Source organism: Bacillus sp. FSL K6-3200 (assembly GCF_038630485.1).
In the GTDB taxonomy this organism is placed as follows: domain Bacteria; phylum Bacillota; class Bacilli; order Bacillales; family Bacillaceae; genus Bacillus; species Bacillus safensis.
The window spans coordinates 114,542-172,212 of record NZ_CP152032.1 but is presented as its reverse complement, the minus strand read 5'-3'; the positions used below and the strand labels follow the sequence as shown (position 1 = coordinate 172,212).

Here is a 57,671-nt window from a genome sequence, read left to right as displayed (position 1 = left end):
TGAATGGCCGCATGCCTGCGATACGCAATGTCAAAATGGCTGCGGATGCTGCAAGCCCTCAATCATTCGAAAGCTGACTCATGAGAATGACTTCATCCTCATGATCGGAGATTCAGTGACCGATGTGGAGGCGGCGAAGCATGCGGATCTTACGTTTGCACGCGACTACTTGCTCAATGAATGTCAAGAACTCGGGCTCGTACATAAGGAGTATGACACATTTATTGATCTACACACGCAATTTGTTCAAATAAAGGAAGTGAAGGAATGGCAGACGCAAAGAGCAAACGCTGGCAGGAACTAGCAGACGTTAAACGGGAACTAGCACAAAGAGACTGGTTTTTCGGAACAAGCGGTAATTTATCGATCAAGGTGTCGGATGATCCAATCACATTTTTGGTGACGGCAAGCGGCAAAGATAAACGAAAAGAAACAAATGAAGATTTTGTGCTAGTGAATGCGGCAGGCCAGCCTCATGATCCGAACGAGCCGCTTAGACCATCAGCTGAAACACTGCTTCACACGTACGTGTATGAACGGACGAAAGCAGGCTGCTGCCTCCATGTCCATACAATCGATAATAATGTGATGTCAGAGCTGTATGGAGATAAGGGAGAGATTCGTTTTAAAGGCAACGAAATCATCAAAGCGCTTGGTTATTGGGAAGAGGATGCAGAAGTATCGATTCCAATTATTGAAAATCCAGCTCATATTCCGCATCTTGCAGAGCAATTTGCAAAACATTTGACTCTAGAGGCGTCATCTGGTGCTGTACTTATTCGCAATCATGGCATCACGGTCTGGGGAAAAACAGCCTTTGAAGCAAAACGAGTATTAGAAGCATATGAATTTTTATTTAGCTATCACTTAAAATTAGCGCTTTATCAACAGCAGCTTGTGAGATAAAAAGGAGGAAAAACATATGGCGACGATTTTGATTCATAACGAAGAGAACACATTACTTGAGAACGAGCAAGAGGTAGCATCATATTTAGAAAACCAAGGGGTCATTTATGAGCATTGGGATATTGAAAAGCTGCCAAACCGTTTATCAGAAAAGTATGATTTAACCGATGAGGAAAAAGACGAGATTTTGACTGTATTCCAAAAGGAAATCAAAAGTATTTCTGAGAAAAGAGGGTACAAAGCGCAGGATGTGATTTCATTATCTGATGCTACACCAAATCTTGATGAGCTGCTCCAAAACTTTAAGCGTGAGCATCATCATACAGATGACGAAGTACGTTTTATTGTAAGCGGGCACGGAATCTTTGCTATTCAAGGCAAGGATGGCGTCTTTTTTGATGTGAGACTGAATCCAGGTGATTTAATTTCTGTGCCGCCAAACATTCGTCATTACTTTACACTTCAAGAGGATCGCAAAGTGGTCGCAGTTCGCATATTTGTCACAACTGAGGGCTGGGTGCCAATTTACGAGGAAGAAACGGTTTAATGTTAGAGCTGATCATTCCGCATGAGGCGGAAGATCAGCTTTTTTTTAGGAAATTAGACATAAAATGAGAAAGAAAACAGTTGATTTTGATCTTCTGCATAGGATAAAATTCTGTTTAATCAATGTGTCAGTCCTGTCCAAATTTGAAGTTTACCCCCAAATTTGATTGGGTAAAAGGTCTTTAGGCTGTAAAAAATTAAATAAAATAAGCATATTTAATTTAATTTACAAATAAAGTATAATTTTGGTGTCGGATCATTTTGAGCATAGACAGTCGAAATCATTGCGGGAGCTGAGATCATGAATATTTATGTAAGGAAAGAACAATTGCTGATGTCCATTGATGAGAAGAGAAAACAAATGGTAGAAGCTGCTCAAGTGGAAGGGTACACTGGTGAGACGACAATTAAATATAGTCAAGAACTGGACAACCTGATGAATGAATATCAGCATCTTCTTTTTCATGAGAAACAATCTGCCCCCTCCTTTCATGATCTTGTGTCTCAAATGAGTCTTCTATCTGTGAACCGTCCCTCTTATTGACATAAAAAACCGGTCTTGCATAAGCAAAACCGGCTGGCATCTTCAGCTAGGATGAGTGAGCAGAAGGAAGCATGATCATGACAGTCGTTCCTTTATTCACTTCACTATGAATATCAATTGTTCCGCCATACATTGAAATGATCCGTTTACACACGACAAGCCCAAGACCTGTGCCTTTTTCCTTCGACGTAATAAAGGGCAGGAAGATGTGTTTTAACATCTCTTCTGGTATGCCTTCACCTGTATCTTTCACTTTAATGATGACATGTTCTTTTTCTGCCTCGATCACAATCTTCAAATGACCGCCGTTTGGCATCGCTTCTAAAGAGTTCTTCGCTACATTTAAAACGACTTGTTTAATATGATCCTTCGTGCAATAAACACCAACATCTTGAATCGTATTGATCTGCAAATCCACTTCAACATTATAAAGGTTCGCCTCAGAGAAAACGATCGGCATAATTTCACTTACAATTTCTTTTACAGAGTTGTTCTGCCATTTTTCTGCCGTTGGTTTTCCTAGTACAAGAAATTCACTGACGATTTGGTTGATCCGTTTAATTTCTTCCTCGATGACAGAAAAATAGAGCTGATCTTCTTCTGAATGATACTTTTTTTGCAAAAGCTGGATAAATCCGCTAATCCCTGTTAATGGGTTGCGAATTTCATGTGCCGTACTTGCTGCGAGGGTTCCGATCAATTCAAGCTTCTGCGCTTCGTTTTGATGACGCTCCTGCTGAGTCTGCCGCCTTAACATGATGTATTGGACAAGTGTGAATAAAATATTTAATAAAATAAAAGCACTGGATAAAGGGATCAGCATCACAGACAGCACTTCACTTGTTGAAGCACGCTGCGGAAAGACCTCCAGCTTCCAGCTGTTTTCATCTAAATATGTAGACACGGTGCTGCCGTTTTCGGATACTGGCTGTGGACCGCTTGTAAACACGACATGTCCATTTTGATTCAGCATCTTAAAATGAAGATCAGGATTCAATACATTCATTATATTTCTTAAATAATCAATTTGAATGGCGGCAACCAGCACATTGGTGACTTCATCGTTTTCATTCAGAACAGGCACACAAATGGAGAGAATCCGCTGTTTAGTAATTCGGCTCACATAGTTGTCTGTGATCACGGTTTGTTTGGTCACTTGAATGCGTTTAAAGTAATCTCTGAATGATAGGTTGATTTTTTCTTTTAACGGGGTGGTGCTTGCTGTTACATTTCCTTTTTTGTCTAGGAGATACAGACCTGAAAAACGAGGTTCTTGTTTATAGATTTTCTCTAGGATGTTTTGTACTTTTTTCGTCTCAAGCGGCTGGTCAAATCCCATGGCAAGGGAAGTTAATCTCGCTTCTGTTTCACTTATTAAATAATTCATTTGGTTTTTGTGAATATTTAACATAAGTGTAGCGGTTTGTTTGTTCTTTAAATCAATTTTTTCAGTTTCTTTCTCGTAGATAAAATAACTAATGATTAGGGTTGGAAGCATGACCAAAATAAGGTAAAGCCTGATCTTCTTCCAAAACCCTTTCAGTATACTCATCATTCATCGCTCCAACGTATTACCTAATAGACTTATTATAGCATTGAACCTATCTTTATTACGATGACTTGTGTGATTTTTAAAAAATTAGGTGATTCGTTCTGGTCTCATTTTCGTGCTAAAGATGGATCAAAATGTTGACATTTTACTTATTGTTTATTAATGTCACATTAGTGGGTTGCATTTCATAAAGGATGATAAAAAATGGAAAATCATAATGTTGAAAAATCTTTGAAATTATTTATTGTATTATCACGTGCCTATCGCTCAATTAATCATCACATGAACAAACATATTGTGAAGCACGGGCTGAATCCAACTGAATTTGCTGTGCTAGAATTGCTGTATCATAAAGGTGATCAGCCGCTTCAGCAAATCGGTGATAAGATTTTGCTTGCAAGCGGCAGCATCACGTATGTGGTCGATAAATTGGAGAAGAAAGAACTCCTCAGTCGCAAGGCTTGTGCAGAAGACCGCAGGGTGACATTTGCGCATATTACCAAGCAGGGACGAGCTTTGCTTGATGACATCTTCCCAGATCATGCGAAAGAAATTCATGAGATGATCAGCGTCCTGAGCGAAGAAGAAAAGGATGCCTGCATTGATATGCTCAAACATGTGGGACTGCGTGCAAAGCATTTATATGATCATCAAGAATAAATAAAAAGGAAGCCGCAGGCTTCCTTTTCAGCGCGCAGGCAATCCTTCGCATTCGGTGTCAGTCCTGCGTGCCGGTGCTCACGAATATCCAATTCGCTCTGCTCCGGTACTCGTCCTTCCTAGACTGCAAAGGTTTTCAATCATGCTGAAAAGAAGACAAAGGACTAAAATAGAAATCATTTTAGCCCTTTGTCAACAATCTGTAAAGGAAGCCGCTGGCTTCCTTTTTTATTTCGCTTTTTTCTCAATCGGTAAAATGAGTACTTCTACACGCCGGTTTTTACTTCTGCCTTCTGCTGTATCATTTGAGGCAATCGGTTTGAATTCGCCGTATCCTTTTGTACTAAAGTTCTCTTGGTTTAGATTGCTGTTTTCAAGAAGAATATTTAAAAAGTTTACAGCACGAATGGCGCTTAAATACCAGTTTGATTCAAATTCTGAATTTCTGATCGGTACATTATCCGTATGTCCGCTAATGACAATGTCACGAGCAGGATTAATGACGAGAAGCTTTGAGATTTCTTTTGCTAACGGGACATCCTGAGAGCGAATAACTGCCCGGCCAGAATCAAAGAAGATACTGTCCTCAATCGTAATGAGAAGTCCTTCATCCGTAAGCTTTGTCTCGAGCTTGGCACCAAGTTTTTTATTTGCAATGAATGAATCGACCTGCTTTTTGACCTTTGTGAGAACCGCTTGGTCCCTAGCCTTTGCTTTGGCTTCTTCATCTTCTTCCTCGGCTGCTTTTTTTGTCTGGTTGCTGTGCTCAGTTTCTTCCGTGCTTTGCATGCTGGATTGATCCATGACACCAGTACCGCCAGTAAAAACTACATTAAAAGACTTAGCCATCTGTTCATATTTTGCCGCATCAATTGAACTAGATGCAAAAAGCACAATGAAGAGGGCGAGAAGAAGCGTTAGAAGATCGGCATAAGGGATAAGCCAAGATTCATCTACATGGTCTTCATGATCATGGTTTTTGCGTTTCCTAGCCATTTTGATTTTCTCCTTCTTCAATGACAAGATTTGCACGTTCTTTTGCTGGTAAGTACATAAGCAGTTTTTGTTCAATGACTTTTGGAGACTGACCTTCAAGAACAGAAAGAATACCTTCGATCATAATCAGACGAAGCTTTACTTCTTCCTTTGATTTACGCTTCAGCTTGTTGGCAAATGGATGCCATAATACATACCCGGTAAAAATCCCAAGAAGTGTCGCGACGAAGGCAGCACTGATCGCATGTCCAAGTGCTTCAATATCTCCCATGTTTGCAAGTGCAGCAATAAGTCCGACAACTGCGCCAAGTACCCCTAGCGTCGGAGCGTATGTACCAGCTTGTGTAAAGATTAATGCGCCTGACTGATGTCGTTCAGACATCGCGTCGACTTCTTCTGTCAAGACGTCTCGAATAAATTCAGCACTTTGGCCGTCAACCGCCATGCTTAAACCGTTCTTTAGAAAATCATCATCGACTTCCTCAAGACTTGCTTCTAATGCCAAAAGACCTTCACGACGTGCAATTTGTGCCCAGTTTGAAAATAGAGGGATCATTTCTTGAATCGTTGGAAGCTGGCTGTCTTTGAAAATTTTGCCGAACAATTTTGGTGTTTTCTTAATTTCACTAGAAGGGAATGCGATGACAACAGCTGCAACCGTCCCCACAATGATGATTAATATAGCCGCCGGGTTGAGAAGAGCAGTTAGACTCACACCTTTCAAAACCATACCGACACCTAGTGCAATAAATGCTAAAATAATACCAATTAACGATGTTTTGTCCATTATCTCACCAAATCCTTTAACTATCTTTTTCTATAGTTAATATCGGTGTCTTCCAGAAGGGTTTTAGTCAGAATATAAAATTAAGACAGTTTCTGTGAAGAATTTTTGACGAAAGCGCTTTCTATCTGCGTAAAAAGAAACTCCCTTTCATATAAAGGGAGTCTCCATTTAATCGTTTTGAGCTGGTTCATCTAAATGAAGCAGCTCTTTTAATTTTTCTTCATACATGATTTTGACAAGATCGTAGCTCCAATTCATCATGTGATTCACCTCTTTTTCTTTTATCGTAAAGGAAAAGAGGCGGGGGAGCGTCGGTGTTCAGATGGAACTTAGACGCCGCAACATGATGGAGATGCATATCATCCTGAAGATGTAGTTATCCTTTTTTTACGACGATTTCGTCATGTTCAACATCCACAGTAAATCCAGAAAGCTGCTCCTCTTCAAGCAAGATCTCCGTCATTTGATCTTCAACGTGCTCTTGGATGGTTCTCCGAAGTGGACGAGCACCAAATGCAGGGTGATATCCAAGCTCTGCGATTTTTTCTTTCGCTTCATTTGTGACATGGACTGTTAAATTCTGCTCTTTTAATTGCTCTGACAGCTCATTGAGCAGAAGATCAACAATCTTCACTAAATCATTTCTGTCTAATGAATCAAACTGAATAATGCTGTCAAAACGGTTCAAGAATTCTGGTTTGAAGTAGCTGCTGAGTGAATCAATGAGTGATTGTTCCTCAATCGCTTCTTCTTGATCAGACTGGAAGCCGACCTTGACCGTTTTATCTGCGCTGCCTGCGTTACTTGTCATAATGATGACTGTATCTTTAAAGCTGACCGTTCTGCCTTGGCTGTCTGTTAAGCGGCCATCTTCCATGATTTGAAGGAAGATGTGCTGTACATCTGGGTGTGCTTTTTCGATTTCATCTAGCAAAATGATGCTGTATGGTTTTCTGCGCACTTTTTCAGTCAGCTGGCCAGCTTCATCATGTCCAACGTAACCAGGAGGAGAACCGATGAGTTTGGACACAGAGTGTTTTTCCATGTACTCACTCATATCTAAACGAATGATCGCATCTCTTGAACCGAATAATTCTTCAGCTAACGTTTTAGACAATTCGGTTTTCCCGACACCTGTTGGTCCAACGAAAAGGAAGGAGCCTGTTGGTCTATGTTTCGATTTTAATCCAGCTCTGCTTCTTTTCACAGCTTTCGCCACTTTGTCAACTGCATGTTCCTGCCCAATCACTCGTGCTTTTAGACGGACGTCAATTTCTTTCATTTTGGTTTGTTCGTCTGCTTGCAGTTTACCGACAGGAATGCCTGTTTTTTGTTCCACAATGGTCTGAATGTCCTCTGCTGTGACGATATGTTCTTTGTCAGTTGTTTTGTTTTGAAGTCTTGCTTCAATGGCTTCTTCTTCATCGCGAAGCTTCGCTGCTTTTTCATATTGTTCTTCTTTTAGCGCAGCTTGTTTTTCTGCGGCAATTTGCGCTAATCGATTTGTCAGCTCATCTTCACTTGCTGCATCAATGGAGAGGTTCGCTTTTGAACCAGCTTCATCCATTAAATCAATGGCTTTATCCGGCAAATGACGGTCTTGAATATACCGCGAAGATAATTGAACGCACGCTTTGATTGCTTCATCTGAATAGGTGACACCATGATAGGCTTCGTATTTATCTTGAATGCCTTTTAAGATGTCGATCGCTTCATCTTGTGTTGGCTCATCTACGATGACGGGCTGGAAGCGCCGTTCGAGTGCAGCATCTTTTTCAATTTGGCGATATTCTTTTAATGTCGTCGCACCTACTAGCTGCAGTTCGCCTCTTGCAAGGGCTGGTTTTAAAATGTTTCCAGCATCCATTGATCCTTCTGCAGAGCCTGCGCCCACAAGAAGGTGGATTTCATCTACAAATAAGATGATATTTTTACGGCTTTGCAGTTCTTTAATTAACTGCTTCATTCTTTCCTCAAATTGACCGCGTACACCTGTGTTTGCGACAAGTGAGGAGACATCTAATAAATAGATTTGTTTGTTCTTTAATTTATTTGGCACATCGCCGCTCGCAATTTTCAGCGCGAGTCCTTCTGCGATCGCTGTTTTCCCAACACCTGGTTCACCAATAAGAACAGGATTATTTTTATTTCTTCTATTTAAAATCTCAATGACTCTTGCGACTTCTTCATCACGGCCAATGACTGGATCAATTAAACCAGCATTTGCTCCATCTGTTAAGTTGCGGCCAAGCTCATCGAGTAAGCCCTTTTGCTTTGGCTGCTCCCCGTTTGGGGCATGTCCTGCTGCCTGAGAGAAGAATGAACTTCCTCCAAACAGCTGAGGTTCCATTTTCATTTTTGACTGCTCCATCAAAGAGGTATAGCAGTCTTCACATAAAACCATTTGGCTCCGGGACGAATTCACTTGCATATTCAGGCGAATAGTTGCTTCATTTACTTGACAATGTTGACAACGCATTTGCCATAACCTCCTTAAAATAAAGTTTGACTTTATTTGACCAATGAATGTTAAAGAAAATGGTCTGTTGTTTGACCATCTTTGACTATAGTATACTCTGACCTATTTTGACTTTCAACTGTTTTGCTCAAAGACGATAAAAAATCCTTTTTTGCATTTAATCATGGTTTGTCCTTCTTTTCAAGGAACTTGTCTCATAGGATAAAAAAGAGACAATCGAAAGTGATGGGTGCGGAGGGGTCACATGAAACGTTCAAATGAATCCGCTTTTCAGCTTGCCTTTGTATATGTAGGAACAGTGGTTGGAGCTGGGTTTGCGACAGGAAAAGAAATCGTAGAATTTTTTGTTCGTTTTGGCTGGATTGGACTATTAGGAATCCTGATTAGCGGCGTTATTTTTACTGGTCTAGGTGCAAAAATGATGCTGATTTCGAAACGAATCGAAGCAGAGTCTTATCAAGATATGAATCGTTTTTTATTTGGCACAGCTGCGAGTCGTTATATTAATATTATAATGTTTTTTATTTTACTTGGTGTCACCTCAGTCATGATTTCAGGCGCAGGGGCTATTTTTGAAGAACAGCTTGGTATATCGAAGGAGTATGGGATCTTTTTGACGATCATTCTGAGCGTCATTGTACTCTTTAAAGGTTCAAAAGGGCTATTTGGAGTCAACGTCCTTGTCGTTCCAATGCTGATTTTCTTTTCAATGATCGTGTTTCTTGATTCATTTGTGTTTAGCAGCAGTGAAAGTTATGTTCTTGCGCTGCAAATGGGTGAGGGCGAGTGGATATTATCAGCAGTGTCATATGGTGCCTTTAATTTAGCACTGTCACAGGCAGTGTTAGTACCCGTTGCAAATGAAATGACCTCTGAAGCAGTCATTAAAAAGGGAGCGGTGCTTGGGGGCGTCATGCTGACACTCATTTTGCTTGCTTGCTTTTTATCTCTTTCTTCATTAGATATGCTGGAGGCGTTTGATATCCCAATGGCCCAGGTAGTGTATCAAGTCGCAAACTCCATTCATCTCATTTATTTATTTGTCATCTTCGGCGAAGTTTTTACATCCGTCATAGGCAATTTATACGGGCTGGAGAGACAAGTGAGGGCATATATCCGAATAAACAGCATCTTTACGATATCCCTTATTCTCATATGCTGCTATGTGATTAGTAAAATTGGTTACGGTACACTGATTTCAACGGTTTATCCGGTTTTTGGCTATGTCAGCATCTTTTTTATCCTCTTTCTTTGTCTAAAAAAAGTGCCTGCACCGCTAGATAAGTAAAGAAAGGATAGCCTGTATGAAAAATATGTGGTACACTATCCTCTGTGAAAATTGAACAAAAATCCGTGAAGACGGGAGAGGTTCTAGCAAAACCCTCTATAAAAAACTAAGGACTTGCCGTATCCTTGGATGTGGCATTTTTTATTTTTTATGGCTGGGACACCTCATACACATGTAAAGGTGTCTTTTCTTTTGAGAAAAATAGGGGTTTTTTAGGAGCCTTTCAGATGCAGTGTTGTACGGTTGTACTTATCTGCAAAAGGAGGAGAACAGAAAATGAAAAATGAAAAAGCAGTCGTTGTCTTTAGCGGGGGACAGGACAGTACGACATGTTTATTATGGGCACTGCAACAATTTGAAGAGGTAGAAACAGTGACCTTTCATTATAATCAGCGTCATCAAGAAGAAATTGATGTCGCCAAAAGAATTGCTGACAAATTAGGTGTGAAGAATCATCTATTAGATATGTCTCTTTTGAATCAGCTCGCACCTAATGCTCTAACAAGAGATGACATTGATATTGAGGAAAAAGAAGGCGAGCTTCCTTCCACATTTGTGCCAGGAAGAAACTTAGTGTTCTTATCCTTTGCCTCTATTCTTGCGTATCAAATCGGAGCAAGACATATTATCACAGGAGTTTGCGAGACTGACTTTAGCGGCTATCCAGATTGCCGTGACGAGTTTGTGAAATCTTGCAACGTCACAGTGAATTTAGCAATGGAAAAACCATTTGTGATTCATACACCACTGATGTGGCTGAATAAAGCAGAAACATGGAAGCTGGCAGATGAACTCAATGCGCTGGATTTTGTGAAAAATGAAACGCTCACTTGCTATAACGGCATCATCTCTGATGGCTGCGGGGAATGTCCTGCATGTAAGCTGCGAAAAAACGGCTATGACACTTATATGGAAATGAAGGAGGCAAAATAAATGCTTTCTCAAATCTATCCACAAACCAATCATCCATTTTCATTTGAATTAAACAAAGACATGCATGTATCAGCTGCCCATTTCATTCCGCGAGAAGATGCAGGCGCATGCAGCCGTGTTCATGGTCATACGTACACCATTAATATCACGATTGCGGGAGACGACCTAGATGACTCGGGTTTTCTTGTCAATTTCAGTACATTGAAGAAGCTCATTCATGGGCAGTACGATCACACGCTGCTTAATGATCATGAAGAATTCTCATCAAACGATCCATACGCGATGCCAACCACTGAGGTGGTGGCAAAGACTGTACATGACAAAGTCGCAGCGTATTTATCAACTTTAGCGAACAAGCCGACATGTGTTCAGGTATTTGTCAGAGAGACACCAACAAGCTACTGCATTTACCGTCCGAAACGAGTTGAGATCAATGGCTAAAGCGATTCCTGTATTAGAAATCTTTGGTCCGACTATTCAAGGAGAAGGAATGGTGATTGGACAAAAAACAATGTTTGTCAGAACGGCTGGCTGTGACTACTCTTGCAGCTGGTGTGATTCCTCCTTTACATGGGATGGCTCAGCAAAGCATGACATTCAGTGGCTTGAGGCAGAAGACATTGTCAATGAATTAAAAAGAATAGGCGGACAGGCTTTTTCTCATGTCACCATTTCAGGAGGAAATCCGGCGCTTTTAAAACAAATGGAATCCCTCATTGATTTGCTGCATGAAGAGGGGGTTGATACAGCGCTTGAAACACAAGGGACGATGTATCAGGAATGGTTTTTGAAAATTGATGATTTAACCATTTCTCCTAAGCCGCCAAGCTCGAATATGAAAACAGATTTTACGAAACTAACACGTATCATAGATGAGCTGAAAAACGGAAATAGATTGCATCATGCTAGCCTGAAGGTCGTGATCTTTGACGATCGTGATCTAGCCTATGCGAAGGATGTTCATGCGAAATACCCTGAGCTTCCGTTTTATTTGCAGGTAGGAAATGATGACACGACAACAGCTGATGATACGTATTTATTGACGCATTTATTAAAGAAATATGAAGCGCTCGTAGATCAAGTCGCGCAAGATCCAGACTTAAACCGCGTAAGAGTGCTGCCGCAGCTGCACACGTTATTGTGGGGAAATAAACGAGGCGTATAGAAAGGAAGAGATGACATGACGACAAGAAAACCAGAAGAATTAGAAGGTGTCACGTTACTAGGAAACCAAGGAACCAATTATTTATTTGATTATGCACCACAAGTGCTTGAAACGTTCCCAAATAAGCATACAAATAGAGATTACTTTGTGAAATTCAACTGCCCGGAATTTACATCACTTTGTCCGCAAACAGGACAGCCGGATTTTGCGACCGTTTATATCAGCTATATTCCAAATGAAATCATGGTCGAAAGTAAATCGCTAAAATTATATTTGTTCAGTTTCCGTAACCATGGTGACTTCCATGAGGATTGTATGAACATTATTATGAACGACCTAATTGAATTGATGGACCCAAGGTATATTGAAGTTTGGGGCAAATTTACGCCAAGAGGCGGAATTTCAATTGACCCGTATACGAACTACGGAAAACCTGGGACTAAGTATGAAGAAATGGCATCATATCGTATGATGAACCATGATATGTATCCAGAAACGATTGATAATCGCTAATAAATAGGAAAAGACATGCAGAATGCATGTCTTTTTTGTTGAGATTGAAGCGAATCGATTATAAAAAAAGAGAAGAGTCATGTCACTCTTCTCATACGAATGGGAATAGAACTTGCTAGGACGGCTGGGGGCTACCAGCTCGTAAACATATTATACATGACAGAACGTATGTTTGTAAAGAGGAATCATGCTTTTTTTGCTTAACTCATTTGATGTACGATAAAATAGAGGCAATGAATGATAAACGGAGGCGTTTGAGTTGGTAAACAAAGAAGAGCGGGCAGAGCAGCTGCTAATGGATCTAAGGGAAGAGCTTCAAATGCTCGAACATCAAAACAAAGAACGGTATAAATGGAGTGCCTCTACATTGCTTGGAGTGATTGCCCTCTTAATTGATAAAGGAGTAATCACACCCGAGGAAGTCGAGATGTACAAGACGAAGGCGGAAATGCAAACCTTTCATACGCAAAAAGACTGATCCCCTCTTTACATGGTATCAGTCTTTTTCATATGTGATTGTCAAAATAGAGCAAAGTTGTCAAACGAGCCAAATTTGCTTTATATATACGTATGTACCGATCGTCTGAATTGAGGATTGCAAATTAATGTACGGAGTCTTTGATGATTTTATAGTTTTTATGATTAACGACTGTTAGTGAGTCCAGTTCTAAATCTCTATAGTTGTCCATAATGGTGACGTCCACAATGACAGAGTTTTCATTCACTTTTTCAACTACACCTGTTAAACCATTTCTAAATTCGATCACATTTCCAATTTTTGCAATCTTCAACCGATCCCTCTCCTTTAAAAACAGATTTCATTCCCTATTAAAAAGTATTTTGCAATATTTTCATACCAATGTAAAGGATAAAGACGTTTTTGTTTTGTTTTCGTTGTATGCTTTTCTAACGAATGGTATATTTAATATTTGATCATGGCTGAAAAGGAGCGGTTTTTTTGACTGAAGAACAAATCCTCACAATAATCGAATCTTTACGGAATGGGACGGAAAAACAAGTGACCATCCAAAAAGATGATTTTTTAACGTTTCGTTCTGTTTTGGTGAATCAAGATGATTTTAAACATTTTCGCGGGATCGCCAAACATGGTGGAGATGTTATTTTTGAATATCTTACAGAAGCAAGAAGCTAAAGCTTTTTCTCATTGATGAGAGAAAGCTTTTTTATTTTCGTTCTTTTGTCACACTTCAAACCACTCTGATACATATGAAAAGAAAATGTAATAACCCATAATCAGGAGCATAAGGATGATGATAGGTGAAAAAGGGACCTTTTTAAGCGCTAACAATTCCATTTTATGTGCGCTCAACTAGGACATGCCATTTAATGACGGAATTTGGACAGGCATGTAAATCTTTGTGCGTGAAAATAGAATGAGCTCTTGTTAGAGTGGACAAGTATCTTACAGCCTACTTTTGATTAAAGGAGGAAAAAGGCGAATGATTAAAATTCATACAGCTCTTTTTGTCATCCTTATGCTCGTTGCAGCAATGAAGATGGACAATATACAAGAGCAGCAAGGCACATTAAGTCACGAACTTTCACAAGCACCTGTTAAACATCAGCTTTCATATATAGATCAAGATCACGATCAAGTCATCCCGGCATTTTCTGAGGAGAAGCGTCAGCCAAAAGTGAAAATGCTAAGTACGTCAACAGAAGAAAAGTCTTCAAAACCGAAGCAAAAGAAAAAAGTAAAATCTGAATCGACGAATAAGGCAAGCGGCAAACAGTATTCTAATGAAGAAATGGACTTGCTTTCTCGATTGGTACATGCTGAAGCGAAAGGTGAATCTTACGAAGGGAAAAAAGCGGTGGCAAGCGTTGTCTTAAACAGGGTGGAGCATCGTTCTTTTCCTGACAGTGTTAAAGGTGTGATTTATCAGCGAAATGCTTTCCAGCCAGTATCAAACGGAAGTATTCATGATAAGGCAGATCAAGATTCCATTAAAGCGGTGAAGCAGGTAGTAAAAGAGCATGACAGAACAACAAAGGCTATTTATTTTTATAATCCAAAAACGGCAACAGATCACTGGATTCGTTCCCGCAAAATTGTAGAACGCATCGGACGTCACGTATTTGCCGTATAAAGAAAAAGAGCGATCAATGAGATTGCTCTTTTTTTGTCTTCAATTATTAAAATATTTTTTGGACTTGTCTCATAGAATGTGAAAAGAATTTGCTTTAGACAAGGGGAGGCTACATGAATCGATTTGTAAAAGGGGTCATTCTGCTATCTGTCGCAGCTTTTATTGCGGAGTGTATAGAGTTTTTAGTCAATATGATTTTAGCGAGAGAGCTTGGAGAACATGGAATGGGTTTGTATATGAGTATCCTTCCAATCATCATGCTTGTCCTTGTGATCGCCAGCTTAGAGCTGCCAGTCTCCATTTCTAAATTCATTGCAGAATCACATGAGCGTCTCCACAAAAGTATGCTCCGTCATGCCTTTAAAATGACGCTTGTGGTGACAAGTACAACAACAGCTATAGCAGCCATTGTACTGCCTTTCATTCCAGTGTTCCAGTCGTATCATCCGCTGATGAAAGGCTTGGTGCTGTCACTTATCCCGATTATTGCCTTTACCTCCATTGCCCGCGGCTATTTTATGGGTAAGCAGCAAATGGGCAGAATCGCTCTAGCCAATATGCTGAAGAAAACGATCCAGCTCATCTGCTTGTTTTTGTTTTTTCATTGGTATTCGTTTGATATTGAAACAGCAGTACTCATCGCCATTGGTGTCATTGTTGCGAGTGATCTTGTCGTCTTTATTTATTTATACTCCCAATACGTCATGGCGAAAAATGCTGTGAATGTCAGGTCTGTTGAATTAAGAGGGATTGATGTGCGAAAGCGCCTATTAGCCGTTTCCATTCCGACAACGGGCATGCGCATCTTTCATGCGATCGCCAATGCGGTTGAACCATTTTTAATCAAAGGAGCGCTCGTTGCAGCAGGCATTTCTGGAACACTTGCTGTTGATCATTACGGCATGCTGGCTGGTGTCGCAATGTCGATCGGTTTTTTCCCAGCGTTTATCGCTCATTCCATCATGATTGTGATGATTCCGAGTGTCTCTGAAGCCTATGCTTTAGGCCAGTATGATCTTGTGAAAAAACGTGTCAGACAGGCGATTCTCATAACGTTTGGATACGGGGTGCCGGCAGTGATGGTGATGTATTATTTTGCTTACCCGCTCACACAGCTCTTTTTTGATTCACCGCAAGCTGCTGTCTATTTACAGCTGCTTTGGCCATACTTTCTATGCCATTTGTTTGTGATGCCATTTCAGGCGTGTTTAATCGGTATGGGGCTCATCAAAGATGTGTTCCTACATAATATATGGGTGCATGTCGTCTCGTTTTCTATGGTGTATTTCCTCGGTTCAATTGAAAGCTTGAATATGATGGGGGTCATTTTAGGGATGAACACAGGCATGCTGCTTTTGACCGCACTGCATTATGCGACCATTTGTAAGGAGCTCGGCGTTTCAATGTTCCTTACATTGAAAAAAGCTTGAATGTCATCATCATCGAGCGGGCAAGCTATAAGAAAACTGGGAAGGAAGATCATGATGAATCGTAAAAATCTACCCGCCAGTCTTCTGATGATGACCCTGCTGTTATTTCTAATGAGCGCAGCAGCAGAAGCAAAAGAGCCCGTAATGGCGCCAAGAATAGAGGCCCCAACATTAACTGGTGAAACGCAGATGGTTCCCGCAAAAGGAAAAAAGACCATTTTGCATTTTTGGACAACATGGTGCCCGTCTTGCAAAATGGAACTGCCTGCATTTGAGCAAATCGTGAAAGAAAATCAGAGTGATGTTGACATATTGACCGTGAATTTACTAGGTGCTGAACAAAGTAAACATGCTGTTGCCCAATTTGTGAAAGACAGAAGGTTTACATTCCCGATCCTACTAGATGAACACGGAGAAATGATGAAGAAATATCAAATCATCACCATCCCAACGACCTTTTTGATTAATGAAAAAGGAGAAGTGGTGAAAAATCATGTAGGTCCACTGACGAAAAAACAAATCAAAGAGTGGACAAATTCGTAGAACAAATCCTTTCTGTGAAAGAACCAATTCTGTTGGTTCTTTTTTGTGTTCATTTGCTTTTCATCTGAATACACTGTGCTCAGAAGAAGACGGAACGGTCTATATCAATAATGATAATTATTATCAAAAAGAAATTATAATAATTATTAATTGAAAATTGTTCAGAACCTGTTATAATGAGTTACAGACCAATAAAAAGCTTGAAATAGCAGAAAATATAGATGGAAAAAGAAACGGGCAACGATTGATAATATGAAAATGATTATCAATTAGAGAGGAGAAAACAATCATGAATGAGAATACAGCACTTTATCAAACGACAAATCAAAAGGAATCGAAATGGTCCTTACATAAATGGGCACAGCACGGAGAATTAATTGCAGCAGGTATCTCGGGGATTCTCATTTTAATTGGATGGATTCTAAAGGATCAGAGCATGTGGAGCATTCCTCTTTTCATCCTAGCATTTGTCATTGGAGGTTTTGCAAAGGCGAAGGAAGGAATTGAAGAAACGATTTCGTCAAAGACCTTGAATGTGGAACTTTTAATGATTTTCGCAGCAATAGGCTCAGCTCTGATCGGCTACTGGGCAGAAGGCGCTATCTTAATTTTTATTTTCTCACTGAGTGGTGCGCTTGAAACGTATACGTCAAATAAAAGCAAGAAAGATTTAACAGCATTAATGAGCATTGCACCAGATGAAGCAACTTTAATTGAAGAAGATGGTACGACCATTCAAATCGCCGCTTCATCATTGACACCAGGTGACCGTATTATGATCAAAGCTGGGGAACGCATTGCAGCAGATGGTGTGATTATAAGCGGGAGAACAAGTGTGGATGAATCTGCACTCACAGGCGAATCTGTTCCACAGGAAAAAGGGCAGGGCGAAGACGTATTTGCAGGGACAGTGAACTTAAATGGTTCTTTAACAGTGGAAGTCACTAAACATAATGAAGAAACGCTTTTCCATAAAATTATTAAACTTGTCGAATCCGCTCAAGAAAGTGTTTCGCCAAGCCAAGCATTTATCGAAAAATTCGAAGGCGCCTATGTAAAAGGTGTGCTGATCACCGTCGCAATTTTAATGGTTCTGCCTCATTTTGTACTCGGCTGGAGCATGAGTGAAACCTTCTACCGGGCAATGGTGTTTATGGTCGTTGCTTCACCTTGTGCTCTTGTTGCATCCATTATGCCAGCCGCACTGTCACTGATTTCGAATGGCGCAAGAAATGGGATGCTTGTCAAAGGAAGTGTCTTTTTAGAAAAACTAGGCACAAGCAGTATGATTGCTTTTGATAAAACGGGGACGATTACAAGCGGGAAGCCAGCCGTAGAACAAGTTGTCATGACGAAAGGGCAGGATGAATCAGCTTTTTATCAGGCACTCTATCAAATTGAGAGTCAATCAAACCACCCATTAGCGAAAGCAATTTCTGATATGGCAAAAGAGCACCAAACAGAAAGATCAGTCCATGTCACCATTGAAGAAACCTCTGGATTTGGTGTGAAAGCACAATTAAATGGAGAAACGTGGCGGATTGGGAAGAAAGACTTTGCTGGTAAGGCGTCAATCGACCGCGAGATTGAAGAGACAGGTGATGATCTTTCAGCGCAAGGATACACAGTGGTCTACGTTCAAAAGGGTGAACAAGTCGTTGGCTGCCTTGGTCTTAAGGATCAAATCAGACCTGAAGCCAAAAAAATGATTCAAGAACTAAATGATTTAGGCATCCAAACCGTCATGCTGACAGGAGATCAGCAAAAAACGGCTGAAGCCATTGCACAGGAAGCCGGTATCCAAACCGTAGTGGCTGAATGTCTTCCAGATGAAAAGGTACATGAGGTCAATCAATTAAAAAAACAAGGTAATTCAATCATCATGGTAGGAGACGGAATCAATGATGCACCAGCGCTCGCCACAGCAGATGTTGGGGTTGCAATGGGCGGAGGCACAGACGTTGCCTTAGAAACAGCAGATCTCATCTTAATGAAGAATAATTTAAATAACCTCACAAAAATGATCCGTCTTTCAAGAAAAATGAATCGAATCATTAAGCAAAATATTATTTTCTCACTAACGGTGATCTGTCTGTTAATTTGTGCGAATTTCTTACAACTGCTCGATCTGCCATTTGGCGTCATTGGGCATGAAGGAAGTACGATTTTGGTCATTTTAAATGGTCTGCGTCTGCTTCGTGCATCTTAAATCAATCATCAGGGCGCACTGGTTACATGCCAGTGCGCTTTTGTGCGAAATACAGCAAAAACTGATACAATAGACCAGTAGTAAAACGTGTGAGGAGGATCATGATGAACCGAATGAAGAACTTGTCTTCTTGGCTTAAGAAAGAAGACATTCAAGGTGCATTTATACATACAAAGGAAAATGTGTTTTATCTATCTGGATACTTCACAGAGCCGCATGAAAGAGTGATGGGGCTGTTTGTGTTCCAAGAGGCAGAACCATTTTTTATTTTGCCTAAAATGGAAGTTGAGCAGGCAAAAAATGCAGGATGGTCCGGCGATATCATTGGATATGAAGATCATGAGAATCCATTTGATTTCATTCAATCAGCGATAGAAAAACGAGGTGTTCAAGCGGCACGTCTTGCGATTGAAAAAGAATCGATTCCGCTTCAAAGAGCAGAACAACTCCAAGCTGTCACCGGTGCAGAAACTTTCGTCCGGGCTGAAGAAAAGCTCAATCAGCTCAGACTGATTAAGGATGAATCTGAAATTGCTACACTGAAAAAAGCGGCTGAATTGGCAGATGAAGGTGTGAAAATTGGGGTTAACGCCTTAAAAGAAGGAATTACAGAAACAGAAGTGCTCGCTGTCATTGAATATGAACTAAAGAAAAAAGGCATTCAAGGCATGTCCTTTTCCACCATGGTTCTCTTTGGTGAAAAATCAGGCGAACCTCATGGAAATCCGGGGCAGGCAGCCTTAAAAAAAGGCGATTTTGTATTATTTGACCTTGGCGTCATTGTAGATGGTTATTGTTCAGACATTACAAGAACATTCATTTATCAGGAAGCTTCTGAAAAGCAAAAGGACATCTATCAAACCGTCTTAAATGCAGAAATGGCAGCACTTGAAATGAGTAAGCCAGGCGTGAGAATCGGTGATCTTGATTTAAAAGCTCGCGGACTGATCACAGAAGCAGGGTATGGTGAATATTTCCCTCATCGTCTTGGACATGGATTAGGGGTTTCTGTTCATGAATTTCCTTCTATGAGTCAGGCAAATGACGACCTTCTGCAAGAAGGTATGGTGTATACGATTGAACCAGGAATTTATGTGCCAGGAGTCGGCGGCGTAAGAATTGAAGATGATGTTCTCATTACGGCAGATGGTCCAGTCACCTTAACCAATTATCCGAAAGAGCTGACGATCATCAAGTAATGAAAAAAATCACGATGAACGTCCAGGTCTTGGAAGCGTCATCGTGATTTTTTATCACTCGTCTCGATCCTTATCAACAAAAAAATCATCAATTGATTGAAACGGTTTGATTTTATGTTCTTTTCCTAAAGGATGTAGTGCAAAACGAGCAGAAAACAAAACAGTCATACATAATATAATCCATATGATGAAACCCATCTTGAATTCCCCTTTCCATCCAGTGATTTGTTCAGCTCACATACATCTTAAAGTATGAAACGCTTACCATATCAAGAGAAAGTAGGAGAAAAAATGGCAAACATAAGGGAGATTGCGAAAAGAGCGGGCGTATCTGTGACAACCGTATCACGTGTGTTGAATGAGCATCCTTATGTTAAAGAAGAAAAAAGAGAACGTGTTCTACAAGCGATGGAAGATCTCAAGTATACGAGAAACATTCAGGCGGTCCATTTAGCGAAGGGCTATTCGAATATGCTTGGCGTTGTCCTTCCAAACATTGAACACTCTTATTTCAGCACACTCGTCACAGGTATTGCAGAGAAAGCACAGGCGCGCGGTATGCATTTTGCTTTATTTCAAACAGGATATGACCCATTAAAAGAAAAAGAAGCGTTGATGAGTTTAAAAGAACGCCGTGTGGACGGTTTAATATTTTGTTCAAATGCGTTAAGTGATAGGCACATTTTAAAGTGGCAGGAATCAGGACCGATTATATTTTGTCATCCTGCGCCGCACGATCAATGCTCAACCGTGTCGATTGCGCATGATCAAGCATTTAAGGAAGGTCTGCATCATTTGGCGGCATGCGGCCATCAACGAATTGCGATCGTTCTCGCCAGAACAGAAGGAGCGAATAGCGAGTCGCGCCTTCAGGCTTATCAAGACATGATGCAATCGCTCGGGCAGACCATTGATGAGGAATGGATCATCGAAGGGAAGTTATCCCTGTTTGATGGGAAGCAATTATTTGCAGAATGGCAGGAAATGAAAAATCGTCCTACAGCTTTATTCATCACAAATGACGAAGTTTCTGCAGGTTTTTTATTAGAGGCCAAGCGTCATGACATAAAAGTAGGAGAATCACCAGCCATACTCAGCTTTCAAAATAACCAATTGAGTGAGGCCTTAGGAATTTCCAGCATTCATATTCCCCTCAAACAAATGGGGCAGGAAGCGTTTGACTTGTTCGACCGGGCATTAAAGGGAGAGGAATCAGAAAAAAGAATGCTGCCATTTCGCCTGATTGAACGAACAACAACCGTTTTGAAAAACAATCGTTGACGCACGTTTCATCTGTTTTGTACGATAAGAGGGATTGAATAAGAAGGAGGTGGGGATGTTCATGGAATCCTTCACCGTTGATAAAGCGTTAAATAATAATGTCATCATCGCAAGACACCCTTCTTTGGGCGAAGTGGTTCTGATTGGGAAAGGGATCGGCTTCGGGAAAAAATCGGGGGATCATCTCGATCAAGACGTGTTTGAAAAGATGTTTGTGTTAAAAAACACGAAGGAACAAACAGAATATAAACAACTGCTTCATCATATTGATGAGAACATGATCGAGCTTGCCAATGACATCATTTATCATATACGAAAAAAAATGGGGCAGCGCTTGAATGAACATATTCATGTTGCACTGACTGATCATATTGCGTTTAGTTTTAAGCGGGTGCAGCAAGGCTATGATATCACGAACCCTTTTATGCTTGAGACGCAATCGTTATATCCAAAAGAATACGAGGTCGCAAAGGAAGTCGTTGAACTGATTAACGAGCGGCCAGATGTCGAAACAAAGCTGCCAGAAGGTGAAATTGGCTTTATAGCGCTCCATATTCATTCAGCTTTGACGAATCGGCCTTTATCTGAGGTGAACCGTCATTCGCAGCTTATTACGCAAATGGTCCAAGTCATCGAAGATTCATTTCATATGAAAGTAGACAGAGAAAGTATTCATTATTTACGCTTATTACGCCATATTACGTTTTCAATTGAGCGTATAAAACGGGGAGAATCATTAGAGGAGCCAGAAAAATTGCTTCATCTATTGAAAAATGAATATCCTTTATGCTACAATACTGCTTGGAAAATGATCAAAATTTTGCAGCATGCATTGAAAAAGCCTGTACAGGATGCTGAGGCCGTCTACCTGACACTTCATCTGTACAGATTGACAAATAAAATTTCATAGTTTACTTGAAACGTGTAACTGATTCGATCAGGCATGAGTGACTTAAGGTAAATACAGGATAAGATCCTGTTATTTGCGCAACCTTATATCACCATGCCTTTTTTTGCGTTTGAAAGTGAAATGTAAACGGTTAATTATGAAATGTACGTCAGGGAGCAGCCCGAATGTATGTTGTAAGCGAAAATAAAAGGAGGTTCAACCAGTGTTTAAATCACTTTTTGGTGTGTTGCAAAAAATTGGACGAGCACTCATGCTTCCAGTTGCGATCCTTCCTGCTGCCGGTATTTTACTTGCACTTGGGAATGCGATGCAAAATCCGCAGCTGATTGATGTAGCTCAATTTTTAAGCAATGATACGATTCAGCTTGTTGCAAGTGTCATGGAGAATGCGGGGAACATCGTCTTCTCGAATCTTCCGCTTTTATTTGCTGTAGGGGTTGCCATCGGTCTTGCCAATGGAGACGGAGTGGCAGGGATTGCCGCTATCATCGGTTACCTTGTCATGAACGTAACGATGAGTGCCGTATTAATGGCCAACGGATCTATTCCATCCGATTCAATCAAATTGGCTAAGTTCTTTAAGGAAAGCCATCCAGCATATGTGAATATGCTCGGCATACCGACCTTGTCTACCGGCGTTTTTGGCGGGATTATTGTCGGGGTATTAGCGGCTTATATGTTTAATAAATTTTACAAAATTGAGCTCCCGCAATATCTTGGCTTCTTTGCTGGTAAGCGTTTTGTTCCAATCGTCACTTCTATTTCAGCACTTATTTTAGGGCTTTTAATGCTAGTCATTTGGCCGCCAATCCAAGGTGCACTGAACTCATTTTCAACAGGACTGCTTGCAGCAAATGAGCCGCTGGCTGCCTTTGTATTCGGTGTCATTGAACGCTCATTAATTCCGTTTGGTCTGCACCACATATTCTATGCACCATTCTGGTATGAATTTTTTAGCTATAAGAGCTTATCAGGAGATATTATCCGTGGTGACCAGCGTATCTTCATGGCGCAAATCAAAGATGGTGTTCAGCTGACAGCTGGTACATTCATGACAGGGAAATATCCATTCATGATGTTCGGTCTTCCAGCAGCAGCTCTTGCGATTTACCATGAAGCAAAACCAAAGAATAAAAAGCTAGTAGCAGGAATTATGGGATCAGCGGCCCTTACTTCTTTCCTAACAGGGATCACTGAACCACTTGAATTCTCATTCTTGTTTGTTGCACCGATATTATTTGCGATTCACTGTGTATTTGCTGGATTATCCTTTATGATAATGGATATTCTAAACGTGAAAATCGGGATGACCTTCTCAGGAGGGTTAATCGACTTCTTCCTATTTGGTATCCTGCCGAATAGAACCGCTTGGTGGCTTGTCATTCCAGTAGGTCTCGTACTTGCAGTCATTTACTACTTCGGATTTAGATTCGCTATTCGCAAATTTAATCTGAAAACGCCAGGCCGCGAGGATGAAGCAGCAGACGGAGCAAGTGAGGCGAAGTCTGAAAAAGGTAATGACTTGCCTTATGAAATCCTTGAAGCAATGGGTGATCAAGAAAACATTAAGCACCTTGATGCTTGTATTACGCGTTTACGTGTCACTGTTAATGATCAGAAGAAAGTGGACAAAGACCGCTTGAAAAAGCTTGGCGCTTCAGGTGTTCTCGAAGTAGGGAACAACATCCAGGCAATCTTCGGTCCGCGCTCTGATAATTTAAAAACACAAATGCAAGATATCATTGCAGGCCGCACGCCTCGTCCAGCGAAAGACCCTTCTGCAAAAGAAGAAGTCAGCCAGCAGGTCGAAGAAGTCATTGCAAAGCCGCTTCAAAATGAACAAGGTGAAGAAATTTTTGCTTCACCAATTACAGGGGAGCTTCATCCAATTACAGATGTACCAGATCAAGTATTCTCAGGGAAAATGATGGGTGACGGTTTCGCTATCTTGCCAACAGATGGAACGGTGGTTTCTCCGGTAAGAGGGAAGATTTTAAATGTGTTCCCAACGAAACACGCTATTGGCCTGCAATCTGATGGTGGACTTGAAATTTTGATCCACTTCGGAATTGATACGGTCGGTCTCAAAGGAGAAGGATTTGAAGCATTTGTACAAGAGGGAGATCAAGTAGAAATCGGTCAAAAACTTTTAGAGGTTGATATTGATAAAATTAAGACTGAAGTACCATCTTTGATGACACCAATTGTATTTACCAACTTAAGTGAAGGACAATTTATTGACCTTCAAGAATCCGGTGAAATCAAAGCTGGACAAGAAAACATCATGAAAATTTCAAAATAATTTTCATAACTGCCGTTCTTGTTAGATGACAAGCTCGGCAGTATGATATAATATTGTGGATGTATTAATTGTATAAAAAGGAGATTGATAAAAATGGCTCAACAAACATTCAAAGTAACTGCAGATTCTGGAATTCACGCACGTCCTGCAACAGTTCTTGTACAAACTGCTAGTAAATATGATGCTGATATCAACTTAGAATATAATGGTAAAACAGTGAACCTGAAATCTATTATGGGTGTAATGTCTCTAGGAATTGCGAAAGGTGCTACAATCACAATCTCTGCTTCTGGTTCTGATGAAAATGATGCACTTGCTGCGCTTAAAGACACAATGAAAAGTGAAGGCCTAGGCGAGTAATGCAACAACTGAAAGGAATCGGTGCTTCAGCAGGCGTTGCGATTGCAAAAGCATATCGTCTGGAAGAACCAGATTTAACAGTTCACCAAAAAGACATCAACGATCCAGAGACAGAAGTGAAGCGTTTTGAAGAAGCAATTCATGTTTCTAAACAAGAACTTGAAGCAATTAAAGAACATGCGCTAAAAGAGCTTGGCCAAGACAAAGCAGATATCTTTTCTGCCCACCTTCTTGTGTTAAGTGATCCTGAACTGCTAAGCCCAGTAAAGGATAAAATCAAATCTGATAAAGTAAATGCTGAATTTGCTTTAAAAGAAACAGCGACAATGTTTGTCACAATGTTCGAAGCAATGGACAATGAATACATGAAGGAACGTGCAGCGGATATTCGCGACGTAACGAAACGTGTGATTGGACATTTGCTTGGCGTTGACATTCCAAACCCAAGCATGATTTCTGAAGAAGTCATCATCATTGCTGAAGATTTAACACCTTCTGATACTGCTCAGCTGAACAGACAATTTGTCAAAGGATTTGCGACAGATATCGGCGGTCGTACTTCTCACTCAGCGATCATGGCAAGATCTATGGAGATTCCAGCAGTTGTTGGGACAAAAGAAGCAACAAAAACGGTGAAAAACGATGATCTGATCATTGTGGATGGTATTACTGGAGACGTCATCATTCAGCCTTCTGAAGATGAAGTGAAAGCGTATCAAAAAAAGCATGAAGACTACTTAGCTCAAAAAGCGGAATGGGCGAAACTTGTTGACCAGCCAACGGTTACAAAAGACGGCGTTCACGTAGAGCTAGCTGCAAATATCGGAACACCTGAAGATGTAAAAGGTGTACTTGAAAATGGCGGCGAAGCAGTTGGATTGTACCGTACTGAATTTTTATACATGGGCAGAGAGCAGCTTCCTACAGAAGAAGAGCAGTTCGATGCGTATAAAACAGTTTTAGAGAAGATGGAAGGGAAAGCAGTGGTTGTCCGCACACTAGATATAGGTGGCGATAAAGAACTTCCTTACTTGCAGCTTCCAAAAGAAATGAACCCGTTCCTAGGGTATAGAGCTATTCGCCTTTGCCTGGAAGAACAGGAGATTTTCAGAACACAACTACGCGCATTACTTCGTGCAAGTACATATGGAAACTTGAAAATCATGTTCCCTATGATCGCGACGTTATCAGAATTTAGAGAAGCTAAAGCCATTTTACTTGAAGAAAAAGAAGCATTGGTTGCCGCTGGTACAGACGTTTCTGATTCCATTGAAATCGGAATGATGGTAGAAATTCCATCAACGGCTGTGATCGCAGATCAATTTGCAAAAGAAGTAGATTTCTTCAGTATTGGAACGAATGATTTGATTCAATACACAATGGCTGCTGATCGAATGAACGAACGAGTGTCTTATCTTTACCAGCCTTACAACCCAGCGATTTTACGTCTTATTACGCTTGTGATCGAAGCAGCGCATAAAGAGGGTAAATGGGTCGGCATGTGCGGTGAGATGGCAGGAGATGAAATCGCAATCCCGCTTCTACTTGGATTAGGATTAGATGAATTCTCAATGAGTGCAACATCCATTCTTCCAGCTAGAACGCAGCTAAGCAAGCTTTCTAAGGAAGAAGCGGCATCATTTAAAGAGCATATTTTATCACTTAGCACAACAGAAGAAGTGGTTGATTTCGTTAAGAAAACATTTCAACAAAACTAAGTGAATGAAAACCAGACAGGTGAAACTGTCTGGTTTTTTTGTCGAATTTTATCATATTGAGTCATATTGGGCAGTGAGAAGGGTACCCTATAATTAAAAATGGAGGTGACCAGATTGCCTTTCTCAGACTATAAACCGGGTGATCAAGTATATGTGATTTATCGAAATCCACATGCTGCAAACGTAGCACAAATTAAAGAAGCAGAAATTGTTTCACATCCATACAACGAAGAAGAGCTCGCTCTATTTTTACTTGAAACGTATCATCCACTAGCACCTGATGATGCTGTGTTTCCAACATATGAAGAAGCAGAAGCTCTTTATCAAGACTTGTTTGAATAAGGGAGATTTTAGAAAGGATAAAAGCCATCCTGTGAGGTTAAAGTAACGGTATGAAAACCTTAATGGTAAGGATGTGCTAAATATGATCAAACCTTTCGTTCCCCAGCTTGTTTACATTGAACCCCGGGCGCTAGAGTACCCGTTAGGACGAGAGCTGAAGGAAAAGTTCGAGGGTATGGGAATCGAAATAAGAGAAACGACCTCACACAACCAAGTAAGAAATATTCCGGGCAAAAATGACTTGCAAAAGTATCGTAACGCGAAGTCAACGCTTGTCATTGGTGTGAGAAAGACGTTGAAATTTGACTCGTCTAAACCATCTGCAGAGTATGCGATCCCATTTGCAACAGGATGTATGGGGCATTGTCATTATTGCTATTTGCAAACAACAATGGGAAGTAAGCCTTACATTCGAACGTACGTCAATGTAGAAGAAATATTAGATCAGGCTGAGCAGTACATGAACGAGCGAGCGCCAGATATCACAAGATTTGAAGCATCATGCACTTCAGATATCGTAGGAATTGACCATTTGACACACACACTCAAACGAGCGATTGAATACTTCGGACAGACTGACCTTGGAAAGCTTCGTTTCGTCACGAAATTCCATCATGTCGATCATCTGTTAGATGCAAAGCATAATGGCCGGACAAGATTCCGTTTTAGTATCAATGCCGATTATGTCATTAAATATTTTGAACCCGGCACATCACCGCTAGATCAGCGGATTGAAGCGGCTGTTAAGGTCGCAAAGGCAGGCTATCCTCTTGGCTTTATTATTGCCCCAATCTACATCCATGAAGGCTGGCAGGAAGGGTATAAAGTTCTTTTTGAAAAGCTTGATGCAGCTCTTCCTGAAGATGTGAGAAACGATATCACCTTTGAAATGATTCAGCATCGCTTTACAAAACCAGCAAAGCGTGTGATTCAAAAAAACTATCCGAAATCAAAATTAGAATTGGACGAAGAAAAAAGAAGATACAAATGGGGAAGATATGGAATAGGTAAATATATCTATCAAAAAGATGAGGAACAAGAACTAAGAAAGACTTTAGAGTCATATATAGATCAGTACTTTCCTTCTGCAAAAATTGAATATTTTACTTGAAACAAGCCTATATGGCTTGTTTTTTCTATTTAAATTTTTTTACAACTATTGAATGCGGTATCATTTTGCCGATATATAAATTAAGGTGTGAAAGTAGATGTAGGGGTGATGAGATGTTTAAGAAACTTCAAGTGAGAATAGCTGTTTTCATCTCAGTTATTTTAATTTTAACCGTCGTGGCCGTTCAAGTGGGTTCTAACATAGTATTAACACCACTTATTGAACGAGATGCAAAAACCACCACAGCAGCAACGGCAGAGAGCATGAGAGACATCATTGCACAAAAGCTTGATAATTACAGTGATACAATTAATAAACTGGCAACTAGTACACTTACTGAAGATTTTGCGCAAAAACAAACAAAACAAACATTAGCCTTCGAAAACGATGAACTAAAAGGCCTGCAGGAGCAGGATGAACTTATTTCACTTGCCTACATTGGAACAAGTGACGGCAAAATGTTCGCCTTCCCAGAGTCCGATTTTGGTGAAGGGTATGACCCATCTAAACGAGATTGGTTTATCCAATCAGCTGAAAAGCCTGACGAAGTCATTTGGACTGATCCATATATCGATAAAGCAACAAATGAAATGGTCGTCTCAGCTACAAAGGCGATTGTCAGAAACGGAAAGGTCGTTGGGGTCGCTGGACTTGATTTGAAATTATCCTCCATTCAATCTTATATAAAGGAACAAAAGATTCCTTATATGGGTACCGCTTTCTTAGTTGACGGCAAAGGAACCATTTTAGCACATCCAACAGAGCAAGGAAAAAACATATCAAAAGTAGCTTCTGTGAAAAAAGCGATCGACAATTCAGGTATTGATGACAGAAAAGAACTGACGGTCATATCTAAAATCAAAGAAGCTGATTGGACGATTGGTGTCAGCTTTGAGAAAAAGAAACTGCTTTGGATCACAGAACAAATGAATCAGACAAGCATCATTATTTCCGTCATTGCCATTATTCTTGCGATGATCCTCAGCTTCTTATTAGCAAGAAGTATTACAACGCCAATTAAGCGTCTAATAGAGCATGTGCGTAAGGTGGCAGAAGGCGATTTAACCAGCTCGCTTGAAGCGAAGTCCCAAGATGAAATTGGTTTCCTTACGAAAAGCTTCAATCAAATGACCGAGGGTATCAGGGAGTTAATTGAAAAAGTGAAAGGGGCTTCAGATCAAGTTGTGAAATCATCAGATGAAGTGACCCACATTTCAAATGAGACTTTGCTTTCTAGCGATCAGATTGCAACGGCCATCCAAGAGGTGGCAACAGGAGCGTCTAAGCAAGCGTCAGAAGCAGAAACGATTAATGAGAAATCAGAGCAATTGTATGAGAAAGTGCGCCATATGGGTGAGCTTGCTTCACAAATGCAAACCAACTCAAAATCATCTGAAGATGCAAGCTATAAAGGGCTTGATGCACTTGGTGTGCTCGTCCAAAAATCAGCACAAGCAAACGAAGAATCGAAAAAGGTAGAGCAAATGCTGCTAGACCTTGAGCATAAAACGAAAAATATTGAAAACGTCGTAACCGCCATCTCTGAAATCTCGGATCAAACGAATTTACTTGCACTGAATGCAAGCATTGAAGCAGCGAGAGCAGGAGAAAGCGGGCGAGGATTTGCTGTAGTTGCAGAAGAAGTGAGAAAGCTTGCTGAACAATCTGCGCAGTCAACAAAACACATTAGTGAAACCGTCAAACTCATTCAAGATGAATCGAAGAAGGCGGCTGAAGCGATGACAACAGCAAGTAAAATGAATGAGGAACAAGGTGCCGCCATCAATGCAACAGGTGAGGCACTCAGCAGCATCACAATGGAAATGCAGGCACTTGTCGGTTCAATCGACAGCATTCATACACAGATTAATGAAATGACAGAAGAACAGCAGAAGATGAGTGACTCCATTCAAAGCATTGCTGCCATTTCAGAAGAATCTGCAGCCTCAGCTGAGGAAGTGCATGCGTCTACAGATGAACAAGTTCAAGTGTTAGAAAGAACGAAAACCTCAACTGAAATGCTGAACGAATCAAGCCAGGCACTGCGTCAGGCGGTTGATCGATTTAAGGTGTAAGAGCGGAAAGGAACCTTGCGACATGAGCAAGGTTCTTTTTGTATGATAAAATAAACTAGAGGAGGTGTTGACATGGATGTCAATCTAACTGGAAAAAAAGCATTGGTAGCTGCAAGCAGTCAAGGTATCGGAAAAGCGATTGCCTTTGCTCTAGCAAAAGAGGGAGCAGATGTGATGCTCTCGGGAAGACATGAACAGAAGCTGAAAGAAACAGTCAACGAGCTTTCTCCGCTTGTCAAAGGACAGTTAGCTTATCAAGTATGTGATGTATCTGACGCCGGGCAAATCAAGGCGCTTGTTCAAGCGGCGGCTGGTGATGAGAAGTGTCTAGACATTCTTGTGAACAATACAGGCGGGCCAAAAACAGGAACGCTTGACACCTTAACAGATGAAGATTGGATCGAATCATTTCAACTTCATTTACTCAGCTATATTCGATTATTAAAAGAGGCATTGCCTTATTTGAAAAAACGCGGCGCACGTGTGTTAAATATTGCGTCAATGTCAGTGAAAGAACCGATCCCGGGCTTGATGCTGTCGAATACATTTAGACCGGCCATTGCAGGCTGGACAAAAACAGCTGCTCAGGAGTTTGCAAAGGATGGTATTTTGATCAATACGTTAGCACCTGGAAAAATTGAAACAGACCGTGTTAAACAGCTGGAAAAGCACCGCGCACAAAAAGAGCATCGAACGGTTGAAGAAATCAAAGCACAGGCTGAACGAGCGATCCCGCTTGGCCGTTACGGACAGCCAGAGGAATTTGCAGCATATGCAGCGTTTCTTTTATCAGAAGCCAATACATATATGACAGGTCAAACACTGATCATTGATGGTGGATTGACAAAGTCTCTTTAAGGAGGAACAAGTGATGGCACAAATCAAATCAGTTGGTTTTATTGGAATCGGTGTAATGGGACGCAGCATGGCAGGACATTTAATGGATGCAGGCTATGAAGTTCTCGTTTATACAAGAACGAAAGCAAAAGCAGACGCATTGATTCAAAAAGGGGCGTCATGGAAGCCGGCAGTAAAGGACATTGCAGAAAGTGCAGATGCCGTCATCACAATGGTGGGATATCCATCGGATGTAGAAGAGATCTATTTAGGTGAAGATGGGCTTGTGGCACATGCCGCGCCTGGAACATATCTCATTGATATGACGACATCGAAGCCTCAGCTTGCAAAAGAAATTGAGTTGAAAGCGAAGGAAAGAGGTGTATTTGCATTAGATGCACCTGTATCAGGCGGAGACATAGGAGCCAAAAATGGCACGCTGGCCATTATGATCGGCGGAGAAAAGTCAGCCTATGAAGCCTGTCTGCCGCTATTTGAGCAAATGGGTGAAAACATTCAATATCAAGGACCGGCAGGAAGCGGTCAGCATACAAAAATGTGTAACCAAATTGCCATCGCGGCGGGGATGGTCGGTGTCGCAGAGGCAATGGCCTATGCCGAAAAATCAGGGCTTGATCCAGAGCAGGTGCTCAAAAGTATTACAACAGGTGCAGCTGGAAGCTGGTCATTGTCAAACCTTGCACCAAGAATGCTGAAAGGCGATTTCGAGCCAGGGTTTTATGTGAAGCATTTTATCAAGGATATGGGCATTGCACTTGAAGAAGCAGAGCTGATGGGTGAAGAAATGCCAGGACTCTCACTTGCGAAGTCACTTTATGAAAAGCTGAGCGAACAGGGGGAAGAAAATAGCGGGACCCAAAGTATCTATAAATTATGGGTCAAATAAAAAACTACCCCGCCTAGCTGGGACAGTTTGTAGCTTTAAACTAACTCTCAAAACAAACTAAAAACCTGTCCAAATAGGGACAGGTTTTTTTGATATTATTTTCCGATGAATTGCTGCGTCCAGTAGTTGCCTGATTTCACATAACCAACACCGATATGTGTATAGCTTTTGTTTAAAATGTTCGCTCTGTGGCCTTCACTGTTCATCCATGCTGTCACAACTTCTTGAGGAGATCTTTGACCTTGGGCAATGTTTTCACCTGCTGATTTGTAAGTGATACCGAATTGCTTCATTTGATCAAATGGAGATCCATAAGTTGGGCTTGTATGAGAGAAATAGTTTTTATCTTTCATATCTTGAGATTTTGCGCGAGCAGATTTGCTTAATTTAGAATCAACAGAAAGTGCCTTTAAGCCTTGTTTTGCACGCTCTTTATTTGTAAGCTCAACCACTTCTTTTTCAAATGCATTTAAGCTGCTGTCAGCTTTTGATGCTGTTGTGTCTTTTTGGTCAGCTTTTGTGTTGCTGCTTGTGTTTTCTTTTGCTGGAGTGCTTGGTTTAGAAGCAGTTGGTTTTTTCACTGATTCTTGTTTTTGTTCTTGTTTTGCTTTGTTTACTTCTTTCACTACTTTTGTACCAGTAACAGGTTGACCGCTTTTGATCAGCTTGTTTAATAGAGCTTCGATCTCTTTTTGATTCGACTTGCTTAGCTTGTTTACATCTGAAGAGATATGTAATTTTGCTGCTAGTGTATGAAGATCAATGGCTTGATGCTGTACATTTATCACTTGTTTCAGGTTAAGCTCCTTCGCATCTGCTGAATGTCCTCCAGTGAACGTGATGAGTGCAGCAGCTGTCAGCGCTGAAAAAAAGAATGATTTCTTCTTCATATTGTAACTCCTCCTAAAATCTTTGTTTTGTTTTCTCACAAAAAATCATACCATGGACTTTTTGTTATAAACGTACCAGCATCCTCCATTGACAATGCCAGTTTGTCATTTTTGTTAAAGTCATAGTATGAGCCGCTTCGTATCAAAGGTTAGGGAATTCTTCCATTTAAAGAAAACGACACAAACATACCAATATTTTAAAGTGTTAGTATATTTTTTTGCAGATTAGGGATTGACAGCTTTTTTTCACTCGTTTCGCTGTAACAACTATTACAAAAGTGTTACAATAATGAGTGGTAATTGTAAAAGATTGAAAAGGATGAGAGGAGCTACATAAGTGGGAGAGAAACAGCATCAAGGTGCTGCCGAGCAGAAAAAAATTAAGCGCCGGAACGCCTGGAGGATTAATCTCTTTTTCTTCGCTGTATTTAGTTTATTTGCTGGACTTGTGATCAAGCTTGGTGTGCTGCAAATCGTCAATGGTGAAGATTATAAAAAGCAAGCCAACCGAACAGAGGTCAAAACAGCATCATACCCGTCTCCAAGAGGAAAAATGTATGACGCGAGAGGAAGAGTCGTCGTTGATAACGAAAGTGTACCTGCCATCGTTTATACATCAGAAAGCGGTGTGAAAGCGGAGGATAAGATTAAGGTAGCAAGAAAACTTGCGACTTATATAAAAATGGATACTGATTTTTTGAGAGAGCGTGACATTCGAGATTTTTGGCTGGCGAGCCATCCGAAAGAAGCGGATAAACTCCTTTCAAAAGCGGAGAAAAAAGATATCGATGCAAAGGATGTCTATCCGCTTCAAGTAGAGCGTGTCCCAAAGAAAGAAGTCAAAGCGATCGAAAAGGATGCAGAGGAAAAAGCTGTTGCAGCGATCTACCGTAGATTTACAGGCGGATATGCCTTTGAGCCTCAAATCGTGAAGGCAATGAACCCAAACGAAGAGAAAAAAGGGGACGAAAAAGTTGCTTTACTCGATGAAACGAAAGAATCAAAACAGACTTCATCGGTAAGCCTGACATATGAAGAAATTTCACTTGTCTCAGAGCATCTTGATGAACTGCCTGGTGTGAACGTCATCAACGACTGGACAAGAAAATATCCGTATAAAAAGACCCTTTATAATGTACTTGGCGGTGTGACTACACCAGAGCAAGGAATCATTAAAGAACGTGAAGATTACTATATGGCAAGAGGCTACTCCCGAAATGACCGGGTGGGAAAGAGCTATTTAGAATATCAGTACGAGGATTTTCTAAACCCTGAGAAAGCGACCGTTCAATATACACAGGTTGGCGGGAAGCTGCTCGATGAAATCAAGCGGACAGAAGGACGAAGAGGACTTGATCTTGCGCTGACATTTGATATGGAGCTGCAAAAGGAAATCGACAAAATCGTGGAATCAGAGCTTAGATCCGCCAGCGCGAGAAACTATATGATGGATCGTGCCTTTGTCGTCATGATGGACCCTCACACGGGGGATGTTCTCGCGATGTCGGGCAAGAAAATGGACGGCAGAGACGTCACAGATTATGCGATCGGAACATTTACGACGCAGTACGAAATGGGCTCTGTTGTCAAAGGAGCCACTGTCCTCTCTGGTTATCAAGACGGAATGTCACACAACCAAGCCTATATGGATACACCGCTCTACTTTGCAGGAAGTAATGGAAAACCGAAACAGTCTTACAAAGTTCTTGGATGGGTTAACGACATTCAAGCACTCCAAAAAAGTTCCAACGTCTACATGTTCCAAGTAGCGATGAGAATGGCGGGTATCACCTATCAAAAGGATGGTCCGTTACCAGCAAGGCCTGAGCACTTACAAAAAATGAGAAACTACTATGCGCAATTCGGTCTTGGCGTGAAAACGGGGATCGATCTGCCGCAGGAATCAAGCGGGATGCAGACGCATCCTAAGACGGTCGGCGGACTCTTGCTTGATGAAGCAATTGGTCAGTATGACACGTATACACCGCTTCAAGTGGCGCAATACATGTCGACGATCGCCAATGGAGGCAGCCGTATTCAGCCAAGAGTAGTGAAAAGTGTTCATCTTCCAACGAAGAAGGATGAAGTAGGCCCAGTCGTAAAAAAATATGAGCCGAAAGTGTTGAACACGATTAACAACTCGAAAGCAGATATTGACCGCGTAAAAACGGGACTGAAAATGGTCACATCAACAGGCGGAACTGCCGCTGGCCGGTTTGGTCAGCATGATGTTGCAGGAAAAACAGGTACAGCGCAAACGTTCTACTATGGTGCCAACCGCAGCTGGTGGGGAAATAGAACGTACAACTTAACCTTTGGAGGATATTATCCTTCTTCTAATCCAAAGGTGGCGTTTAGTGTCGTGACACCTTATGTCTCAGATAAAGATCCTGTTATTAAAAACATCCCAAGTAAAATTGTGGATAAGTACGTTGAATTACAAAAGAAATATGAAAAACAATAAACCGCAGGGAGCACAGCAGCAAAAAGTGCTCCCTTTTTGCTGAAAATATGGACGTTTCCCTCGATGACAGAAGGAAAATACGGGTTTTCTAGCGAATGTTTTTTATACATCAATCTAAGGACAACCCTAAAAAATGAAAAGGAGGGTCGGACGACGATGGAACAACAAATGAAAGATTCGAATCAATTGTATTCGAACATCGATTTACATGCCGTTCTTTCTTCTAATGGCCGCTTTCTCTACATTTCTTCCAACTGTAAGCAGCTTTTGCTTTATGAACAAAAGGATTTACTAGGGTGTTTTTTGAAAGACTTTGTTCATACCGAAGATCAATTTCTCGTCGAAAGTTATTTTTACAATCAGCACATGCTAGAGGTTTGCCACTTTAGACTGCTAAGAAGTGATCTGACAGCTGTATGGATCGAAGCAAGCATTGACTTTGTTGCTTGCGATGGGTTAGACAACGAAGTAAGTAGAGAAATGATCCTGAAAATGAGGGTGCTGGATACTGAGCCCCAAAAAGCAGCATTTCAAGCAGCATCAAAAGTAGCAGAACAGTCGTTAGGCAGTCTGCCGGCTTTCCAAAATGTCAGTGAAGCTGAACAATTGATTGCCGTGCTGCCAAATCCGTTATGTATTACGACTTTAGGGAAAATTGTGTATGCGAATGATGCGATGCTGCAATTAATGGGGGTAAGTGCAAGAGATGACATGATCGGCAAGTCCGCGTTTGATTTTATTGCTGAAGAGTACCATGATATTGTCAGAAGCCGAATAACAAGGCTGCAGCAAGGCCTTCCAGTCGGAATGATTGAACAGATATGGAAGCGTAAAGATGGGAGCAGTATTCATATTGAGGTAAAGTCGTCACCGACGATTTATCAAAATCAGCGGGCAGAGCTTTTACTGCTAGTTGACATCTCATCCCGTAAAAAGTTCCAAACCGTTCTTCAAAAAAGCCGGGAGAGGTATCAGCTGCTCATTCAAAACTCCATTGATACGATTGCGGTCATCCATGATCACAAATGGGTGTTTATGAATGAATCTGGCATTAAATTATTTGAAGCCGAGCATTACGATAAATTAATAGGAAAGGATATCTTTCATCAAATCCATTCCTGTGATCAGCAGAAGGTCAAAAAGAGCTTATCTCGTATTATTGAAAGAGCATCAGATTCTGAGATTGTCACAATGAGCTGTCATACGTTTAAACATAAGTTGATTTATACAGAAATGGTATGTATCCCAACTACATTTTTTGGAGAAACAGCGGTTCAAATTATTTTAAGAGATATATCCGAACGTAAGCAGACAGAAGAGCTCATGCTCCGCTCTGAAAAATTATCGATCGCAGGTCAATTGGCGGCTGGCATTGCACATGAAATCAGAAACCCATTGACCGCCATCAAAGGCTTTTTGCAGCTCATCAAACCGAAAACAAAAGATCGCGATCAGTACTTCGAGATTGTATTCTCTGAGCTAAGCCGAATAGAAATTATATTGAGTGAGCTGCTAATGCTGGCAAAACCGCAGCAAACGGCATCGATGCAGACGCTTGATTTGAAAAAAATCATCAGCGAAGTCACGGCCCTGTTAGAAACACAAGCGAACTTAAATGGCATTTTAATGAACACAAGTGAGATAGAGGAAGGTCTCCTGATGAATGGGGATCAAAATCAGCTCAAGCAAGTGTTTATCAATTTAATCAAAAATGCTGTAGAATCCATGCCGGATGGAGGAAAGGTAGACATCATGGCCAAAGCAGAAAGTGATGGAATACTTGTCACGATTCGTGATGAAGGAGTCGGCATTCCAGAATCGGTTATGAAGCGGATTGGAGAGCCCTTTTTAACCACAAAGGAAAAAGGAACTGGACTAGGCCTCATGGTGACATTTAATATTTTAGAAAATCATAACGGGACGATCCGTGTGGATAGTCAGCCTGAAAAGGGCACCGTATTTCACATCACGTTTCCTGCAAAATAAAAACAACGGCAAGAGAGCCGTTGTTTCAATCTAGCGAATGTATGGAACGTTTTTCAAGTACAAATTGTTCTAGTCGGTCAAGTCCTTCTTTCAGCGTTTCAAGTGAATAAGCATAAGACAGGCGCACATACCCTTCGCCGAGTGGAGAGAAAGCCGAGCCTGGTACGACCGCAAGTCTTGTACTTTCTAACAGCTCCATGCAAAAATCAAAGGAACTCATCCCAAACGATTCAATGGATGGAAAAATATAAAAAGCGCCAGAAGGTTTAATCACCGGAAGCCCCATAGAAATGAGCCGATCATATACATAATCGAGTCTTTTCTTATATTGCTCTCTCATGATCAGTGCATCATCTACACCATTTGTCACAGCTTCAAGTGCCGCCTTTTGTGAGACAGCCGAGGCACAAGACACGTTATATTGATGTACTTTTAATACATGTTTAGCAATTGGAGCTGAAGCGAATAAAAATCCAATTCTCCATCCAGTCATGCTATGAGATTTTGATAGTCCATTGATGACAATGGTCTGTTCTTTTAAGAAAGAGGCAATTGAATGATGCGGCCGGTCAAATGTCAGCTCGCTGTAGATTTCATCGGATAAAATAAAGATGTCTTTTCCTTCAAGGAGCTGGGCAATTTCTTTCAATTCTTCTTCTGAAAGTGTGACACCAGTCGGGTTTGAAGGGTAAGGAAGAACCACACACTTTGTCTTTTCTGTTAACGCATCCTCAATCAGCTTGGCATTCAATTTAAAGCCAGCATTCGTTGTGTCGATATGTACGGGCACCGCACCACACATTCGAATGATCGGTTCATAGCCGGGGTAGACAGGTCCAGGTAAAATGACCTCGTCGCCTTCTGTCAAAATGGTCCGAAACGCAGCATCAATTGCTTGACTTGCACCTGTTGTCACAATGATTTCTGTCTCTGCATCATAATCAAGACTCACTTTCATCTTGATATAATGCTGGATCGCTTGTCTTAGCTCTAAGAAACCAGCATTGTGAGTGTACGAGGTGAAATTCTCGTCAATGGCTGTTTTGGCAGCTGTTTTGACATGATGCGGCGTATAAAAATCGGGCTGGCCTATCGTCAATGAAACGACATCCTCATATGACGATACGAGATTTGAAAATGTTCGAATGCCTGAAATTTCAATATCCTTAACTCTTGGATTCAGCAAATGCTCCATTTCTCATCACCTTAAAAATTTATGTTTTTATCCTATTTTACCATTCACTGCATAAATGTCACCTGCGAAAGGCACTGGATATCGTTATATGTAGTCTATTCTCCTATCCATCACCGCATGAGTGATATATTGAAGAAAGAGCAACATTTATTATAGCGTAACCTCAAGAGAAAATACAGGCTGTGATGAAGATGATTAGAAAACGGCAAAACTGCGTAAACTGAAAGAACGTGAGAATCAGGGTCATGGGAATGGCTTTCATAGACATACGATCTCCTAAAGGAGGACGATAGATGGAACAATCAGCGAAGACATCGAAAATCGCGTTTCTATCCGTGCTGAGCAACACTTTTGTTGTCATTTTAAAAATCATTGTGGGTCTATTAACTGGATCTGTTGCGGTGTTATCAGAAGCCATTCATTCGTTTCTCGATTTAATGGCGTCGTTTATTGCATTTATTTCTGTTCGTATTTCAAGAAAGCCAGCAGATTCTAAACATCCTTATGGACATGGAAAAGTCGAAAATATTTCTGGAACGATTGAGACCTTGCTGATTTTCGTTGCTGGTATTTGGATTATATACGAATGTGTTCACAAACTAATGCATCCTGAGCCAGTCAAGCTGCCTGTGCTTGGTATTGTGGTCATGCTGCTAGGCGCTCTTATCAATTTTGTTGTATCGAGGGTTGTGAACAAAGAGGCTGAGCGAGTACATTCAGTCGCCATGAAATCAAATGCACTGCACCTTTTAACGGATGTATTTACGTCACTAGGGGTGGCAGTCAGTTTATTGCTTGTGGCATTAACTGACTGGTATTTCCTAGATCCAATCATTGGAATGGTTCTGGCCCTCTTTATTATGCGTGAAGCGTTTAAACTCATGAAGGAAGCCTTCCCGCCGCTTGTTGATGCTCGATTAACGCCAGAGGAAGAACAGTCAATTGAAGCGATCATTCAAGGATTCAGTCAAGAATTCATTGAATATCACGACTTTCGAACAAGGCGGTCTGGTGCAGAGGAATATATTGATTTCCATTTGATTGTAAATGGAAAGACAACCATTGAAGATGTTCACCAATTATGTGATCGAATTGAAGAGAAGATTCAGCTGGAATTTCCGCATGCACAAATCTTTATTCATGTGGAACCTGAAAGTGAAAGAAGCGCACAAACGTAAAAAAGGCGATCAACCTATTTTCAGGTTGTATCGCCTTTTTTTACGCTTCATCTATGAAATGAAATCAATATCCATAAGCAGTATCGTAGTCTTCATACCAAGAGATATAAGCTGTGTCATCATTTGACAAACCATGCTTCATATCTAAAAAATCAGCCTCGCAAATATCTTCAATTACAGTCATTTCGTTGTTCTTTAATAATACGACAGTTCCCATCATGAACACCTTTCTTTAAAAAATCCTTGACTATTGTACCATTTGAAGAATCATTGTCAACAGAAGAATGGAAACAAGACGAAAATATCACAAAATGTTAAAAAATCAGGAGGTAAAAGAACTAGAAGTGCCATGATTTTCACAAATTTTCAGTATTTATTCACATAAATCGCTTAGATCAAACTGATCTAAAATGTATGTAAAAGTGTAAAGCTCCATTGATCTTGCTATATTCATAGGATATAATAACGAATGATTATAAGAAATTTATAGAAAACATACATAATAAAGGAGAAATAGGATGGAAACCAACATAACAGAACCACACATTCAAGAAAAGAAGCATCCTGAGCTAGCAGGTGTAGGCTATCGTTTTCTTGCACACCTTTTGGACGGTATCATTATCGGAGTACCAATTGCTTTTATCATGTTTATTTTGGCGTCAGTCTTTTTTATCTCAAGCCCAGAGGCAGCAATGATGATGGATGACGACAGTTATTACTATTCTTCAACCGTCATAACAGATGAGGAGTGGGAAGCTATTATGGGACTGATCTTTTTCTATATAGGAGCAATCTTGATGGGTACCGTGGTGACCTGGCTTTATTACGCCATCATGGAATCATCAAAATTGCAAGGAACACTTGGAAAGATGGCTCTCGGCATCAAAGTAACAAAAGTCACAGGCGAAAAGGTCACATTCGGACGTGCAACTGGCCGTTTCTTTGCAAAAGGCTTTTTGTCTCCGATCTTATATATTGGCTATATCATTGCCTTTTTCACAGAGAAAAAACAAGCACTTCACGATTTGATTGCAAGTACCATTGTTGTGAAGAAATAATGAAAAAAGCACCTCTGCTATATGGTAAGAGGTGCTTTTTTTCATAGATTGCTTGTATGGAAAAGGGAAACAGCACATAAAATAGAATGATAGTGAAAAATGAGGCAGGGAAGGGAGACAATCGATTGAGAACAGGAAAAAAGACCGCACAGAAAAAAGGGGCAGGCTTCGGGCTGTTTTTGACAGCACCTGTGCTGGCCTGGGCGTTGTATGATTTTGCAAATACGATCTTTTCATCAAATATGATCACCATTTTCTTCCCATTTTACTTGCAGGAAACGATCGGGGACAGTGCGAGAATGGACCAGATCGCCAGCACCTTTATTTCTTATGCAAACGCACTAGCCAGCTTTTTTCTCGTCATTTTTACACCTTTATACGGAGTGCTGATTGATCGTACAGGGAAAAAGAAACGCTACATTACGGTGTTTACGTTCATATGTATTGCTTGTACGTTGATGATGGGGATTTTTGCTGGGATTGATTTCTCAAGTGAATGGTTTGGGCTGCCTGTTTCTTTATTGGTCGTGGTCACCTTGTTTGTGATCGCAAAGTTTTTTTATCATTCTAGTCTGGTTTTCTATGACACCATTTTGCCCGATCTTGGGACAAAGGAAGAAATTCCGCTTATTTCAGGATTTGGTATCGCCGTCGGCTATTTAGGAACACTTGTCGGTCTCTCTGTTTATTTACTTGTCGGCAATGACCAGTTTCATGAAGCATTTATTCCGACAGCCCTTTTATTCCTTCTCTTTTTTCTACCCTTTCTCTTTTTTGTAAAAGATCCTCATCCGCTGCCTCAGCAAGAGAAAAAGGCGTCTTTTTTCAGCGGATATAAAGAGATTATTCACACGTTTAAAGAGATGAAAAAGTACAAGCCAGCTTTTATCTTTATGATTGCTTTCTTTTTTATGAATGATGCCTTACAAACAGCGATTGCGATGATGGCTGTTTATGCCAAAATCATCATTGGCTTTACCGCTGGGCAATTTATTTTGCTCTATCTTGTGTCGACCATTTCAAGTATCATTGGCTCCTTTCTGTTTGGATATATTACAAAAGCGATAGGGGCAAAGCGATCGATTACAGTCGTGTATGTCATTTTAATTGCTGCGCTGATTCTGGCTGTGACAGCGACAACCGAATGGGTCTTCTGGGTAGCGGGCAGTTTATTCGGAATTTCACTTGGCGCAAGCTGGGGAGCATCACGAATCATGATTATTGAGCTGACACCGAAGGAAAAGCGAGGACAGTTTTTTGGCCTCTTTGCATTCTCAGGGAAGGTGTCTTCCATTATCGGACCCATCATTTATGGCTCAGTTACCCTGCTGTTTGCAGAGCACGGAAATCTTGCAAGCCGCCTCGCACTAGGGGCTTTGCTTATCCTTGCAGCGATAGGACTTGTGATTCATCAATTCGTTCGAGAGAAAGCGTAAAGAAACGTCAACTTTTTACCTATGCTGCCGATATAAAAAGTACAATCTTATATTGAAGAATAGAGGGATTTCCGTGGCTTTAAACAAACAAGAAATTTTACTTGACTCTGGTACCAATGAATTGGAAATTGTGAAGTTTGAAATTGGTTCAAATCAATTCGGCATTAACGTCATGAAAGTAAGAGAAATCATTCAGCCGGTTGAGGTGACGGTTGTACCGCACTCTCACCAAGATGTAGAAGGAATGATTAGTTTACGAGGCGAGATTTTACCAGTCATCAATCTATTTTCCTTTTTTAATGTCGAGTCAGATCAGTCAGAACAAGAGAAATATATTGTGACTGAATTCAACCAACGGAAATTTGTGTTCCATACAGGAACGGTATCACAAATTCACCGCGTCAGCTGGGAAGAGATTGAGAAGCCGACTGCACTCAATCAAGGGATGGACCGCCATTTAACGGGCATCATTAAGCTTGATGAAAAAATGATTTTCCTTCCAGATTACGAAAAAATCATTTATGATATTGAATCCGCTTCTGGTGTTGATACGTATCATATGTTTGACGGTGAGAAAGACGAGAGAAGAACAGGGAAGAAGCTGTATGTCGTTGAAGATTCTCCGCTTCTCATGCGTTTATTAACAAATGAATTAACCGAAGCAGGCTATAAAAACATTGTGACCTTTGAAGATGGCAAACAGGCATATGATCATGTCATGGATCTTGTCAGCAAAGGAATCAGTGTCACAGAAGAAATTGATATGATTATTACGGATATTGAAATGCCTAAAATGGATGGCCACCGGTTAACAAAATTGCTCAAGGACAATCCTTTAACAAATTCCATCCCGATTCTTATCTTCTCTTCGTTAATCACTGAAGATTTGCGTCATAAAGGGGAAACGATCGGTGCAGATGATCAAATCAGTAAACCAGAAATTCATCAGCTGATTGAAAAAGTCGATCATTTTATTATCTAAACAAAAAAACCACTCATGCCGAGTGGTTTTTTTCTGTTTAAAAATAACTTTCCCCGAGTCGTTTGAAGACGGGCTTTGTGTAATGTGATTTTTGTTTTGTGGCGGCAGGTTTTTCTTTTAAACCGACATACGTTTGAAGTATTTGCTTTGCTCGGTTTAATGACATATTCGCTTTCGGATTGCGATATGATTGATTTAAATTTCCTAAGTGTGGCAAAAATTCGAAGTCTTCTTTAGTTGGTGGCAGGTGAAAATAATAATCTCCAATTTCAATCAGCACGTCGGACTGTTGTTGACTATACTTGGGATTGTTAGAGAAATGTAGGCCCACTTTTCTTCCTTTACCTTCTTGTAATAGTTTTTGCAGCGCTCGTTTTTTCAAAAGATAAAGAAACTTGGGGTTTGGTGCGGTTTTAGCATGGCGGTTAACAGTATAAATGGCTTTTGCGATGTTTTCTGCTGTAGGTTCTATGTCTTTAGTATGAGCATAATCGTCCATTTTTTCTCTCCTTTGTCTTTCGTCTTCCTGTGCTTAGTATAAATTATACGTTTTTATTAGTAAATTGCAAATAGAGATATTGTAAAAAGAAAACCTTTGGTATAAAGGGATTAGGGAGGGTTAAAAATTTTGTGTGTTCGAATTCCCCCAATACTTCCTCAAAAATTTATAAATTCATCGCCTCTTCAAAAACTTTAACTGATTCTATTTCTGTTGATTATGAACGGTAAATTTTTTTTGGATTGTGTTTTTCGGTAACAGATTGACAGCACGAAGGAGGTGTCAGAGGAACAGGCAATATGAAGTTGATCGTTTTTAAAGTTACAAATTTGGAGGGATCAGTAGTAATACGGCAAGCCCATGGCAGCGAGTTTACTACTACACCGGATAAAGGCGTTTAGGGGCTTTAATAGGGGAAACTTGGTTATATGGTTAGGTGAAAGGTGATATGATTGTAAAAAGGAGGTAATATAATGACATTCAAAAAAGCGTTTAATATAGGTTATCTTGTTTTGCTTTTATCTTTTATTGTTGTGTATTTCTTGCTTCCAGTCGATCAATTATTTACAGCAATTATGATCCTTACCGTATTATTTGGAATATATCAATTAATGATTTTCAAGAAACTAAAAGAACAAAAAAAGTAATAAAAAACGCCCTAGTCTTCATTAGACGGGAGCATTGAAACTTAAGCCATTGATTGCAATCCTTATAATAGTGGGAGTATGAATCACAATCGGTTATTTTGCATTAAACACAAAACCACGATAAGAGGTCATACCTCAAGTATCGGTTATGATAAATTCCAGTATAAAAAGCCCTTTTCGGGGGCTTTTTTATTTGAATATCTTTTTCGTGCCGGATACATTTTCGCAGCACACCGTAAGATATGTTTTCACAATCGCATTCTTTTAAGCGACGTTTACGGCCAGTCAGATTGAAATCAATTAGTAAATTGCAAATAGAGTTATTGTAAAGAGCGCTCGGATTATCATCGCTTGTATTTACAATAGCCATTTATGATGGGGCTAAAACACCTTCTGCATTTTAGCAAGCACGCTAGCTGTTATTATTTTTCTCTACCCATTTAATCTGGAGAGAATCAGTTTGTTTTAATTTTCTATATGCTAAAGGTGTCGTATTTTTTATTCTTTTAAACAAATTGATAAAATAGCTTGTGCTGTTGAAGCCTACTTGGTAGGCGATTTCTGTGATATTGAGATCCGTTTCTTGAAGCAGGATGAGGCTTTGCTGAATTCTATATTCATTTACATAATGCATGGGTGATTTCTTTAAGATGTCTTTAAAGTATCTGCAGCATTCTGAGCGGCTAAGCTGTCCTGCACGAGCAATATCTTGGAGAAGGATCTTCTCATGATAATGCTGATGAATCCAATTCAGCATGTGTTTCATCCGTTCATTTTTATCGTGTTTACGCGCATCATGTTTCATTTGAAAACCATTTTGTAATAAGCTTTTCCAAATGGTGATGAGCTGAATATTGAGTTCAAGTTCATAATAGACTGGAGTTTCATCGATTAATTGTTGAATGGTTTGAATACATTGATAAATATGCTTTGGCCAGTGATCTTTTTGGTTGAGTAAAATATATGGTGTCTGGCTCGCATGCATATATGGATGGACAAATGTGGTGAATAATTCATTCGCTGTGATGAAATGAGGAGAGACATTTAAACAAACATAAGTACATGCCGTCCCATGCGCATCTTTTGCCATGTGCAGGCAGCCACTATTGATGAAGATGCCATCTCCTTGCTTCAAATATACCGTCTTTTCATTGATGTGAAACTCAGCTTCACCCTCTAAAATAAAGACAAATTGAAATTCGTCATGCCAGTGAAGAGGAATATAGCCGCTTCTATGATGACGAATTTTCGTATGATAAAGAGCAATGGGCCATGTTGTCGTGGAATGCTCCGTTAATTCTTTCAGGTTGTAGTCAATCAGAAAATGATGGTTGTACATGATTCTCCTCAATATTCTTTTATTTTTATGTTCAATTGATATATCAATATGTAACAAAGTGAACTACTATCAACTATATTATCATGATTTGTTGAGAATTGAGGAGAATGAAAATGAATAGGAGAAAGGGCATTTTACTTGTACTCATAGGCGCCATCTGCTGGGGAGTAGGAGGAACGATTTCACAAAAATTGTTTCAGCAATATGGGATTGATGTCAATTGGCTTGTGACGGTCCGGCTGCTCGTTTCAGGGGGATTGCTTTTATTTGTTCATGTTATGACAAAAGAAAAAACACACCTGATTGGCGTGTGGAAAAAGAAGAGGACAGCGATGCAAGTCCTTCTATTTGGATTAATGGGGATGCTGGCTGTTCAATATACTTATATGGCATCCATTCAACATGGAAATGCTGCCGTGGCAACGCTGCTGCAGTATACAGCCCCTGTCATGATTATCGTGTATTTGGTCATTCGCAGGCAATCAATCTTCACTAGAAGAGATCTGGTCACAGTGGTATTGGCTTTAGCGGGTATGTTTTTCTTATTGACGAATGGTTCTATTTCAACATTAACCGTTCCATTTGTGGCAGTGATGTGGGGAATACTATCAGCTGTGGCGCTCTCGTTTTATACGTTATATCCAATCAGCCTGTTAAAACAATTCGACTCTCTAGTGGTTGTCGGATGGGCGATGCTTATAGGAGGAGGCGCCCTTAGCTTGATCCATCCTCCATGGAAGGTTAATCTCACTCATTTACCTTTTGAAGCGTATGTCTATTTATTGTTTGTGGTCATATTTGGAACGATGATCGCGTTTTGGTTTTACATAGAAAGTTTGCAATACTTATCACCAAAAGAGTCAAGCTTAATTGGCAGTGTTGAGCCCCTTGCAGCAGTCGTCACGACTGTTTTCTGGTTAAAAGAGCCATTCGGTCTTTTCCAGTGGATAGGGACAGCTTGTATTGTCTATATGATTTTATTCTTGGCATTGTATCAGCCGAAAAAATGAGAGGGATGGGTGTTAAAAAATTGGAGGAATGATCATAAGAATTGACTGAATGAAATATAAATAAAGTGAACTATTAGTTCATGATAACTACCTATTTATTAAAATGGGTAGTTTCTCAAATGATATTTTTTTATATGATGTAAGCAGGATGAATTATTTTGTATGAATAGAATAAGCGCAATAAAAACAACCATTAAAGTCGGTTTCATTCGTCATTTGTTTGGCTTCATCAATGGCGCTTTTACCATTCATGTGCAGGCCAATCAACGTACGGCTTGCAGCATCACCTAAAAATGCACAATCTTCTGTATGTACAACAAACTGTCCTTGTTCATTTTTTGTATGAATAAAATAGTAACTTTTTAGCATTTCTTTCACCTCCAACCTGACTATCCTACTATAAAATGCTTAAAGATGTAAAGGGATTTTATTGTGAAAAACAAGAAAAAATGAATCAACAAAACGAGAGGTGCTAAATGGATGGAGGGGTTAGTGAAGCGAGGTATATGTGATTTATTTATGCATGTTCAAGCAGTTTCTATCAACATAGGAAATGACATGAAGCACGTTTCAGCCATGAAAAAAGGACTTTCCTTAAAAGAAAGTCCTTTTTCCTTATTGAATTCCCTGACCCTTTAGTTCACGCTGCACATCTAAGTCGGCAGCTTCTCTGCTGAACTTTGGCAGTGTAATGAAGTAGAAAAGGAAGACGAGTAAAATAATAAAGCCCATTCCGTAATAAATATAAGAAACATTAGTGATGAGTTTTGGAAATAATACAGCAATCAGACCTAATGTCATCGATTGAGCAAACATAGTAAGCGGATCAACCCATCCTGACACACGTCCCATCAGACGAGGGTGGACGATTCTAGGCAGCCAGCCGCCAATGACAATGTTGACTGGCCCAATGCATGTACCAATGACAAATGATGTGACATAAAATAACCATAATGTATGAGTAGACCCAAGGACAAAAATCAAAATACCTGCGACCAGAATTGGAATCGACATGAGATATTGCATCTTTACTTTTTTAGCGAGGACAGAGCCCATTAAGCTTCCAACGAGCAGTCCTGCACCGATCGCAATGGTAAAGAAGGATGTATGCAGTTCAAAATGGTCTGGTGAAAGTCCATATTTCATTGTAAACATCGGAAGAACGGCAAATGCGCCATTGACTAGACCGAAAACAAAAAAGCCAAAAATTAATGAAGCCAATAATTTGTTTTTTAAAATATACAGAATGCCTTCTTTAAAATCTTTCAGAGACGTTTTGATGGTCATGCCTCTCCAGCCAGCTTGTCCATTTGGCTGACGCGCTTCAATTGGAATGTTACATGAACGAATCAGGATGCCTGAAATTATAAAACTGACCAAATCAATCGTAATCGCACCGTGAAGTCCAATTGTCTTATACATAATGGCACCGATTCCAACGCCAAACACCATAAATAAACTAAATAGCATTTGATTTAAACCAGCGGCTTTTGCATATTGATCTTTATTTAAAATGGCCTGAACGAGAGAGGCTTCAGCTGGATAGAAGAACTTCGTAATGGCACTTCGAATAAACAAGATCAAGAAAATAAGTGGCAGTGAATTAAAATAAATAACGATGAATAATACAATCGTCAGCCCAGCTCGTATCCAATCACAATTCTCTGCGACTTTTTTACGATCAAAACGGTCTGCAACCACACCGACCATAAAAAAGACAAAGACGGTAGGAAGAGAATACATGAGCTCAGCCAATGTGGCGTATGCGGGCTGATGACTAAAATGGTCGAGCAAATAAAAGGCAAACGCCATGTTGCCTACTGTTGTCCCCATTTGCGAAGCAAGTGCTGCAAAAAAGAGACGAACAAAATTTCTGTTTTTAAAAATATCCATAAATACGCTCCTTAACCTGAAGATCCCACTTAATATCATATAAAATTTTAACCATTCGTACAATTGATTTCTTCTACTGGCTAATGGTCACAGGTGTTCCGTTTGGAACGAGTGAAGCAAGTTCGATGACATTCTGATTGTACATGCGAATGCATCCTCTAGAAACAGCTTTACCAATTGAAGACGGGTTATTCGTACCATGAATGCCGTAATGAATTTTCGAGAGGCTCAGCCAATAAGCGCCAAATGGACCTCCTGGGTTTGGCTGTCTGTTGACAATATAATAAGAACCTGTCGGTGTCATATTTAAAATTTTCCCAGTTGCAATCGGATACGAACGAATAAGCTGTGATCCAGAAAACAAAATGAGACGTTTCGTTGAAATCGAAACAAAGATGCGGTAAGGGATCGTACTAGGATCCGGCAAACCGGGAATGATGATGACCTCATTTTGTTCCGGCTCGCGAGCTTGAAGTGACGGATTTGCAGCCTTTAAGGCAGCTGTTGTTGTTCGGAAATCAATCGCTATAGAAGCAAGGGTTTCCCCACTTTTCACCGTGTATCGCAGCACCAAAGCACACTCCTTCTACTCAAATAAAAGAAGCCAAGATGCCGTCACTTGACATACTATATGGACGGAATCAGGCCTAGTAAGGTTTCTCCTAACATTTGTCAAGAGAAAGATCTTTGATTATACATATGCAGGAGAGGGCGGTTTGGCTTCTGTTTACACGCGAGATGTGAAGGTGAAAAAGGTTAACTCGGGTTTGGCTAAAAATCGAAGCGGCAGACGCGTTGTCCCGAGTCCGCGGTTGACATAGATGCGGTGCTGATAGCTTCCGTATAAACCTTCTACATATGTATGGCCGTAAGGTGCCGTGAGAATCGGTCCATAGAAAGGAAGCTGCACTTGACCGCCATGCGTATGTCCGGAAAGCTGCAAGTTAATGGGTGTGGTTTTCAGCTCTAGTGCGGCATCAGGCTCATGGACGAGCAGTAACGTAAATAAATCAGATGATACTTCCCGTTTGATCAAATCGTAATCAGGCACGCTCATCATGAGATCATCCAGTGCAGCAATCTGAATATGCGAATGGTCTTTTTCTAATAGAAACACATCATTTTTACATAACGTAAATCCACAAGCCTCCATTGTTTTCTCATAAAGCTCCACGCCAAAAGGTCCGTAGTCATGATTTCCGTAGATGGCGAGCTTACCGAACGGAGCATGAAGCTTATTCAAATAAGCCTTCGCTTTTTCATGCTCTTCAGGGGATGCTTGAAAATCAACGAGATCACCTGTGAACACAATGAGATCTGGAGATGCAGCATTGATTTTCTGGACGATGGCTTCTAAATCCTTCGCAGGAAATGTATCACTTAAATGAACGTCACTAAATTGGGCTATTTTAAACTGGTCAAATGAAGCTGGAAGCTGAGCATCATGAATGGTCAGTGACACGGTATCGATCATGCGCGGTTCAATGTACCTGGCATATCCATATCCACAACTTGTAGCCAAAAAGCCAAGAATACTCGCACCAGCTGCTCCTTTTAAAAATTGTCTGCGGGAAAGCTGCTTCATATAAGACTCCTTTATAAATAAAATTAAGTATAGCATCATATTTGGATAATCTCCCATATGGTGCACCGAGGGTCAATCATGATATGATAGACAATAATGAATGAATAGTCATTCAAACAACACAAAGGGGGAGAACAAATGACGAAGCAAACAGTGATTGTCACAGGGGGATCAAGCGGTATGGGGAAGGCAATGGCTGCCCATTTGGCAGCTGAAGGCTGGAATGTTGTGATTACTGGTAGAACAGAAGAGACGCTGGAAAAGGCGGCAAAAGAAATGAAGCAGGAGGGTGGATCGGTCGCTTACTTCCAAATGGATGTGCGAAACCCAGATGATGCGGACCAAATGGTCAAGTTTGCGGTGGATACATTTGGTGATGTCGATGCCCTCATTAACAATGCAGCAGGAAATTTTTTAGTGCCAGCAGAAAAGCTGTCACCTAATGGCTGGAAGGCTGTCATTGATATTGTGTTAAATGGTACATTTTTTTGCAGCCATGCAGTGGGCAATTACTGGATTCGTCAAAAGAAAAGGGGAAGTATGATTAACATGGTGGCCACCTATGCATGGGGTGCTGGTGTAGGAGTGGCGCATTCGGCGGCAGCAAAGGCCGGCGTGCTCTCCCTGACTCGAACGCTTGCTGTTGAATGGGGGAAGCAATATCGAATTCGCGTCAATGCCATCGCACCAGGCCCAATCGAGAGAACAGGCGGTGCAGATAAACTATGGGAATCGGAAGAGGCAGCGCAAAGAACATTAGATAGTGTTCCTATTGGCAGACTAGGTACACCTGAGGAAATTGCAGCGCTTGCGAGCTTTTTATTGTCGGAGCATGCGTCTTATATAAATGGAGATTGTATTACGATGGATGGGGGACAATGGCTCAACCAATCACCATTTTGATTGACGATGTAAGACCTGCTTTTGATGTGGTATAATCACACAAAGAGAGAAGCAGGTGATGAAAATGGTCGATCCATTGGATATTTTAACGAATATTGAAGATGTTTTCCCGCACTATCAAGCAATATTCAGTGCGGAAGAGCAAAAAGTGATAGGCTATGAGATTCTAGGAAGAATGAAGCTTGAGTCAGAAACGGTCAGCCTAGGCTCCTTCTTTACGGATTCATCTATTCCTGACGAATATAAATTGGAAGTAGATCACAAAGTATTGACGCAAGCACTTGATCACTTCACAACAGCAGATGACGATTTGCTCATTTTTATTAATCATGATGCCAATATCCTCATGCTGGATCATGGAGAAAGCTTTTTAGAACTTTTAAAGGAATATGAAGCAAGGGGCATTCAGCTTAACCGATTTGTTATTGAGTTTGCAGAGCATACGTTTAGCGGCGACATTGAACAGCTATACCATACGTTAACGTATTATCGTACATATGGGATTAAAATCGCCGTTTCAAATATAGGAAAAGAAAGCAGTAATCTGGACCGGATTGCCTTGCTTTCACCTGATTTATTAAAAATAGATTTACAGGCATTAAAGGCATCGTCGCCATCTCCTTCCTATGAATATGTCTTGTACAGCATTTCTTTGCTTGCAAGAAAAATAGGAGCTGCCTTAATTTATGAGGACATAGAAGCGAATTTCCAGCTGCAGTATGCATGGAGAAATGGCGGGAGATATTTTCAAGGGTTCTATCTTCATGAGCCTTCAGGAGAATTAATTGACCGAAGCTACAGAAAAGAGCAGCTTAGAGAAGAATTCCAGCAATTTATTGCCCACGAGAAAAAGAAGCTGCAAGCTGTCTACGAACATTCCGAAACATTTTATAAACGAATTCATCAAGCTGTTACGACTTTAAAGAAATCGTGCAGCACAAATGATGAGCTCATTCAAAAACTGGCACTTGAACTAACAGATTGCAGCTTTCGGATTTATATGTGTAATGAAGAAGGCTTTCAAATCACTGGAAATGTGTTTAAAAAAGAAGCAGAATGGCAGTTTCAGCCGGAGTATATAGAAAAAAACTGGAGCTGGCGCCCTTATTTCCTAGCAAATATTCTTCAAATGAGAATTAGCGGAAAAGGATTTTTTAGTGATATTTACAGTGACTTAGAAACGGGTGAGAGGATACGTACGTTTTCTTATCCTTTAGAGGGAGATATGTATTTGTTTATAGACCTTCCGTATGCCTATTTATATGAGCAAGATGGATTAATTTGAAGGCACAGCTGAAGACAAACCCTCGCATTCGTTGTCAGTCCAGCGTGCCAGTGCTCACGAATGTACAATTCGCTCAGCTCCGGTGCCCGTCCTTCCTAGACTTCAAATGTTTTCTATTATGCTGAAATGTAAAGAAAAGGCATTTTAGCCTTTTGTCAACAATCTGAGCAGCCTCGCAGGCTGCTTTTTTTGATAGAAAAAAGAATTAAAAAATGGTTGACAATGAAACTGATAATCATTATCATTTAGTTATAGAGAGAAGCTACTCTCTGTTCCCCAACCCCTCTATCAGATCAAGATCCAAAAAACTTGGCGCTACCCCCGCCAAGTTTTTTTTGTGCTTCAATCTTTCCCTTCATGCATAGGACAGCCCAAACTCTCCATACATCTTAAGTGATGATAGTTAGACTGTAGGAGGGAAACATCATGATCAAACGTGACACGCGGCTGCTCATTGATTTGCCAAGGCCAGATCACCCAGATGCAAATGGTGCCGCTGCTGTGCAAGAATTACTCGGCGGAAAATTCGGTGAAATGTCCACATTAAATAATTACATGTTTCAATCCTTTAACTTTAGAGGAAAACGAAAACTTAAACCGTTTTATGACCTCGTATCCAGTATTACGGCTGAAGAATTCGGTCATGTCGAGCTTGTGACCACAGCAATCAATCTCATGATTACAGGAACCACACATGGCGGGGATCCAGATACGACGCCGATGAAGGCAGCTGTCGATAAACGAAATACACAGCATTTTATTCAAACAGCTCAAACAGGCTATCCGTTTGATTCAATGGCAAAACCTTGGACCGGAGAGAATGTGTTCTCAAGTGGCAACCTCATTCTTGATCTTCTCCATAATTTCTTTCTTGAATGCGGAGCACGTACGCACAAAATGCGCGTATATGAAATGACGGACCATCCTACTGCAAGAGAGATGATCGGTTATTTACTTGTCAGGGGCGGTGTGCATGTTGTGGCATATGCAAAAGCACTTGAAGTCGCTACAGGAGTAGATGTTGGGAAGATGCTGCCAATCCCAAATCTCGACAACAAATACTTTGATTCAGCGAGGAAATTTGAAGACCAGAATGTTCATACAAAGCTGTACACATTTAGTGATACGGACTACAAGGATATCAATAAAATTTGGAAAGGCAGCCACCCGATTGATGGAAAGCCGCTGACAGTCATTGAGGGCACCCCGCAAGGTGCACCTGTGCCAGATTATAGAGAATTACCGGAAGAGTTTGCTCCAGGCATTTCTAAAGAAGATTTTGATGAAATTGCTAAACGGCTGATGAGATCTGCCGGTTTATAAAAATCAAGGTGCATGAGATGAGAAAAAAGACTCAAACTAAAAAAACAGATTCTTTTTCTTTTTTTGAATTCAAGAGGAAAAATATCATCTGAGAACACTTTATGGTATGATGCTTTGTAGGACTTGTGTATAATCAATACGGGTTCATCTTGAGTTGTTTTTTTGAAAGGAGTCTTTTTTTAGAATGTCACAATTAATGGGTATCATTACAAGGCTGCAAAGTCTTCAAGAGACAGCAGAAGCTGCAAACGAGCCGGCACAGCGTTATTTCGAAGTGAACGGTGAGAAAATCTGTAGTGTTAAGTATTTCGAAAAGAATCAAACGTTTGAATTGACTGTTTTTCAACAAGGGGATAAGCCAAATACTTTCCCATTTGACAACATTGATATGATTTCGATTGAGATTTTTGAGCTTTTACAATCCTAAGCTGAATCGTATGAAATGTTTTTTCTGAGGATTCCTTCGTTTATTGCGGCAGCATACATGTATCATCATAGATGAGATGTACAAATGGAAGATGATCAATCAGCGCATTTTTCGGATAAGAGACCATTAAAAAGGAGTTCCTTTCTGTGAGTGATTCTTTTTTCTACAATCTTTCTGAAGACTATTTAGCGTTTTCTGATGTCGTCATGAGAATGAAAGACTTTATACGAAAAGACCCTAGATCCGCCTATGTGTTATCAATTGGTACGGACTCTCAGGTCAATCAAAATGTCACAACATTTATGACTGCAATTCATCTCCACCGGATTGGCAAAGGAGCATGGGGCTGTCTCACACAACAAGTGATCAAGAGGCCTGTGCAAAGTCTTAGAGAAAAAATTTCATTAGAGACAGCGTTTAGCCAAAAGGTATGTGCAGACATCCTTGAGGGGCCTTTAACAGAACTGATGGATTTGCTTCTTCCGTTTGCTGAGGAAGGGGCAGACCTTCGTTTTGAAGCCCATCTGGATATTGGCAAAAAAGGAAGTACGAAAGAGCTGATTCAGGAAATGACCGGAATGATCACAGCTATGGGAATTGAAGCAAAAATAAAACCCGACTCATATGCAGCATTTTGCTATGCCAATCGATATACAAAATAAATTCCGTCATTTTTCTCCAAACCTTGTCGAAACGTGCGGTTGACGATTCGATTCTAGTTCCTTATTCTAGCTGTATAGAGAGGAAGCAGACATTCAAAAGCCTGCTAATCAATATAAAAGCATATATGAAACAGGGGGCCTGATGTTGAATGAGCGTCATCGAAAATCGTTTTAATGAAGAAGAGAAAAAGCTATTATTAAACGTATTGCTGAATCAGGAATATGCTGTCGAATTACTAAGCAGTGAGATCAATGATATAGAATGTGGAACAAAAAATGTCGACGACAATACGTATAAGCAATTGATCACATTGTATGACAGAGTAAGGTTTGAGAATTAATATTGGTTTAACATTCTATTAGATACTCGGGGGCTGAGTATCTTTTTTATGCAGAAAAAATCTTTCGACAAAATTCGTTTTAGTTTATGCTTAATCATAAAGGGGAATGTATGATTGATGATTGAGAGAAAAGGGGTCGAAGAAACATGATAGAGATAGAACCGACTCAATTGCTTGAGTCAACAGTAGCCGAGCATATGATTGATGCAGATAAAGTGGCACATGTTCAAATTGGAAATAACCTTGAGCATGCCCTATTGGTTCTAACAAAAACAGGATATACAGCCATACCGGTATTAGACGCTTCTTATCGTTTACACGGGTTAATCGGAACGAATATGATTATGGATAAAATCTTCGGTTTAGAACGTATCGAATTCGAGAAACTGGACCAGTTGAAGGTTGAAGAGGTCATGCTGACGGATATTCCGAGACTCAAAACAACAGATCCTGTACTAAAAGGCGTTCACGCTGTGACGAATAATGGATTTGTTTGTGTAGAAAATGAGGAGCAGGTCTTTGAGGGCATTTTTACTCGACGAGTTGTATTAAAGCGCTTAAATGAGGTCATTCATTCCGCGAAAAAATGAGCTGCAGCCCAGCTTATTTTTTTTGCCTTCATAAGTTAAAATTTATATAATAGCTATATAAAATAAGAAAAACTTATAGAGAGAGAAAGGGGACGCCCATGCAGCTTCAGGAGTTACATATGCTTGTTGTGCTAAGTGAAGAATTGAATATGAGAAAGGCTTCAGAGCGGCTCTTTGTCTCTCAGCCAGCTTTATCTCAAAGATTGCAGACGATTGAAAAGGAATGGGGAACCAAAATCTTTTTTCGTTCACAAAAGGGGCTGACCGTGACCTCAGCAGGTGAACAGATTATCCAATTTGCAAAAGAGGTAACGGTTGAACAGGATCGAGTGAGAGAACGAATTGATGAACTTGAGGGTGACATTCACGGTACACTCAAGCTTGCGGTGGCGTCGATTATTGGACAGCACTGGCTGCCAAAGGTGTTAAAGCGGTATGTCGAAAAATATCCAAATGCCAAGGTGTCACTCGTTACCGGCTGGAGTAGTGAAATGCTCAAAAGCTTGTATGAAGACCACGTGCACATAGGAATCATTCGCGGCAACCCTGATTGGAAGGGGACAAAGGAATACTTGATGACAGATCATTTATATTTAGTCGATTCCGTGATCAAGGACGTAGATGAATTAATCAAGACGGAGAGGCCATTTATCCAATTTAAAAGCGACAGCACATATTATCAGGAAATCCAGCACTGGTGGCACCAAAAATTTAAAGTGTCTCCAAAGCAGACGATTCTAGTGGACCAAATTGAAACATGTAAACAAATGGCCTACCACGGCATCGGCTACGCCATTTTGCCTTCTGTTACCTTATATGACCACGAAAAAAGTGTTTATAAAACACCGCTTGTTGATGTGAACGGAGAGCAAATCGGCCGTGACACATGGCTGCTAGGCTATGAAGCGTCTTTTCAGTTAAAACAGGTGCAAGCTTTTGTCGGTGTGGTTAAAGAAATGCTTGAAAATGATGCGGTGTAAGTACCTTCTTGGGATAGGGAGGTACTTTTTTTTATGAAATCATTTGACAATGAAAATCATTATCATTTAAAGTGTACATATAATAATTGAAAATGATTATCATTTAGATGAGGTGACCTATAGATGAAAGCACTAATTACATTTGCGAGTATGTCTGGAAATACGGAAGATATGGCAGCGATCTTAAAGCAAGCACTTGAAGGAAAAGGGATCGATACAGAGATGATGGAGTTTGATGATACGAACGCAGAGGATCTTTCCTCATACGATTACGTATTTATTGGTTCTTATACGTGGGGTGATGGAGATTTGCCTTATGAAGCAGAGGATTTTTATGAGGAGGTCTCTTCGCTTGAACTTAGTCACATCAAAGCAGCTGTGTTTGGATCTGGTGATTACAGCTATCCGAAGTTTTGCGAGGCCGTCCATACATTTCATGACATGCTGAAATCAACGGGTGCATCTGTTTTTCCTGAAACATTAAAAATGGAGCTTGCACCGGATACAGAAGAAGATGTGGCGTGCTGTCAGGAATTTGCTGCGAGCTTTTTAACGTGGGCCGCTTTGTCTGAGAAACGAGTTGAAAATCATGTTTCATAAAGGAGCAACGGCCGTTGCGGCATCTAAAAATGGTGGATACTTTGTTGCTGTAAAACGTGAAGGTATTTTTCACTATAGTGTAGAGAGCGGATGGAAGCAGCTTTTTAAGCTCAAGCATAAAATCCATGCCATCAGCTATATTGGTCCTTATTTATTCGGTGTTGGTGAAAATGGCACAGTGATTAGATCAGGAGATGAAGGAAGTACATGGGCGTTATCTTCATTTCCAACAAATGCAGTCGTCTGGTCTATTACAGGACGTAAAGATGGTTTTGTATGTGCACATGGAAAACATAGTATCTATGTGTCAAATGATTTCGGAATTTCCTGGGAAATTATGAAGCCGTTTGCTCATGTGAATCATCCGCCGGTCATTCGTTCTCTATGTGCCGCTGGTAATCACCTTTATATTGGAACGCAGATTCATGAGGTTCACGGAGGAATATGGGTGTATGACTTGCAGAGTGAACAAATTTTTCTTCTAAACAGAGAGGAGCACCGAATGACAGCTTCTATGCTGCTCTGTCACGAACATCTTCTTGTATGTGCATTAGGTTCAAAAAAAGGCAAAAAAGGATCTGTTCAAATTTTAGATTTACATACAAATATCCTGCACGATATTCAATCACAGGCCTTTGCTAGAGAAGAATCATTTTTGGATGTGTCAGAGGATAATGGCATTGTGTATGTGACC

60 protein-coding genes and 1 riboswitch (2 of these 61 running past the window's edge) are annotated in these 57,671 nt (G+C 40.5%); of the genes, 45 read left to right on the top strand and 15 right to left on the bottom strand.

Annotated elements, in window-relative coordinates; genetic code table 11:
- The 4 genes from MHI60_RS00890 to MHI60_RS00875 all read left to right on the top strand — a co-directional run.
- Positions 1-304, top strand: partial view of a 2-hydroxy-3-keto-5-methylthiopentenyl-1-phosphate phosphatase gene (locus MHI60_RS00890; RefSeq protein WP_144485107.1) — the end only. The gene continues 392 nt to the left of window position 1, outside the view; 304 of the gene's 696 nt are visible here — the last part of the coding sequence; the start codon falls outside the window, past its left edge; its stop codon occupies positions 302-304.
- Positions 268-906: a methylthioribulose 1-phosphate dehydratase gene (locus MHI60_RS00885; protein WP_095408331.1), complete on the top strand. Its 639-nt coding sequence runs from the start codon at positions 268-270 to the stop codon at positions 904-906. The genes MHI60_RS00890 and MHI60_RS00885 overlap by 37 nt, the downstream gene beginning before the upstream one ends.
- Before the next feature lie 16 nt (positions 907-922).
- Positions 923-1,453 (top strand): cupin domain-containing protein, encoded by a 531-nt coding sequence (locus MHI60_RS00880; RefSeq protein ID WP_095408332.1) that lies wholly within the window; start codon positions 923-925, stop codon positions 1,451-1,453.
- 300 nt (positions 1,454-1,753) lie between these two features.
- Complete coding sequence (locus tag MHI60_RS00875) at positions 1,754-1,996, top strand: aspartyl-phosphate phosphatase Spo0E family protein (protein ID WP_034322108.1); 243 nt, start codon at positions 1,754-1,756, stop codon at positions 1,994-1,996.
- A gap of 46 nt (positions 1,997-2,042) precedes the next feature.
- On the opposite strand, the gene MHI60_RS00870 is transcribed toward MHI60_RS00875, so the two are convergent.
- Positions 2,043-3,548, bottom strand: a complete 1,506-nt coding sequence (locus MHI60_RS00870) for an ATP-binding protein (RefSeq protein ID WP_095408333.1) — start codon at positions 3,546-3,548, stop codon at positions 2,043-2,045.
- Positions 3,549-3,752: 204 nt separating this feature from the next.
- Here MHI60_RS00870 and MHI60_RS00865 point away from each other — a divergent pair, with 204 nt between their 5' ends.
- Positions 3,753-4,208, top strand: coding sequence for a MarR family transcriptional regulator (locus MHI60_RS00865; protein WP_034281539.1), 456 nt, complete (start codon positions 3,753-3,755; stop codon positions 4,206-4,208).
- Between the two features lie 228 nt (positions 4,209-4,436).
- On the opposite strand, the gene motB is transcribed toward MHI60_RS00865, so the two are convergent.
- From motB to MHI60_RS00850, 3 genes are all read right to left on the bottom strand, one after another.
- Positions 4,437-5,204 (bottom strand): flagellar motor protein MotB, encoded by a 768-nt coding sequence (gene motB / locus MHI60_RS00860; protein ID WP_144470321.1) that lies wholly within the window; start codon positions 5,202-5,204, stop codon positions 4,437-4,439.
- Positions 5,197-5,991 (bottom strand): flagellar motor stator protein MotA, encoded by a 795-nt coding sequence (motA, locus tag MHI60_RS00855; RefSeq protein ID WP_024424680.1) that lies wholly within the window; start codon positions 5,989-5,991, stop codon positions 5,197-5,199. Before motA ends, motB begins: the two co-directional genes overlap by 8 nt.
- A gap of 376 nt (positions 5,992-6,367) precedes the next feature.
- The gene (locus MHI60_RS00850; protein WP_144470323.1) at positions 6,368-8,470 is read right to left on the bottom strand and encodes an ATP-dependent Clp protease ATP-binding subunit; all 2,103 of its coding nucleotides are present in this window, start codon (positions 8,468-8,470) and stop codon (positions 6,368-6,370) included.
- 244 nt (positions 8,471-8,714) lie between these two features.
- Here MHI60_RS00850 and MHI60_RS00845 point away from each other — a divergent pair, with 244 nt between their 5' ends.
- The 6 genes from MHI60_RS00845 (at position 8,715) to MHI60_RS00820 (ending at position 12,847) form a co-directional block, all read left to right on the top strand.
- Positions 8,715-9,758: a hypothetical protein gene (locus tag MHI60_RS00845; RefSeq protein WP_095408337.1), complete on the top strand. Its 1,044-nt coding sequence runs from the start codon at positions 8,715-8,717 to the stop codon at positions 9,756-9,758.
- Positions 9,759-9,829: 71 nt separating this feature from the next.
- Positions 9,830-9,874, top strand: a riboswitch (PreQ1 riboswitch).
- Positions 9,875-10,034: 160 nt separating this feature from the next.
- Positions 10,035-10,691 (top strand): 7-cyano-7-deazaguanine synthase QueC, encoded by a 657-nt coding sequence (gene queC / locus MHI60_RS00840; protein ID WP_024424683.1) that lies wholly within the window; start codon positions 10,035-10,037, stop codon positions 10,689-10,691.
- A complete protein-coding gene (queD, locus tag MHI60_RS00835) occupies positions 10,692-11,132 on the top strand; it encodes a 6-carboxytetrahydropterin synthase QueD (RefSeq protein WP_095408338.1) in 441 nt (146 codons plus the stop codon).
- On the top strand, positions 11,125-11,856 hold the full coding sequence (queE, locus tag MHI60_RS00830) for a 7-carboxy-7-deazaguanine synthase QueE (protein WP_144470325.1): 732 nt from the start codon (positions 11,125-11,127) through the stop codon (positions 11,854-11,856). Before queD ends, queE begins: the two co-directional genes overlap by 8 nt.
- Before the next feature lie 15 nt (positions 11,857-11,871).
- Positions 11,872-12,369: a preQ(1) synthase gene (queF, locus tag MHI60_RS00825; protein WP_003211403.1), complete on the top strand. Its 498-nt coding sequence runs from the start codon at positions 11,872-11,874 to the stop codon at positions 12,367-12,369.
- A 259-nt stretch (positions 12,370-12,628) separates the two neighbouring features.
- The gene (locus MHI60_RS00820) at positions 12,629-12,847 is read left to right on the top strand and encodes a hypothetical protein (protein ID WP_144470327.1); all 219 of its coding nucleotides are present in this window, start codon (positions 12,629-12,631) and stop codon (positions 12,845-12,847) included.
- Between the two features lie 124 nt (positions 12,848-12,971).
- Here the strand turns inward: MHI60_RS00820 and MHI60_RS00815 are convergent, their stop codons facing one another.
- On the bottom strand, positions 12,972-13,160 hold the full coding sequence (locus tag MHI60_RS00815) for a DUF2187 family protein (RefSeq protein ID WP_003211747.1): 189 nt from the start codon (positions 13,158-13,160) through the stop codon (positions 12,972-12,974).
- Between the two features lie 167 nt (positions 13,161-13,327).
- Here MHI60_RS00815 and MHI60_RS00810 point away from each other — a divergent pair, with 167 nt between their 5' ends.
- The 6 genes from MHI60_RS00810 to MHI60_RS00785 all read left to right on the top strand — a co-directional run bounded on the left by MHI60_RS00810 (position 13,328) and on the right by MHI60_RS00785 (position 19,861).
- Positions 13,328-13,522, top strand: a complete 195-nt coding sequence (locus MHI60_RS00810; protein ID WP_039178090.1) for a hypothetical protein — start codon at positions 13,328-13,330, stop codon at positions 13,520-13,522.
- Positions 13,523-13,829: 307 nt separating this feature from the next.
- Complete coding sequence (locus tag MHI60_RS00805) at positions 13,830-14,480, top strand: cell wall hydrolase (protein WP_044331914.1); 651 nt, start codon at positions 13,830-13,832, stop codon at positions 14,478-14,480.
- A gap of 113 nt (positions 14,481-14,593) precedes the next feature.
- Positions 14,594-15,910, top strand: a complete 1,317-nt coding sequence (locus tag MHI60_RS00800; protein WP_048238742.1) for a polysaccharide biosynthesis protein — start codon at positions 14,594-14,596, stop codon at positions 15,908-15,910.
- A gap of 54 nt (positions 15,911-15,964) precedes the next feature.
- Complete coding sequence (gene stoA, locus MHI60_RS00795) at positions 15,965-16,453, top strand: endospore biogenesis thiol-disulfide oxidoreductase StoA (RefSeq protein ID WP_095408344.1); 489 nt, start codon at positions 15,965-15,967, stop codon at positions 16,451-16,453.
- 289 nt (positions 16,454-16,742) lie between these two features.
- Positions 16,743-18,662, top strand: a complete 1,920-nt coding sequence (locus MHI60_RS00790; RefSeq protein ID WP_144470329.1) for a heavy metal translocating P-type ATPase — start codon at positions 16,743-16,745, stop codon at positions 18,660-18,662.
- A 104-nt stretch (positions 18,663-18,766) separates the two neighbouring features.
- Positions 18,767-19,861, top strand: coding sequence for a Xaa-Pro peptidase family protein (locus tag MHI60_RS00785; RefSeq protein ID WP_144470331.1), 1,095 nt, complete (start codon positions 18,767-18,769; stop codon positions 19,859-19,861).
- 54 nt (positions 19,862-19,915) lie between these two features.
- Here the strand turns inward: MHI60_RS00785 and MHI60_RS00780 are convergent, their stop codons facing one another.
- Entirely contained in the window at positions 19,916-20,059 is a 144-nt protein-coding gene (locus MHI60_RS00780) for a hypothetical protein (RefSeq protein WP_186437321.1), read from the bottom strand.
- 93 nt (positions 20,060-20,152) lie between these two features.
- Here MHI60_RS00780 and MHI60_RS00775 point away from each other — a divergent pair, with 93 nt between their 5' ends.
- From MHI60_RS00775 to MHI60_RS00730, 10 genes are all read left to right on the top strand, one after another.
- Positions 20,153-21,142, top strand: coding sequence for a LacI family DNA-binding transcriptional regulator (locus MHI60_RS00775; RefSeq protein ID WP_144470333.1), 990 nt, complete (start codon positions 20,153-20,155; stop codon positions 21,140-21,142).
- A 55-nt stretch (positions 21,143-21,197) separates the two neighbouring features.
- Positions 21,198-22,052 (top strand): transcription antiterminator, encoded by an 855-nt coding sequence (locus tag MHI60_RS00770; RefSeq protein ID WP_111291323.1) that lies wholly within the window; start codon positions 21,198-21,200, stop codon positions 22,050-22,052.
- 202 nt (positions 22,053-22,254) lie between these two features.
- The gene (gene ptsG / locus MHI60_RS00765; protein WP_095408349.1) at positions 22,255-24,354 is read left to right on the top strand and encodes a glucose-specific PTS transporter subunit IIBC; all 2,100 of its coding nucleotides are present in this window, start codon (positions 22,255-22,257) and stop codon (positions 24,352-24,354) included.
- Between the two features lie 93 nt (positions 24,355-24,447).
- The gene (locus tag MHI60_RS00760) at positions 24,448-24,714 is read left to right on the top strand and encodes a phosphocarrier protein HPr (RefSeq protein WP_003211078.1); all 267 of its coding nucleotides are present in this window, start codon (positions 24,448-24,450) and stop codon (positions 24,712-24,714) included.
- Positions 24,714-26,432, top strand: coding sequence for a phosphoenolpyruvate--protein phosphotransferase (gene ptsP, locus MHI60_RS00755; RefSeq protein ID WP_095408350.1), 1,719 nt, complete (start codon positions 24,714-24,716; stop codon positions 26,430-26,432). The genes MHI60_RS00760 and ptsP overlap by 1 nt, the downstream gene beginning before the upstream one ends.
- A gap of 99 nt (positions 26,433-26,531) precedes the next feature.
- Positions 26,532-26,774, top strand: a complete 243-nt coding sequence (locus tag MHI60_RS00750; protein WP_044331928.1) for a transcriptional regulator SplA domain-containing protein — start codon at positions 26,532-26,534, stop codon at positions 26,772-26,774.
- An 82-nt stretch (positions 26,775-26,856) separates the two neighbouring features.
- Positions 26,857-27,885: a spore photoproduct lyase gene (splB, locus tag MHI60_RS00745; RefSeq protein WP_048238754.1), complete on the top strand. Its 1,029-nt coding sequence runs from the start codon at positions 26,857-26,859 to the stop codon at positions 27,883-27,885.
- A 113-nt stretch (positions 27,886-27,998) separates the two neighbouring features.
- Positions 27,999-29,960: a methyl-accepting chemotaxis protein gene (locus MHI60_RS00740; RefSeq protein WP_144470335.1), complete on the top strand. Its 1,962-nt coding sequence runs from the start codon at positions 27,999-28,001 to the stop codon at positions 29,958-29,960.
- Between the two features lie 72 nt (positions 29,961-30,032).
- Positions 30,033-30,818 (top strand): SDR family oxidoreductase, encoded by a 786-nt coding sequence (locus tag MHI60_RS00735; protein WP_144470337.1) that lies wholly within the window; start codon positions 30,033-30,035, stop codon positions 30,816-30,818.
- A gap of 13 nt (positions 30,819-30,831) precedes the next feature.
- Positions 30,832-31,704: an NAD(P)-dependent oxidoreductase gene (locus tag MHI60_RS00730; RefSeq protein WP_111291326.1), complete on the top strand. Its 873-nt coding sequence runs from the start codon at positions 30,832-30,834 to the stop codon at positions 31,702-31,704.
- Between the two features lie 95 nt (positions 31,705-31,799).
- Here MHI60_RS00730 and MHI60_RS00725 read toward each other — a convergent pair whose 3' ends face one another.
- Positions 31,800-32,594, bottom strand: coding sequence for a CAP domain-containing protein (locus MHI60_RS00725; RefSeq protein WP_024424702.1), 795 nt, complete (start codon positions 32,592-32,594; stop codon positions 31,800-31,802).
- A 337-nt stretch (positions 32,595-32,931) separates the two neighbouring features.
- Between MHI60_RS00725 and MHI60_RS00720 the strand changes: the two genes are divergently transcribed.
- Positions 32,932-35,058: a penicillin-binding protein 2 gene (locus MHI60_RS00720; RefSeq protein WP_144470339.1), complete on the top strand. Its 2,127-nt coding sequence runs from the start codon at positions 32,932-32,934 to the stop codon at positions 35,056-35,058.
- Positions 35,059-35,214: 156 nt separating this feature from the next.
- The gene (locus MHI60_RS00715; protein ID WP_144470341.1) at positions 35,215-37,044 is read left to right on the top strand and encodes a PAS domain-containing sensor histidine kinase; all 1,830 of its coding nucleotides are present in this window, start codon (positions 35,215-35,217) and stop codon (positions 37,042-37,044) included.
- A gap of 25 nt (positions 37,045-37,069) precedes the next feature.
- Here the strand turns inward: MHI60_RS00715 and MHI60_RS00710 are convergent, their stop codons facing one another.
- Entirely contained in the window at positions 37,070-38,239 is a 1,170-nt protein-coding gene (locus MHI60_RS00710; protein WP_144470343.1) for an aminotransferase A, read from the bottom strand.
- Between the two features lie 293 nt (positions 38,240-38,532).
- Here MHI60_RS00710 and MHI60_RS00705 point away from each other — a divergent pair, with 293 nt between their 5' ends.
- Complete coding sequence (locus MHI60_RS00705) at positions 38,533-39,417, top strand: cation diffusion facilitator family transporter (protein ID WP_095408357.1); 885 nt, start codon at positions 38,533-38,535, stop codon at positions 39,415-39,417.
- A gap of 64 nt (positions 39,418-39,481) precedes the next feature.
- Here MHI60_RS00705 and MHI60_RS00700 read toward each other — a convergent pair whose 3' ends face one another.
- Complete coding sequence (locus MHI60_RS00700) at positions 39,482-39,634, bottom strand: hypothetical protein (RefSeq protein ID WP_162842519.1); 153 nt, start codon at positions 39,632-39,634, stop codon at positions 39,482-39,484.
- Between the two features lie 301 nt (positions 39,635-39,935).
- Here MHI60_RS00700 and MHI60_RS00695 point away from each other — a divergent pair, with 301 nt between their 5' ends.
- From MHI60_RS00695 to MHI60_RS00685, 3 genes are all read left to right on the top strand, one after another.
- A complete protein-coding gene (locus MHI60_RS00695; protein WP_024424707.1) occupies positions 39,936-40,475 on the top strand; it encodes an RDD family protein in 540 nt (179 codons plus the stop codon).
- Between the two features lie 125 nt (positions 40,476-40,600).
- Positions 40,601-41,911 (top strand): MFS transporter, encoded by a 1,311-nt coding sequence (locus tag MHI60_RS00690; protein WP_144470345.1) that lies wholly within the window; start codon positions 40,601-40,603, stop codon positions 41,909-41,911.
- A 73-nt stretch (positions 41,912-41,984) separates the two neighbouring features.
- The gene (locus tag MHI60_RS00685; RefSeq protein WP_095408359.1) at positions 41,985-42,893 is read left to right on the top strand and encodes a chemotaxis protein; all 909 of its coding nucleotides are present in this window, start codon (positions 41,985-41,987) and stop codon (positions 42,891-42,893) included.
- Positions 42,894-42,930: 37 nt separating this feature from the next.
- On the opposite strand, the gene MHI60_RS00680 is transcribed toward MHI60_RS00685, so the two are convergent.
- Complete coding sequence (locus tag MHI60_RS00680; RefSeq protein WP_008356877.1) at positions 42,931-43,392, bottom strand: YkyB family protein; 462 nt, start codon at positions 43,390-43,392, stop codon at positions 42,931-42,933.
- A 473-nt stretch (positions 43,393-43,865) separates the two neighbouring features.
- Here MHI60_RS00680 and MHI60_RS00675 point away from each other — a divergent pair, with 473 nt between their 5' ends.
- A complete protein-coding gene (locus tag MHI60_RS00675; RefSeq protein WP_186318630.1) occupies positions 43,866-44,039 on the top strand; it encodes a hypothetical protein in 174 nt (57 codons plus the stop codon).
- Positions 44,040-44,451: 412 nt separating this feature from the next.
- Here MHI60_RS00675 and MHI60_RS00670 read toward each other — a convergent pair whose 3' ends face one another.
- Positions 44,452-45,378, bottom strand: a complete 927-nt coding sequence (locus MHI60_RS00670; protein ID WP_144470346.1) for an AraC family transcriptional regulator — start codon at positions 45,376-45,378, stop codon at positions 44,452-44,454.
- A 113-nt stretch (positions 45,379-45,491) separates the two neighbouring features.
- Between MHI60_RS00670 and MHI60_RS00665 the strand changes: the two genes are divergently transcribed.
- Complete coding sequence (locus tag MHI60_RS00665; RefSeq protein ID WP_144470348.1) at positions 45,492-46,388, top strand: EamA family transporter; 897 nt, start codon at positions 45,492-45,494, stop codon at positions 46,386-46,388.
- Positions 46,389-46,541: 153 nt separating this feature from the next.
- On the opposite strand, the gene MHI60_RS00660 is transcribed toward MHI60_RS00665, so the two are convergent.
- The 4 genes from MHI60_RS00660 to MHI60_RS00645 all read right to left on the bottom strand — a co-directional run bounded on the left by MHI60_RS00660 (position 46,542) and on the right by MHI60_RS00645 (position 49,866).
- Positions 46,542-46,757, bottom strand: coding sequence for a hypothetical protein (locus tag MHI60_RS00660; protein WP_075622942.1), 216 nt, complete (start codon positions 46,755-46,757; stop codon positions 46,542-46,544).
- Positions 46,758-47,003: 246 nt separating this feature from the next.
- The gene (locus tag MHI60_RS00655) at positions 47,004-48,281 is read right to left on the bottom strand and encodes an MFS transporter (protein WP_048238778.1); all 1,278 of its coding nucleotides are present in this window, start codon (positions 48,279-48,281) and stop codon (positions 47,004-47,006) included.
- 73 nt (positions 48,282-48,354) lie between these two features.
- Positions 48,355-48,852, bottom strand: a complete 498-nt coding sequence (locus MHI60_RS00650) for a L,D-transpeptidase family protein (RefSeq protein WP_095408361.1) — start codon at positions 48,850-48,852, stop codon at positions 48,355-48,357.
- Between the two features lie 156 nt (positions 48,853-49,008).
- Positions 49,009-49,866: a metallophosphoesterase gene (locus tag MHI60_RS00645; protein ID WP_144470350.1), complete on the bottom strand. Its 858-nt coding sequence runs from the start codon at positions 49,864-49,866 to the stop codon at positions 49,009-49,011.
- A 138-nt stretch (positions 49,867-50,004) separates the two neighbouring features.
- On the opposite strand from MHI60_RS00645, the gene fadH reads away from it, so the two are divergent.
- From fadH to MHI60_RS00595, 10 genes are all read left to right on the top strand, one after another.
- Positions 50,005-50,769 (top strand): 2,4-dienoyl-CoA reductase, encoded by a 765-nt coding sequence (gene fadH, locus MHI60_RS00640; protein ID WP_111292462.1) that lies wholly within the window; start codon positions 50,005-50,007, stop codon positions 50,767-50,769.
- 64 nt (positions 50,770-50,833) lie between these two features.
- Positions 50,834-52,054 (top strand): EAL-associated domain-containing protein, encoded by a 1,221-nt coding sequence (locus tag MHI60_RS00635; protein WP_144471504.1) that lies wholly within the window; start codon positions 50,834-50,836, stop codon positions 52,052-52,054.
- Positions 52,055-52,480: 426 nt separating this feature from the next.
- On the top strand, positions 52,481-53,377 hold the full coding sequence (locus tag MHI60_RS00630) for a manganese catalase family protein (protein WP_041084994.1): 897 nt from the start codon (positions 52,481-52,483) through the stop codon (positions 53,375-53,377).
- Positions 53,378-53,561: 184 nt separating this feature from the next.
- Positions 53,562-53,804, top strand: a complete 243-nt coding sequence (locus MHI60_RS00625; RefSeq protein ID WP_003212254.1) for a DUF1797 family protein — start codon at positions 53,562-53,564, stop codon at positions 53,802-53,804.
- 146 nt (positions 53,805-53,950) lie between these two features.
- A complete protein-coding gene (locus tag MHI60_RS00620; RefSeq protein WP_048238789.1) occupies positions 53,951-54,466 on the top strand; it encodes a ribonuclease H-like YkuK family protein in 516 nt (171 codons plus the stop codon).
- A 149-nt stretch (positions 54,467-54,615) separates the two neighbouring features.
- The gene (gene abbA, locus MHI60_RS00615; protein WP_003210802.1) at positions 54,616-54,807 is read left to right on the top strand and encodes an antirepressor AbbA; all 192 of its coding nucleotides are present in this window, start codon (positions 54,616-54,618) and stop codon (positions 54,805-54,807) included.
- Positions 54,808-54,953: 146 nt separating this feature from the next.
- Positions 54,954-55,397, top strand: coding sequence for a cyclic-di-AMP-binding protein CbpB (gene cbpB / locus MHI60_RS00610; protein WP_048238791.1), 444 nt, complete (start codon positions 54,954-54,956; stop codon positions 55,395-55,397).
- Between the two features lie 98 nt (positions 55,398-55,495).
- A complete protein-coding gene (locus tag MHI60_RS00605) occupies positions 55,496-56,377 on the top strand; it encodes a LysR family transcriptional regulator (RefSeq protein ID WP_024424721.1) in 882 nt (293 codons plus the stop codon).
- A 123-nt stretch (positions 56,378-56,500) separates the two neighbouring features.
- Positions 56,501-56,977: a flavodoxin gene (locus tag MHI60_RS00600; protein WP_144470352.1), complete on the top strand. Its 477-nt coding sequence runs from the start codon at positions 56,501-56,503 to the stop codon at positions 56,975-56,977.
- Positions 56,967-57,671, top strand: the 5' portion of a protein-coding gene (locus MHI60_RS00595; protein ID WP_144470354.1) for an exo-alpha-sialidase. 189 nt of this gene lie beyond the right edge of the window; 705 of the gene's 894 nt are visible here — the first part of the coding sequence; the start codon lies at positions 56,967-56,969; its stop codon lies off the right edge, out of view. Before MHI60_RS00600 ends, MHI60_RS00595 begins: the two co-directional genes overlap by 11 nt.

Coding starts and splice junctions, on each gene's coding strand:
- splB (WP_048238754.1), top strand. CDS start 26,857: ATGATCAAACCTTTCGTTCCCCAGCTTGTTTACATTGAACCCCGGGCG.
- MHI60_RS00705 (WP_095408357.1), top strand. CDS start 38,533: ATGGAACAATCAGCGAAGACATCGAAAATCGCGTTTCTATCCGTGCTG.
- MHI60_RS00730 (WP_111291326.1), top strand. CDS start 30,832: ATGGCACAAATCAAATCAGTTGGTTTTATTGGAATCGGTGTAATGGGA.
- MHI60_RS00790 (WP_144470329.1), top strand. CDS start 16,743: ATGAATGAGAATACAGCACTTTATCAAACGACAAATCAAAAGGAATCG.
- MHI60_RS00805 (WP_044331914.1), top strand. CDS start 13,830: ATGATTAAAATTCATACAGCTCTTTTTGTCATCCTTATGCTCGTTGCA.
- MHI60_RS00850 (WP_144470323.1), bottom strand. CDS start 8,470: ATGCGTTGTCAACATTGTCAAGTAAATGAAGCAACTATTCGCCTGAAT.
- MHI60_RS00845 (WP_095408337.1), top strand. CDS start 8,715: ATGAAACGTTCAAATGAATCCGCTTTTCAGCTTGCCTTTGTATATGTA.
- MHI60_RS00870 (WP_095408333.1), bottom strand. CDS start 3,548: ATGAGTATACTGAAAGGGTTTTGGAAGAAGATCAGGCTTTACCTTATT.
- queE (WP_144470325.1), top strand. CDS start 11,125: ATGGCTAAAGCGATTCCTGTATTAGAAATCTTTGGTCCGACTATTCAA.
- MHI60_RS00700 (WP_162842519.1), bottom strand. CDS start 39,634: ATGGGAACTGTCGTATTATTAAAGAACAACGAAATGACTGTAATTGAA.
- cbpB (WP_048238791.1), top strand. CDS start 54,954: ATGATAGAGATAGAACCGACTCAATTGCTTGAGTCAACAGTAGCCGAG.
- fadH (WP_111292462.1), top strand. CDS start 50,005: ATGACGAAGCAAACAGTGATTGTCACAGGGGGATCAAGCGGTATGGGG.
- MHI60_RS00775 (WP_144470333.1), top strand. CDS start 20,153: ATGGCAAACATAAGGGAGATTGCGAAAAGAGCGGGCGTATCTGTGACA.
- MHI60_RS00660 (WP_075622942.1), bottom strand. CDS start 46,757: ATGCTAAAAAGTTACTATTTTATTCATACAAAAAATGAACAAGGACAG.
- MHI60_RS00725 (WP_024424702.1), bottom strand. CDS start 32,594: ATGAAGAAGAAATCATTCTTTTTTTCAGCGCTGACAGCTGCTGCACTC.
- MHI60_RS00785 (WP_144470331.1), top strand. CDS start 18,767: ATGAACCGAATGAAGAACTTGTCTTCTTGGCTTAAGAAAGAAGACATT.
- MHI60_RS00645 (WP_144470350.1), bottom strand. CDS start 49,866: ATGAAGCAGCTTTCCCGCAGACAATTTTTAAAAGGAGCAGCTGGTGCG.
- MHI60_RS00710 (WP_144470343.1), bottom strand. CDS start 38,239: ATGGAGCATTTGCTGAATCCAAGAGTTAAGGATATTGAAATTTCAGGC.
- MHI60_RS00635 (WP_144471504.1), top strand. CDS start 50,834: ATGGTCGATCCATTGGATATTTTAACGAATATTGAAGATGTTTTCCCG.
- MHI60_RS00780 (WP_186437321.1), bottom strand. CDS start 20,059: ATGGGTTTCATCATATGGATTATATTATGTATGACTGTTTTGTTTTCT.
- MHI60_RS00875 (WP_034322108.1), top strand. CDS start 1,754: ATGAATATTTATGTAAGGAAAGAACAATTGCTGATGTCCATTGATGAG.
- MHI60_RS00665 (WP_144470348.1), top strand. CDS start 45,492: ATGAATAGGAGAAAGGGCATTTTACTTGTACTCATAGGCGCCATCTGC.
- MHI60_RS00675 (WP_186318630.1), top strand. CDS start 43,866: ATGACATTCAAAAAAGCGTTTAATATAGGTTATCTTGTTTTGCTTTTA.
- MHI60_RS00605 (WP_024424721.1), top strand. CDS start 55,496: ATGCAGCTTCAGGAGTTACATATGCTTGTTGTGCTAAGTGAAGAATTG.
- queD (WP_095408338.1), top strand. CDS start 10,692: ATGCTTTCTCAAATCTATCCACAAACCAATCATCCATTTTCATTTGAA.
- MHI60_RS00680 (WP_008356877.1), bottom strand. CDS start 43,392: ATGGACGATTATGCTCATACTAAAGACATAGAACCTACAGCAGAAAAC.
- queF (WP_003211403.1), top strand. CDS start 11,872: ATGACGACAAGAAAACCAGAAGAATTAGAAGGTGTCACGTTACTAGGA.
- queC (WP_024424683.1), top strand. CDS start 10,035: ATGAAAAATGAAAAAGCAGTCGTTGTCTTTAGCGGGGGACAGGACAGT.
- MHI60_RS00695 (WP_024424707.1), top strand. CDS start 39,936: ATGGAAACCAACATAACAGAACCACACATTCAAGAAAAGAAGCATCCT.
- MHI60_RS00600 (WP_144470352.1), top strand. CDS start 56,501: ATGAAAGCACTAATTACATTTGCGAGTATGTCTGGAAATACGGAAGAT.
- MHI60_RS00880 (WP_095408332.1), top strand. CDS start 923: ATGGCGACGATTTTGATTCATAACGAAGAGAACACATTACTTGAGAAC.
- MHI60_RS00625 (WP_003212254.1), top strand. CDS start 53,562: ATGTCACAATTAATGGGTATCATTACAAGGCTGCAAAGTCTTCAAGAG.
- MHI60_RS00885 (WP_095408331.1), top strand. CDS start 268: ATGGCAGACGCAAAGAGCAAACGCTGGCAGGAACTAGCAGACGTTAAA.
- MHI60_RS00800 (WP_048238742.1), top strand. CDS start 14,594: ATGAATCGATTTGTAAAAGGGGTCATTCTGCTATCTGTCGCAGCTTTT.
- ptsP (WP_095408350.1), top strand. CDS start 24,714: ATGCAACAACTGAAAGGAATCGGTGCTTCAGCAGGCGTTGCGATTGCA.
- motB (WP_144470321.1), bottom strand. CDS start 5,204: ATGGCTAGGAAACGCAAAAACCATGATCATGAAGACCATGTAGATGAA.
- MHI60_RS00760 (WP_003211078.1), top strand. CDS start 24,448: ATGGCTCAACAAACATTCAAAGTAACTGCAGATTCTGGAATTCACGCA.
- MHI60_RS00715 (WP_144470341.1), top strand. CDS start 35,215: ATGGAACAACAAATGAAAGATTCGAATCAATTGTATTCGAACATCGAT.
- MHI60_RS00630 (WP_041084994.1), top strand. CDS start 52,481: ATGATCAAACGTGACACGCGGCTGCTCATTGATTTGCCAAGGCCAGAT.
- motA (WP_024424680.1), bottom strand. CDS start 5,991: ATGGACAAAACATCGTTAATTGGTATTATTTTAGCATTTATTGCACTA.
- MHI60_RS00655 (WP_048238778.1), bottom strand. CDS start 48,281: ATGGATATTTTTAAAAACAGAAATTTTGTTCGTCTCTTTTTTGCAGCA.
- MHI60_RS00750 (WP_044331928.1), top strand. CDS start 26,532: ATGGAGGTGACCAGATTGCCTTTCTCAGACTATAAACCGGGTGATCAA.
- abbA (WP_003210802.1), top strand. CDS start 54,616: ATGAGCGTCATCGAAAATCGTTTTAATGAAGAAGAGAAAAAGCTATTA.
- MHI60_RS00670 (WP_144470346.1), bottom strand. CDS start 45,378: ATGTACAACCATCATTTTCTGATTGACTACAACCTGAAAGAATTAACG.
- stoA (WP_095408344.1), top strand. CDS start 15,965: ATGAATCGTAAAAATCTACCCGCCAGTCTTCTGATGATGACCCTGCTG.
- MHI60_RS00770 (WP_111291323.1), top strand. CDS start 21,198: ATGTTCATGGAATCCTTCACCGTTGATAAAGCGTTAAATAATAATGTC.
- MHI60_RS00735 (WP_144470337.1), top strand. CDS start 30,033: ATGGATGTCAATCTAACTGGAAAAAAAGCATTGGTAGCTGCAAGCAGT.
- MHI60_RS00740 (WP_144470335.1), top strand. CDS start 27,999: ATGTTTAAGAAACTTCAAGTGAGAATAGCTGTTTTCATCTCAGTTATT.
- MHI60_RS00865 (WP_034281539.1), top strand. CDS start 3,753: ATGGAAAATCATAATGTTGAAAAATCTTTGAAATTATTTATTGTATTA.